The 55306-nt window shown below is 65.8% G+C and carries 54 protein-coding genes (2 of these 54 running past the window's edge); 24 read left to right on the top strand and 30 right to left on the bottom strand.

Annotation, left to right across the window (positions count from 1 at the left end):
- The 3 genes from AC1DSJ_RS25080 to AC1DSJ_RS25070 form a co-directional block, all read right to left on the bottom strand.
- Positions 1–71, bottom strand: the beginning of a protein-coding gene (locus AC1DSJ_RS25080) for a helix-turn-helix transcriptional regulator (RefSeq protein WP_054422633.1). The gene continues 619 nt to the left of window position 1, outside the view; the window shows 71 of its 690 coding nt (coding positions 1–71); its start codon is at positions 69–71; its stop codon lies beyond the left edge, outside the window.
- Between the two features lie 110 nt (positions 72–181).
- Entirely contained in the window at positions 182–1042 is an 861-nt protein-coding gene (locus tag AC1DSJ_RS25075; protein ID WP_175170072.1) for a hypothetical protein, read from the bottom strand.
- 146 nt (positions 1043–1188) lie between these two features.
- Positions 1189–1656 (bottom strand): CopD family protein, encoded by a 468-nt coding sequence (locus tag AC1DSJ_RS25070; protein ID WP_054423300.1) that lies wholly within the window; start codon positions 1654–1656, stop codon positions 1189–1191.
- A 155-nt stretch (positions 1657–1811) separates the two neighbouring features.
- Between AC1DSJ_RS25070 and AC1DSJ_RS25065 the strand changes: the two genes are divergently transcribed.
- From AC1DSJ_RS25065 to AC1DSJ_RS25025, 9 genes are all read left to right on the top strand, one after another.
- A complete protein-coding gene (locus tag AC1DSJ_RS25065) occupies positions 1812–2321 on the top strand; it encodes a sigma-70 family RNA polymerase sigma factor (protein WP_054422631.1) in 510 nt (169 codons plus the stop codon).
- Positions 2318–3301 carry a FecR domain-containing protein gene (locus AC1DSJ_RS25060; protein ID WP_441372356.1) on the top strand — a complete coding sequence of 328 codons (984 nt, stop codon included), beginning with the start codon at positions 2318–2320 and terminating at the stop codon, positions 3299–3301. Before AC1DSJ_RS25065 ends, AC1DSJ_RS25060 begins: the two co-directional genes overlap by 4 nt.
- 113 nt (positions 3302–3414) lie before the next feature.
- Positions 3415–6051, top strand: a complete 2637-nt coding sequence (locus tag AC1DSJ_RS25055; RefSeq protein WP_441372355.1) for a TonB-dependent receptor — start codon at positions 3415–3417, stop codon at positions 6049–6051.
- A gap of 78 nt (positions 6052–6129) precedes the next feature.
- Positions 6130–7176: a hemin-degrading factor gene (locus AC1DSJ_RS25050; protein ID WP_441372354.1), complete on the top strand. Its 1047-nt coding sequence runs from the start codon at positions 6130–6132 to the stop codon at positions 7174–7176.
- Positions 7177–7196: 20 nt separating this feature from the next.
- Entirely contained in the window at positions 7197–8030 is an 834-nt protein-coding gene (locus tag AC1DSJ_RS25045) for a heme/hemin ABC transporter substrate-binding protein (protein WP_054422627.1), read from the top strand.
- A complete protein-coding gene (locus AC1DSJ_RS25040; protein WP_346551124.1) occupies positions 8014–9012 on the top strand; it encodes a FecCD family ABC transporter permease in 999 nt (332 codons plus the stop codon). Before AC1DSJ_RS25045 ends, AC1DSJ_RS25040 begins: the two co-directional genes overlap by 17 nt.
- The gene (locus AC1DSJ_RS25035; protein ID WP_346551762.1) at positions 9009–9797 is read left to right on the top strand and encodes a heme ABC transporter ATP-binding protein; all 789 of its coding nucleotides are present in this window, start codon (positions 9009–9011) and stop codon (positions 9795–9797) included. The genes AC1DSJ_RS25040 and AC1DSJ_RS25035 overlap by 4 nt, the downstream gene beginning before the upstream one ends.
- Positions 9798–9890: 93 nt before the next feature.
- Positions 9891–10373, top strand: coding sequence for a YajQ family cyclic di-GMP-binding protein (locus tag AC1DSJ_RS25030; RefSeq protein ID WP_054422625.1), 483 nt, complete (start codon positions 9891–9893; stop codon positions 10371–10373).
- 16 nt (positions 10374–10389) lie between these two features.
- Complete coding sequence (locus AC1DSJ_RS25025; protein WP_054422624.1) at positions 10390–11295, top strand: LysR family transcriptional regulator; 906 nt, start codon at positions 10390–10392, stop codon at positions 11293–11295.
- 88 nt (positions 11296–11383) lie between these two features.
- Here the strand turns inward: AC1DSJ_RS25025 and AC1DSJ_RS25020 are convergent, their stop codons facing one another.
- Positions 11384–12832 carry an AlkA N-terminal domain-containing protein gene (locus tag AC1DSJ_RS25020; RefSeq protein ID WP_054422623.1) on the bottom strand — a complete coding sequence of 483 codons (1449 nt, stop codon included), beginning with the start codon at positions 12830–12832 and terminating at the stop codon, positions 11384–11386.
- Between the two features lie 148 nt (positions 12833–12980).
- Here AC1DSJ_RS25020 and AC1DSJ_RS25015 point away from each other — a divergent pair, with 148 nt between their 5' ends.
- From AC1DSJ_RS25015 to AC1DSJ_RS25000, 4 genes are all read left to right on the top strand, one after another.
- Positions 12981–13535 carry a methylated-DNA--[protein]-cysteine S-methyltransferase gene (locus AC1DSJ_RS25015; protein ID WP_441372353.1) on the top strand — a complete coding sequence of 185 codons (555 nt, stop codon included), beginning with the start codon at positions 12981–12983 and terminating at the stop codon, positions 13533–13535.
- Between the two features lie 83 nt (positions 13536–13618).
- Entirely contained in the window at positions 13619–14560 is a 942-nt protein-coding gene (locus AC1DSJ_RS25010; RefSeq protein ID WP_245636303.1) for a DUF3829 domain-containing protein, read from the top strand.
- A gap of 118 nt (positions 14561–14678) precedes the next feature.
- Positions 14679–15764, top strand: a complete 1086-nt coding sequence (locus AC1DSJ_RS25005) for a tartrate dehydrogenase (protein ID WP_346551117.1) — start codon at positions 14679–14681, stop codon at positions 15762–15764.
- Between the two features lie 111 nt (positions 15765–15875).
- Complete coding sequence (locus AC1DSJ_RS25000) at positions 15876–16856, top strand: Bug family tripartite tricarboxylate transporter substrate binding protein (protein ID WP_175170064.1); 981 nt, start codon at positions 15876–15878, stop codon at positions 16854–16856.
- A gap of 21 nt (positions 16857–16877) precedes the next feature.
- Here the strand turns inward: AC1DSJ_RS25000 and AC1DSJ_RS24995 are convergent, their stop codons facing one another.
- From AC1DSJ_RS24995 to urtA, 10 genes are all read right to left on the bottom strand, one after another.
- Entirely contained in the window at positions 16878–17483 is a 606-nt protein-coding gene (locus tag AC1DSJ_RS24995; RefSeq protein ID WP_441372352.1) for a phosphatase PAP2 family protein, read from the bottom strand.
- Positions 17484–17573: 90 nt separating this feature from the next.
- The gene (gene arsC, locus AC1DSJ_RS24990) at positions 17574–18002 is read right to left on the bottom strand and encodes an arsenate reductase (glutaredoxin) (RefSeq protein WP_054422618.1); all 429 of its coding nucleotides are present in this window, start codon (positions 18000–18002) and stop codon (positions 17574–17576) included.
- A 124-nt stretch (positions 18003–18126) separates the two neighbouring features.
- Positions 18127–19725: a PepSY domain-containing protein gene (locus AC1DSJ_RS24985; RefSeq protein ID WP_441372351.1), complete on the bottom strand. Its 1599-nt coding sequence runs from the start codon at positions 19723–19725 to the stop codon at positions 18127–18129.
- Positions 19726–19756: 31 nt separating this feature from the next.
- The gene (locus AC1DSJ_RS24980) at positions 19757–21958 is read right to left on the bottom strand and encodes a TonB-dependent receptor (protein ID WP_441372350.1); all 2202 of its coding nucleotides are present in this window, start codon (positions 21956–21958) and stop codon (positions 19757–19759) included.
- Between the two features lie 200 nt (positions 21959–22158).
- A complete protein-coding gene (locus tag AC1DSJ_RS24975; protein WP_054422616.1) occupies positions 22159–22587 on the bottom strand; it encodes a DUF2946 domain-containing protein in 429 nt (142 codons plus the stop codon).
- Between the two features lie 168 nt (positions 22588–22755).
- Positions 22756–23454, bottom strand: coding sequence for an urea ABC transporter ATP-binding subunit UrtE (urtE, locus tag AC1DSJ_RS24970; protein WP_441372349.1), 699 nt, complete (start codon positions 23452–23454; stop codon positions 22756–22758).
- Position 23455: 1 nt separating this feature from the next.
- A complete protein-coding gene (gene urtD, locus AC1DSJ_RS24965) occupies positions 23456–24295 on the bottom strand; it encodes an urea ABC transporter ATP-binding protein UrtD (RefSeq protein WP_054422614.1) in 840 nt (279 codons plus the stop codon).
- Positions 24292–25419 carry an urea ABC transporter permease subunit UrtC gene (gene urtC, locus AC1DSJ_RS24960; RefSeq protein WP_175170058.1) on the bottom strand — a complete coding sequence of 376 codons (1128 nt, stop codon included), beginning with the start codon at positions 25417–25419 and terminating at the stop codon, positions 24292–24294. The genes urtD and urtC overlap by 4 nt, the downstream gene beginning before the upstream one ends.
- Complete coding sequence (gene urtB / locus AC1DSJ_RS24955; protein WP_441372347.1) at positions 25416–27047, bottom strand: urea ABC transporter permease subunit UrtB; 1632 nt, start codon at positions 27045–27047, stop codon at positions 25416–25418. Before urtB ends, urtC begins: the two co-directional genes overlap by 4 nt.
- 14 nt (positions 27048–27061) lie before the next feature.
- A complete protein-coding gene (urtA, locus tag AC1DSJ_RS24950) occupies positions 27062–28315 on the bottom strand; it encodes an urea ABC transporter substrate-binding protein (RefSeq protein WP_054422611.1) in 1254 nt (417 codons plus the stop codon).
- 372 nt (positions 28316–28687) lie between these two features.
- On the opposite strand from urtA, the gene atzF reads away from it, so the two are divergent.
- From atzF to AC1DSJ_RS24935, 3 genes are read left to right on the top strand one after another with little or no spacing between them, the layout of a single operon-like run.
- Entirely contained in the window at positions 28688–30520 is a 1833-nt protein-coding gene (gene atzF / locus AC1DSJ_RS24945) for an allophanate hydrolase (protein ID WP_441372346.1), read from the top strand.
- 41 nt (positions 30521–30561) lie between these two features.
- Positions 30562–34206: an urea carboxylase gene (uca, locus tag AC1DSJ_RS24940; protein WP_441372345.1), complete on the top strand. Its 3645-nt coding sequence runs from the start codon at positions 30562–30564 to the stop codon at positions 34204–34206.
- Entirely contained in the window at positions 34203–34934 is a 732-nt protein-coding gene (locus AC1DSJ_RS24935; RefSeq protein ID WP_054422608.1) for a GntR family transcriptional regulator, read from the top strand. Before uca ends, AC1DSJ_RS24935 begins: the two co-directional genes overlap by 4 nt.
- 84 nt (positions 34935–35018) lie before the next feature.
- Here the strand turns inward: AC1DSJ_RS24935 and AC1DSJ_RS24930 are convergent, their stop codons facing one another.
- From AC1DSJ_RS24930 to AC1DSJ_RS24910, 5 genes are all read right to left on the bottom strand, one after another.
- Positions 35019–35834, bottom strand: a complete 816-nt coding sequence (locus AC1DSJ_RS24930; protein ID WP_175170054.1) for an anti-sigma factor family protein — start codon at positions 35832–35834, stop codon at positions 35019–35021.
- 1 nt (position 35835) lies between these two features.
- Positions 35836–36348 carry an RNA polymerase sigma factor gene (locus AC1DSJ_RS24925; RefSeq protein WP_054422606.1) on the bottom strand — a complete coding sequence of 171 codons (513 nt, stop codon included), beginning with the start codon at positions 36346–36348 and terminating at the stop codon, positions 35836–35838.
- A 30-nt stretch (positions 36349–36378) separates the two neighbouring features.
- Complete coding sequence (locus tag AC1DSJ_RS24920; RefSeq protein WP_054422605.1) at positions 36379–36747, bottom strand: COG4315 family predicted lipoprotein; 369 nt, start codon at positions 36745–36747, stop codon at positions 36379–36381.
- Positions 36748–36843: 96 nt separating this feature from the next.
- Entirely contained in the window at positions 36844–37308 is a 465-nt protein-coding gene (locus AC1DSJ_RS24915; RefSeq protein WP_054422604.1) for a GNAT family N-acetyltransferase, read from the bottom strand.
- A 4-nt stretch (positions 37309–37312) separates the two neighbouring features.
- The gene (locus AC1DSJ_RS24910; RefSeq protein WP_054422603.1) at positions 37313–38239 is read right to left on the bottom strand and encodes a LysR family transcriptional regulator; all 927 of its coding nucleotides are present in this window, start codon (positions 38237–38239) and stop codon (positions 37313–37315) included.
- A gap of 61 nt (positions 38240–38300) precedes the next feature.
- Between AC1DSJ_RS24910 and AC1DSJ_RS24905 the strand changes: the two genes are divergently transcribed.
- A complete protein-coding gene (locus AC1DSJ_RS24905) occupies positions 38301–39425 on the top strand; it encodes a 4-oxalomesaconate tautomerase (protein WP_346551095.1) in 1125 nt (374 codons plus the stop codon).
- Positions 39426–39522: 97 nt separating this feature from the next.
- A complete protein-coding gene (locus AC1DSJ_RS24900) occupies positions 39523–40491 on the top strand; it encodes a Bug family tripartite tricarboxylate transporter substrate binding protein (RefSeq protein ID WP_054422602.1) in 969 nt (322 codons plus the stop codon).
- 46 nt (positions 40492–40537) lie between these two features.
- Here the strand turns inward: AC1DSJ_RS24900 and AC1DSJ_RS24895 are convergent, their stop codons facing one another.
- The 6 genes from AC1DSJ_RS24895 to AC1DSJ_RS24870 all read right to left on the bottom strand — a co-directional run bounded on the left by AC1DSJ_RS24895 (position 40538) and on the right by AC1DSJ_RS24870 (position 46798).
- Complete coding sequence (locus tag AC1DSJ_RS24895; RefSeq protein WP_441372344.1) at positions 40538–41917, bottom strand: DUF1501 domain-containing protein; 1380 nt, start codon at positions 41915–41917, stop codon at positions 40538–40540.
- Positions 41914–43428, bottom strand: coding sequence for a DUF1800 domain-containing protein (locus AC1DSJ_RS24890; protein WP_441372343.1), 1515 nt, complete (start codon positions 43426–43428; stop codon positions 41914–41916). Before AC1DSJ_RS24890 ends, AC1DSJ_RS24895 begins: the two co-directional genes overlap by 4 nt.
- Positions 43429–43528: 100 nt before the next feature.
- Positions 43529–44233 carry an SDR family oxidoreductase gene (locus AC1DSJ_RS24885; RefSeq protein ID WP_054422599.1) on the bottom strand — a complete coding sequence of 235 codons (705 nt, stop codon included), beginning with the start codon at positions 44231–44233 and terminating at the stop codon, positions 43529–43531.
- A 113-nt stretch (positions 44234–44346) separates the two neighbouring features.
- Positions 44347–44799 carry an azurin gene (gene azu / locus AC1DSJ_RS24880; protein WP_175170049.1) on the bottom strand — a complete coding sequence of 151 codons (453 nt, stop codon included), beginning with the start codon at positions 44797–44799 and terminating at the stop codon, positions 44347–44349.
- Positions 44800–44969: 170 nt separating this feature from the next.
- Positions 44970–46283, bottom strand: a complete 1314-nt coding sequence (locus AC1DSJ_RS24875; RefSeq protein WP_175170048.1) for a PQQ-dependent sugar dehydrogenase — start codon at positions 46281–46283, stop codon at positions 44970–44972.
- Between the two features lie 152 nt (positions 46284–46435).
- Positions 46436–46798, bottom strand: coding sequence for a PepSY domain-containing protein (locus tag AC1DSJ_RS24870; RefSeq protein ID WP_441372342.1), 363 nt, complete (start codon positions 46796–46798; stop codon positions 46436–46438).
- Positions 46799–46976: 178 nt separating this feature from the next.
- Between AC1DSJ_RS24870 and AC1DSJ_RS24865 the strand changes: the two genes are divergently transcribed.
- Genes AC1DSJ_RS24865 through AC1DSJ_RS24855 form a run of 3 tightly spaced genes read left to right on the top strand, consistent with a single transcriptional unit; the run spans position 46977 to position 49401 of the window.
- Positions 46977–47339, top strand: coding sequence for a PepSY domain-containing protein (locus AC1DSJ_RS24865; protein WP_420865312.1), 363 nt, complete (start codon positions 46977–46979; stop codon positions 47337–47339).
- Positions 47339–48001, top strand: coding sequence for a response regulator transcription factor (locus AC1DSJ_RS24860; RefSeq protein ID WP_054422595.1), 663 nt, complete (start codon positions 47339–47341; stop codon positions 47999–48001). The genes AC1DSJ_RS24865 and AC1DSJ_RS24860 overlap by 1 nt, the downstream gene beginning before the upstream one ends.
- Positions 47998–49401, top strand: a complete 1404-nt coding sequence (locus AC1DSJ_RS24855) for a sensor histidine kinase (RefSeq protein ID WP_441372341.1) — start codon at positions 47998–48000, stop codon at positions 49399–49401. The genes AC1DSJ_RS24860 and AC1DSJ_RS24855 overlap by 4 nt, the downstream gene beginning before the upstream one ends.
- A gap of 27 nt (positions 49402–49428) precedes the next feature.
- Here the strand turns inward: AC1DSJ_RS24855 and AC1DSJ_RS24850 are convergent, their stop codons facing one another.
- The 4 genes from AC1DSJ_RS24850 to AC1DSJ_RS24835 form a co-directional block, all read right to left on the bottom strand.
- Positions 49429–49857 (bottom strand): universal stress protein, encoded by a 429-nt coding sequence (locus AC1DSJ_RS24850; RefSeq protein WP_054422594.1) that lies wholly within the window; start codon positions 49855–49857, stop codon positions 49429–49431.
- A 17-nt stretch (positions 49858–49874) separates the two neighbouring features.
- Positions 49875–50300 carry a universal stress protein gene (locus AC1DSJ_RS24845; protein ID WP_054422593.1) on the bottom strand — a complete coding sequence of 142 codons (426 nt, stop codon included), beginning with the start codon at positions 50298–50300 and terminating at the stop codon, positions 49875–49877.
- 121 nt (positions 50301–50421) lie between these two features.
- Positions 50422–51225, bottom strand: a complete 804-nt coding sequence (gene murI, locus AC1DSJ_RS24840; RefSeq protein ID WP_175170044.1) for a glutamate racemase — start codon at positions 51223–51225, stop codon at positions 50422–50424.
- Positions 51226–51234: 9 nt separating this feature from the next.
- On the bottom strand, positions 51235–52167 hold the full coding sequence (locus tag AC1DSJ_RS24835; RefSeq protein WP_054422591.1) for a LysR family transcriptional regulator: 933 nt from the start codon (positions 52165–52167) through the stop codon (positions 51235–51237).
- Between the two features lie 140 nt (positions 52168–52307).
- Here AC1DSJ_RS24835 and AC1DSJ_RS24830 point away from each other — a divergent pair, with 140 nt between their 5' ends.
- Genes AC1DSJ_RS24830 through AC1DSJ_RS24820 form a run of 3 tightly spaced genes read left to right on the top strand, consistent with a single transcriptional unit; the run spans position 52308 to position 54140 of the window.
- A complete protein-coding gene (locus AC1DSJ_RS24830; protein WP_054422590.1) occupies positions 52308–52883 on the top strand; it encodes a chromate transporter in 576 nt (191 codons plus the stop codon).
- Positions 52880–53404: a chromate transporter gene (locus AC1DSJ_RS24825; RefSeq protein WP_054422589.1), complete on the top strand. Its 525-nt coding sequence runs from the start codon at positions 52880–52882 to the stop codon at positions 53402–53404. The genes AC1DSJ_RS24830 and AC1DSJ_RS24825 overlap by 4 nt, the downstream gene beginning before the upstream one ends.
- Before the next feature lie 31 nt (positions 53405–53435).
- The gene (locus tag AC1DSJ_RS24820) at positions 53436–54140 is read left to right on the top strand and encodes a DUF1345 domain-containing protein (RefSeq protein WP_441372340.1); all 705 of its coding nucleotides are present in this window, start codon (positions 53436–53438) and stop codon (positions 54138–54140) included.
- A gap of 132 nt (positions 54141–54272) precedes the next feature.
- Here the strand turns inward: AC1DSJ_RS24820 and AC1DSJ_RS24815 are convergent, their stop codons facing one another.
- Positions 54273–55306, bottom strand: the 3' portion of a protein-coding gene (locus tag AC1DSJ_RS24815; protein WP_054422588.1) for a methyltransferase. The gene runs 100 nt beyond the window's last position; only the last 1034 of its 1134 coding nucleotides appear in the window; its start codon lies off the right edge, out of view — the gene reads right to left on this strand; it ends in the stop codon at positions 54273–54275.

The following is a 55306-nucleotide window of genomic DNA, read 5'->3' as shown; positions in this document are numbered from 1 at the left end:
TGCCCGCTGACGGGCAGGCGGTGGCGGCGCAAGGTCTGGAGCAAGTCCAGGAGACGTTCAGTGCGGGACATGGGGCGGGGCGGGCGGACAGCGCCCGTGCAGTCAGAGAGAGGATTCGCGCAATGCTGCCATAAAGTGGCAGCTGACGGGAAGCCGTACGCCTCGCCCGCGCCCGGGGACGTTAGCCGCCGACCTTCTTGCCGGTGGCCACATCAATGGCCGAGCCGTCTTCCAGGCTGACGCGGTAGATCTCACGCACCACGTTGCCGGCAAAGCCGATCTCGACGATGGACACGTCCTTGAAGGTGGTGTTGATGCCTTCAGGCAGCACGGCGTTGAACTTGTCGGACTCCTGCTTCATGGCGTCTTGCAGGCGGGTGTCGTACATCGCCATGCTGTAGACGAGCGTGGTGTGCGGGTTGTGGGCGCGCACCTCTTTGCCGTCCTGCATGATGTTCACGCCGCTGACACCCATCGTCTTGACCAGGTCCTTGCCCGCGTCGCTCATCTTGGCGTAGACGGGGCCGGTCACGCGCGGCAGAGGGCCGTCGCGCAAGGGGGCCAGCGCCGCGGTGGTCACGGTGTTGTAGCGCATCATGTCTTCAAAACCCTGGCCGCTTTTGACGACGCCCAGGTCCAGCCACCACGGATGGCCCGCGCCCTTGGCGGCTTCGGTCGGGTAGAAGGTTTTCAGCGTCACCTGCAACGGGGCGGGCGGCTTGGGCAGCGCCTTCAGCATGCGGGCGGGCGTTTCCGGGTCGGCGCTGTGCAGGTGCATCACGGTCACGTGCGGCATGTTGGGCGTTTCGGCCTCGGTCTTCAGGCCCAGCGCCAACAGGTCTTGCTTGAGCGTGCCGTTGATCTTGGCGTCCAGCACGGCGTTGACGTCTTGCGGCAGGCGGTAGACCACGCCATAGGTCGCCTTGTGGGCGCGGAACTCGGGTTTTTCCAGGGCGCTGTTGTCGATAGGCGCGGCGGCGTGGGCGGCGAACGAGGTGGCGAACAGGCCGAGGGCGGCCAGGTGCAATGCACGTTTGATCATGGGGAATCCCTTATCGTTGTTGACGTGACCCGCGAGAGTCATCCGCAGTGTGGGTGCCGCGGATGTACGGGGTATTGCACCAGTCAAAAGAATTCCGATACCAGCCGCCACTTGGCCGATAGCTGGCCGGCGCGGCTGGTATCCGGCTAGGCCAGGAAGGCGATCGCCACGATGGCGATGCCCAGGATCAGGTTCACGCCCACCCAGCGGCGGATGCCGGCCATGGCCTGGCCGCCTTTGGGCCAATCAGACGCGGCCACCGCGGCGGCCAGGCGCTTGTACAGCGCAAAGCGGATGTGGCCGAAGATCACCATCATCACGATGCCGCCACCGGCCATCAGCGTCCAGCTGCGCGGCATGAAGAACGTGCCGCCAGATTGTGTGGCCATGCTGCCTGCTTGGCCGATCATCGACATGCCGGTCAGCAGGATCAGCACGATGGCCACCAGCACGGCGTTAAGAAAGGGGCCAAGCACGGACGCCATCAGCTTCAAGCGCACGGGCGGTTCCAACTTCGCGGCCGCCGGCCGCAGGAAACAGTGCGCGAACAGCATGCCGCCAACCCACAGGATCACGGCGATCACATGGATGAATTTCAAGACGCTATAGAACATGGCGAGGTCCGGGTAGTGAATGGCCGCGGATTGCGGCCGGTCTGTCCCCATGATATCGCCGCAACACGATCCCGCGCGGACTTGACCAGAATCATGGTTTTGCATTTAGAATGAGATTGATTGCTATTTGTATTTTTGCGTTCCGGGAGCCTGTCGTGTCTAACCCTGTGCTCGCTTCAGGCGACACCGTGCAACTTTTGTACCGAAGCCACCATGGGTGGCTTCATAACTGGTTGCGCGCCAAACTCGGCAACACCTTCGACGCGGCGGACCTGGCCCAGGACACGTTCGTGCGGGTGCTGCGCCATCGCCACGAGCTGGACGCGCTGCGTGAACCGCGCGCCTACCTGACAACGATCGCCAAGCGGCTGCTGATGAATCACCATCGCCGCCGGTCGGTCGAAAACGCGTATCTGGAAGCGCTGGCGCTGATGCCCGAAGCGGTGGCGCCGTCGGCCGAGCAACGGCTGATCATTCTGGAAACCTTGCAGGAAATCGACGAAATGCTGGCGGGCTTGACCTTGCCCGCGCGTCAGGCGTTTCTGATGGCGCAGCTGGAAGGCCTGAGCCATGGCGAAATCGCGCAGCGGCTGAACGTGTCGTTGCGGTCGGTGCACCGCTACATCGCCCGGGGGTTCGAGCAATGCATCATGGCGGTGACGTGAGCACGCAGACGGGCGAGCTGCCCGCCGTTGAACGCAATGTGGCGCGCGTTGCCGCGCGTTGGCTGTTGCGGCTGAGTTCCGGCCGCGCAACCGATGCCGACGTGCATGCCTGCGACCAATGGCGCGCCAGCAAGGCCGAACACGAAACCGCCTGGCAGCGCGCGCAACGCGTGAATGAACGCTTCGGCCTGATCCCCACGGCGCTTGGCATGGCGACGCTGAACCGGCCCGAACTGACGCAGCGCCGCGCGGCCTTGAAGGCGTTGGTGGCGCTGGTGGTGGCAGGCCCGGTGGGCTGGGCCGCCTGGCGCGCAGACCCGTTGAACTGGACGGCCGACTATCGCAGCGCGGCCGGCGAACGGCGCGACGTGATGCTGGCCGATGGATCGTCTTTGCACCTGAATACCGGCAGCGCGGTGGATGTGGCGTTTGACGCGACGACGCGGCTGGTGCGCCTGCGCTCGGGTGAGATCGCCGTCCACGCCGTGGCCGAGGCATCGCTGCATCCGCGGCCCTTCGTCGTGCGCACGAGCCTGGGCGACATTGAAGCCCCGCCGTCGCGTTTCTGCGTCCGGCAAATGGGTGGGCAATGCCACGTCAGCGTCCAAGAAGGGCAGGTTCGCCTTGCAAGCGGCGCGCACCCCGGGCGCATGCTGAGCCTGTCGGCGGGCGAGCAGGGCAGTTTGACCAAGGCCGGTGTCTCGGACGCGGCGCCCGCTGACCCGCACGCCAGCGACTGGATGCGCGGGGTGCTCTACGCCAATCAACTCCGCCTGGATGCGTTCGCGTCTGAGCTTGGGCGTTATCGCCCGGGCGTCCTGCGCTGCGACCCCGAGATTGCGCACCTGCGCATCTCGGGCGCATTCCAGCTAAGCGATACCGACGCGGTGCTGGCGGCCTTGCCCGCCACCTTGCCGGTGCAAGTGCGCACCCGCACGCCGTACTGGGTCACCATCGGGCCGCGCACGTCAGCGGCATGATTTTTTCGCCGTTACAAAAAACCTGCATCGAAGCTGTCCGATTCGAGAATCACGAGGGTCATGGTCTGTATAGGCAAACGAATGCCGATACCCGTTGGATCGAAAGGACGACCATGGCTTATCTCCCCGCCGGCCGCGCAAGCGGCTCCCGAACCTCCCCGGACGCGCAGCCGCGCTTGACCCGCCTGAGCGGCGCGGTGCATGCCGCGCTGGCGCTTGCCGCCGTCTCCGCCGCGATGCTGCCGCTTGCGGTGGCGCAGGCGCAGGCTTCGCCCAGCGCACTATCGGTCAGCCAGGGCGCGGCGCGCAGCTATCGCATTCCGGCCGGCACGCTGGCGGAAGCCCTGCCGCGCTTTGCCGACAGCGCGGGCGTGACGATTCTGTTCGACGCCCGGCTGGTGGGCCAGCGCCGCACGGCGGGGCTGGATGGCACGTACTCGGTGGGCGAGGGCTTTACGCGCTTGCTCGATGGCAGCGGCCTGGCGGTGCAACAGCGCAGCGCCGGCGTGTTCGTTCTGCAAGCCGCGCCGCAGCCGGGCGTGACGCAGCTGGCGCCGGTGAAAGTGGAAGGCGAAGGCGCTGTCGTGACGCCCGCTTGGGAAACCAGCACCGACCGCAAGCGCTTGGACGATCTGCAAATCCGCAACTGGAGCGATCTGGGCAAGCGCGCCGAACCCGGCGTGAGCTTCAACCGGTCAAACAACAGCATCAACATCCGCGGCCTGGATCAAGACCGCGTGCTGACCCGCGTGGATGGCATCCGCCTGCCGTGGCTGGATGACGGCGCGCGCGGCGTGAAGGGCGGCCTGGAATCCGTGGACTTCAACAGCCTGTCGCGGCTGGACATCGTGCGCGGCGCGGATGCGACGGGCGGCGGCTCCGGCGCCATCTCGGGCATTGCCGACCTGTATACGCTGGACCCGTCCGACCTGCTGACCGACGGCAAGACGTTCGGCGCACTCGCCAAGACCGACTACGATTCCGCCGACGCCAGCTGGGGCGCGAACGCAGCGCTGGCGGGCCAGATTCACAGCAATACGTTCTGGCTGGTGCAAGCGGGCGTGCGCAACGGGCACGACCTGGACAACCGTGGCGACGTGGGCGGCTATGGCCCCAAGCGCAGCCAGCCCAGCCCCGAAGACTACGACCAGCAAAGCTTCCTGTTGAAGTTGCAGCAGCGCGCCGACGGCGGCCACCGCTTTGGCCTGACGGGCGAATACTTCAAGCGCCGCGCCGACATCGACAACATGTACGAACAGGGTGCTGGCACGTCCTACCTGTACGGCGAAAACAGCACGAAGAAAGAAACCGAGCGCGAGCGCGTGTCGTTCGACTATTCGTACAAGGCGCCCAGCGAAGGCGGCCTGATCGACACTGCCACCGCCGTCGTCTATTGGACGCGGCTGCGGCTGGACAACGCGCTGGATGGCGTGCGCAGCGTGGATTCGCGCGCGGGCATCATCCCGGGCGATCCGTTCCGATACGGCTTCCCAAGCGGCCCGTATGGCCGCAGCAACTCCATCCAACAGACCTTGTTCGGCGTAAACGGCGAACTGACCAAGCGGCTGGGTGGCGAGTCCGTGTCGCAGTTGTGGACGGTGGGCGGCGAGTGGTACGGCAACAAGACCGAGCAGAACTCCACCGGCTATGACAACTGCCCTGCCATACGCCCGGGTTTGCCCGCGCCGTTTGGCCCGCGCTCGTGCGACATGCTGCACACCAACCAGGCTGACGTACCAGAGTCCAAGGGCAACCAATGGGCGTTGTGGGTGCAAGACGAATTCAGTTTTGCCGACGGCCGCTACACGCTGACGCCGGCGCTGCGCTACGACCACTACGAGCAAAAGCCGCAGTCCACCGCCAGCTACGAAAGCAATCCCAACGCAGGCGCCTTGCCGCCGTCCAACAGCGGCAGCCGCTTCTCGCCCAAGCTGCTTGGCACGTGGAAGGCCATGGAATCACTGAGCGTCTACGCCCAGTACGCCTATGGCTTCAAGGCCCCCAGCGCCAGCCAGCTCTACACCAACTACGGCGGCCCAGGCACCTATCTGCGCGTGGGCAATCCCTACCTGAAGCCGGAAACCAGCAAGGGCTGGGAATTGGGTGCCAAGATCGGTTCCGACGACCTGGGTGCTGCGGTATCGTTGTTTGATAATCGTTATCAGAACTTTATCGATAGCAATCAACCGCTGGACGCCAATTCGCCGCAGTGGCAGCCCGGTTGGGCGGGGCAATATCCGTTGGGCATTACCGGCAACGTGAACCGCGCCAAGGTCCGCATCTATGGCGCCGAAGCCAGCGCACACTGGAAGTTCTCGCCGGGTTGGCGCACGTGGGGCTCGCTGGCATGGGCCGTGGGCAAAGATGAAAACACCGGGCAATACCTGAATTCGGTGGCGCCGCTGAAAGCCGTGCTGGGCGTGGGTTACAGCCGCGATGTGTGGGGCGTGGACGCCATGCTCACTACCGCCTTGAAGCGTGACAAGGTTGAATACCCCGATGGCCCGCCGGCCGCCGGCTATGCCGACTTCCAGGCGCCGGGCTATGGTGTCGTGGACGTGATGGGCTATTGGCGCCCCGCCGCGGTGAAGGGGCTGCAAGTGCAGGCTGGCGTGTTCAACCTGTTCGACAAGAAGTACTGGGAGGCCATCAACGTGCCGACCGCAGGCTCGATCGCGCTGCCGCGCACGGTGGATTGGTACACCGAGCCGGGGCGCAGCGTGCGCGTGTCGCTGACCTACCAGTATTGATCTCGCGCCGCCGCCGCCCGGAGAGGTTCCGGGGCCGGCGGCGGCTTCACTGAAGAACCCATTGGCCGGAGGCCTACGATGACAAATCTTGATTTCAACAGCCGCGCTGAAGCCCTGCGCACCCGCAACGACGCGCTGGCCGCGACGCAACCGAATCTGCGTGCGCGCAATCTGGCGCAGGCGCTGGGCGTGTCCGAAGCGGAGTGGATTGCCGCGGGCTGTGCCGGTGTGAAGTCCACGGCGCTGCATGGCACGCCGCAAGAAATTTTCCGCGAGCTGGGCACGTTGGGCGAAGTGATGGCGTTGACGCGCAACGACTGGTGCGTGCACGAGCGCCATGGCGCTTACCTGGACATCCAGGCCGACGGCCCGGTGGGCATTGTGTTGGGGCCCGACATTGATCTGCGCGTGTTCTTCACCGCGTGGAAATCAGCGTGGGCGGTTGAGCAAGACGGCCGCCACAGCCTGCAATTCTTTGATGCCGCGGGCGTGGCCGTGCACAAGGTCTACCGCACCGACGCCACCGATGCGGCCGCCTACGATGCGCTGGTCGCAAAGTTTGCGGGCGACGCGCAATGGCCCGAGACCACCGCGTATGCCCCCGCCACCGACGCCGACCACGTCGGCGACGCCGCAGCATGGCGCGAGGCGTGGCTCGGTATGAAGGACACGCACGAATTCTTCCCGCTGCTGCGCAAGTTCAAGGTGTCGCGCCTGGCGGCGCTGGCTGCGGCCGGTGAAGACCTGGCGCAGCCGGTGCCGGCGGAGGCCGTCGAACGCATGCTGCAATCGGCGGCGGAGTCGGGCCTGTCCATCATGTGCTTCGTGGGCAACCGCGGCATGATCCAGATTCACACCGGCCCCGTTGAGCAGTTGCGCCGCACCGGCCCTTGGTTCAACGTGCTCGACCCGAAGTTCAACCTGCACCTGGACACCACCGCCATCGCCTCGGCCTGGGTGGTGAACAAGCCCACGTCTGATGGCTGGGTGACGTCGCTTGAGGTCTACGCGGCCAACGGCGACCTGATCGTGCAGTTCTTCGGCGAGCGCAAACCGGGCAAGCCGGAGCTTGCCGGTTGGCGCGAGCTGATGGTCAGCTTGTGCGACGCGCCGCTGGCGGCCTGAGAAATCTTCGGGAATCTGCGATGAAAAAATGGTTGGCAATTGCGTTGGGCTGGGCGATGGCGGCAAGTGTGCACGCCGCCGAACCCAGCCGGGTGGTGACGCTGGGCGGCAGCGTGACGGAAATCGTCTATGGCTTGGGGCAGGGCGACAGGCTGGTGGGGGATGATCAGTCCAGCCTGTACCCCGAAGCCGCCACCAAGCTGCCACGCGTGGGTTACTACCGCGCCGTGCCGGTCGAAGGCGTGTTGTCGCTTAAGCCAGATCTGGTGCTGGCGTCAGAGCAGGCCGGCCCGCCCGAGGCGCTCAAGCGGCTGGCGGGCGTGGGCGTGCGCGTTGTCACGGTGTCGGACGCGCCATCGGTGGATTCCCTGAAGTCGCGCATCCGCGCCATTGCCGGCGCATTGGGCGTGGCGGCGGCCGGCGAGCGCATGGTCGAAGACGTGACGCAAGAACTCGCGCGCGCCGAGGCCATTCCGGCGACGCGCGCGCGGGCGCTGTTGCTGATCAACCGCACGGGCTCGCCGCAAGGCGCGGGCCGCGACACAGCCGCCAACGAAGTCATGCAGTTGGCGGGCTTGGATAACGTGTTGCACGACCAGCAGGGCTACAAGCCCTTGTCAGCCGAGGCCATGGGCGCGCTGGCGCCCGACCTGATCGTGGTGACGCAGGCGTCCTTGGAGGCGGGCGGCGGCATGGAGAAATTCCTCAGCCTGCCCGGCATCGCCTCGACGCAGGCGGCGGCCAAGCGCCGCGTGGTGGTCATGGATGACCTGCTGATTCTGGGCATGGGGCCGCGCCTGCCGTTGGCGCTGACCCAGCTTAAGCAGGAGGTCGCGAATGTCATGGCGCGTTAGCGCGCCCTTGGCATTGGGGCTGTTGACGGCGGCGTTGGCGCTGGCGATGTTGGCCGCCACCGCCAGCGGCGCGGTCAGCATTCCGTTGCGCGAACTGCCGTCGCTGTTGTGGGGCGCGCCCACGCCCGACAACGCGCTATGGCGCAACGTGCTAATCGACATCCGTCTGCCACGCGTGCTGTTCGCCGTGGTGACGGGGGCGGGGCTGGCGATATCGGGCGCGGCCATGCAGGCGCTGTTTCGCAACCCGCTGGCCGAACCCGGCTTGATCGGTATTTCGGCGGGCGGCGCGCTGGGGGCGGTGGCCGCCATTGTGCTGACTTCGGGCGGCTTCTGGATCACGGCGCCATCTGCCTTTGCCGGCAGTCTGATTGCGACGATGTGCGCCTACGCCGTGGGCCGGCGCGTGCCAGGCGTGGCCGGGTTGCTGCTGGCCGGCGTGGCCATCACGGCGATGTCGTTCAGCCTGATCGGCCTGTTCACCTTTGTGGCCACCGATGCACAGCTGCGCGACCTGACCTTCTGGAACATGGGCAGCCTGGGCGGCGCAAACTGGAAAATGCTGGCGTTTCTTGGCCCTTGGGTATTGCTGATGAGCGCCTGGCTGATCAGCCAGTGGCGCGTCATGAACGCCTTGCTGCTGGGTGACCGCGAGGCCCAGCATCTGGGCTATTCGCTTGCGCGCGTGCGGGCGCGGCTCGTGCTGGCCAGCGCGCTGATTGTCGGGCCGCTGGTCGCAGCAACGGGCACCATCGTCTTCGTCGGGCTGGTGGTGCCGCATCTGGTGCGCATGACGCTGGGCGCGAACCACCGCTGGCTGTTGCCGGCCACCGTCATTGCGGGCGGTTTGGCGCTGGTGCTGGCGGATTGGGCGGCGCGTACCGTCGTCGTGCCAGCTGAATTGCCGATTGGTTTGGTGACGGGCTTGGTGGGTGGCCCATTTTTTCTGTGGCTGCTGGCCCGGGGCCGGAGGATAGGCTGATGCTTGCCGCACAGAACCTGACGTTGTCGCGGGGCGGCAAACGCATTCTTACCCAGATATCGCTTGAGGTCCGCCCGGGCGAAGTCGTCGGTTTGCTGGGCGCTAATGGCGCAGGCAAGTCCACGTTGCTCAGCGCGCTGGCGGCCGAGTTGTCACCCGATTCGGGGCAGGTGCATCTGGGCGGCGAGCTGCTAGCCGGCATGCCGTTTCGGGAGCAGGCGCGCCAGCGCGCCGTGCTGCCGCAAAAGCCCGGGCTGACCTTTGACCTGGATGTGAATGAAGTGGTCGCCATGGGCGCCTATCCGTTTCCGGAACTGCCGCCCGCCGCCGTCGATGCGTTGGTCGCCCAAGCATTGTCGCTGGCCGATGCCGCCCATCTGGCGGGACGCCGCTATCCCGAATTGTCGGGCGGCGAACAGCAGCGCGTGCAGTTTGCGCGCGTGCTGGTGCAGTGCCATGCCGCGCGGCAAGCGGGCGAGGCGCGCTACCTGCTGCTGGACGAGCCCACCGCCAGCCTGGACCCGAAGCACCAGACCGACCTGCTGCGCCGCGCCTGGGAATTGGCGCATGCCGGCAATACGGGCGTACTGGTGATTCTGCACGACATGAATCTGGCCGCGCGCTGGTGCGACCGCCTGCTGCTGCTTAGCGGCGGCGCCACCACGGCGCTGGGCACGCCCGAGCAGGTGCTGACGCCCGCCAATCTGTACCTGGCTTATGGCATTGACGCGCAAGTGATCCCGCATCCGCTGCAATCGGGCCGGCTGCTGGTGCTGACGTCATAACGCGGCAGGCAACCGCACGCGCCCGCCGGGTCGGTAAAATAGGCGAACTTATGGTTTCGCCTATTTCATTCATCCCCCTACAGGACCCGTGTCATGCCTACTTTTGACGTCGTCTCCGAAGTCGACAAACACGAACTCAGCAACGCCATCGACCAAGCCAACCGCGAACTGGCCACCCGCTTCGACTTCAAAGGCACCGACGCCAAGTTCGAACTGGAAGGTTTTGTCGTGACCCAGGTTGCCTCCAGCGCGTTCCAATTGAAGCAGATGCTCGACATCTTGCGCGGCCGCCTGTCGGCGCGCGGCATCGACGTGCGCTGCCTGGACGTGGCCGACCCCTTGGAAAACCTGGGCGGCGCGCGCCAGAAGGTCACCATCAAGCAGGGCATCGAGCAGCCAGTGGCCAAGAAGCTCATCGCCGCCATCAAGAACGCCAAGCTCAAGGTGGAATCGCAGATCAACGGCGACAAGCTGCGCATCACCGGCAAGAAGCGCGATGATCTCCAAACCGCCATTGCGCTGTTGAAGAAGACCGACGTCGACCTGCCCTTGCAGTTCGAAAACTTCCGCGACTAATCCCCGGCCCGCCGCCATGGGGCATTCCAGCGAACTGCAACTGGTGGTGGAACTGGCGCGCGCCGGCGGCATGTCCGCCGCCGCCCGCCAGCTGGACGTGACCCCGGCAGCCGTCAGCAAGCGGCTGGCGCAGATCGAAGCGCGCCTGGGCGTGCGGCTGTTCAACCGCAGCACGCGACGGCTGAGCCTCACTGCCGAAGGCGAGGTCTACCTGGAAAGCGCCCGCCGCATTCTGGGTGAAATCGAAGACCTTGATCAACTTATCGCCAGCCGCCAGGACAGCCCGCGCGGCCGGCTGAAGGTCAACGCGCCGCTGGGTTTTGGCCGCAGCTACATCGCGCCCGCGATTGCTGACTTCGCGAAGCTTTACCCCGACGTCTCGCTGCAACTGCAACTGACTGACAGCCCTGCGGACTTCGTGCAAGACGCGTTCGACGTGGCGGTGCGCTTTGGTGATCAGCCCGACACCCGCTTGATTGCCCGCAAGATTGCGCCGAACCGCCGTCTGGTGTGCGCATCCCCCAGCTATCTGAAGACCCATGGTGTGCCGGTCACCCCGCATGATCTAACGCGACACCAATGCATCGTGTTGCGGCAGAACGAAGACGCCTACAGCTTGTGGCGCTTCACCAAGGGACGCCGCAGCGAAACCGTGAAAGTGCGCGGGGCCTTGAGCAGCAACGATGGTGAAGTGACGCTGACGTGGGGCCTGGCGGGGCTGGGCATCTTGCAGCGCGCCGAGTGGGACCTGGCGCGCTATCTGCGCAGCGGCCGGCTGGTGCGCGTGCTGGAAGACTATGCGCTGCCGCAAGCGGATATCTATGCCGTGTTTCCGGAACGGCATCACCTGTCGGCCAAGGTCCGCGTCTTCGTGGATTTTCTCGTCAACTACTTCCAGCAGGACGCGGACGCGCGCTGGTAGCGATCCCTAGCGCGATCCCTAGCGCGGCCCATAGCGCGGCCCATGGCGCGGCCCATGGCGCCGCCGATCTCTCCGCCCCTGTTAGCGTTCAGCCCGCCGACCACAGATGCTGCGCAGCATACGCACGCCACGGCCGCCACGACTCCGCACGCGCCAGCAATTGCGCGGGCGTATACGCGCGCGATTCCAATTTCTCCAGCGCGCGGATCAGGCCGATGTCGGCGCTGGGAAACGCATCCGGCTCGCGCAGGCAGCGCAAGGCGATGTATTGCGCCGTCCATTCGCCAATGCCGCGTATCGCGCGCAGGCGTTTGACCGCGTCGTCCAGGCTGCTGCCTGCGTCAAACAAATGCGGGTCGGCTACCGCGGCGGCGGCCACCGCTGACAACGTGGCGGCACGGCTGCGCGGCATGCCCAGCACAGCCAGCTCCGCCGGGGCCACGGCCTCGGGAGTGGGGAACACATGGGTCAAACCGTCTTCCGGCTGGGCCATGGCGTCGCCATGTGCAGCCACCAATTTTCCCGCCAGCCGAATCGCGGCGGTCACCGTGATCTGTTGGCCCAACACGGCGCGCATGGCGAGTTCGAAGCCATCCCACGCGCCCGGCACGCGCAGGCCAGGGCGCGCGGCGATCAGCGCCGCCATGACCGGGTCGTGCGAAAACTGCGCGGCCAGTGCGACCGGGTCGCTGCCCAGATCAAACACGCGGCGCAAGCGCGCGATGATGGCCGGCAGCGCATGCAGGCGCGGAAAGCGCACGGTCGCTTGCAGCGCGTTGCCGGTGCCGGGTTGCACGCTGACTGTGCCTTGCATGCCGTCCAGACTGATCGTGCGCGTATAGCGGCTGCCATCGATGCGTTCAATGCCGGGAATGGCGCGCAGCCGCAAAAACGCCAGCATGGCCTCCCAGTCATAAGGCGGCCGGTAGCGCAGCAGCAACTGGATTTCGCCACGCGGCCCGGCGGGCACATCGGGCTTGCCGGATCGGCGCAGGTCGCCCGGCGTGCGGTCGAACAAAGTCAGAAAGATCTCGTTGAAGCGGCGGATGCTGCCAAACCCCGACGCGAAGGCGATTTCGGCCATGGGCAGGTGCGTTTCGTGGATCAACTGCTTGGCCAACAACACGCGCCGGGTTTGCGCCACAGCCACGGGGGACGCGCCCAAATGCTGGCGAAATTGGCGGCGCAATTGGCGTTCGCCCACGCCCAGTCGGGCGGCCAGCGCATCCACGCCGGCCTCATCCAGCGCGCCCAGCTCAATCAGCCCCAAGGCGCGCGCCACGCCGTCGGGCAAGTCGGGCGCGGGGCCGAGCTCGGGTGCGGTCTCGGGCCGGCAGCGCAGGCAGGGGTGAAAGCCCGCCTCTTGCGCCGCGGCGGCGGTGCCGAAGAAAGAGACGTTCTTGGACAGCGGCGTGCGCGCCGGGCAGACGGGGCGGCAATAGATGCCCGTCGTCTTCACGGCGGTGAAGAAGCGGCCGTCGTAACGGGCGTCGCGCACGCTGATGGCGCGGTAGCAGGCGTCGTGGTCAAGGTTCATGCCGCCATGCTAGCGCTGCGCATTGAAGGAAATCTAGCGGTTTTCGGACACTGTTGTTGGCCTGACATTGCTGTCCGAAAACCGCCAGCACGCCGCCGGAACCCGCCCTTATAGTGGCCGCATGCCTTTGCAGCCAATGGAGCTTTCCATGAACGCCACGACTCATCACTTCACGCTTGAACGCGTGCCGACGCCCATCGGCCTGATGCTGGTGCTGACCGACGCACAACAGCGCCTGCGCGCGGTGGACTGGCAGGATTTTGAATCGCGCATGCACACGCTGCTGCGCCGGCAGTACGGCAACGCGGCCATCACATTGCATGACGCCGCACACGCATCTCCCGCGACCCGGGCGCTTCAGGCGTACTTCGACGGGGACGTACACGCCATCGACACGCTGGATGTCGCCACCGGCGGCACGGACTTCCAACGGCAGGTGTGGCAGGCGTTGCGCGGCATCGCGGGTGGCGCGCCCATCAGCTACAGCGGCCTGGCGCAACGCATTGCGCGTCCGACCGCTGTGCGCGCCGTGGGGCTGGCCAACTGCGCGAATCCGATTGGCATTGCGGTGCCGTGCCATCGTGTCGTGGGCGCGAACGCGTCGCTGACCGGCTATGGCGGGGGACTGCATCGCAAGCGCTGGTTGCTCGACCATGAACAGAAGTGGTCGCGTATTGAAAACAATTGTGACAGGCCAGAATGACTTTGTAGCGTGTTAGCGGATGCCCGGGCATATGATGCGTTCCCTTTTATGGAGAACAGATGTTTATGTCGCGCCCCTTGTGCATGTCCGCCCTTCTAGCCGCTACGTTGATGCTCGCCGCGTGCGGCGATGACACCGCCAAGCAGGACGCGAAGGCTCCCGAAGCCAGCACCGCCCAGGCCGAGATCGTCAAGTACAACCAGTACGTTGATGCGGCCAACGGCATCACGCAGTCGTTTGACGAAACGCTGTCCCAGTACGAGCAGTACATGGTGCCCAAGCTGGCCGACAAGAAGCCCGTGAAGGACTACGTCATCGGCAATGACATCATGGTGTTGCGCACCAAGGAAAAGCTGGACAAGGCGCTGGCGATGAAACCCGCCATTCCCGAGATCGACGCCGCCGCCAAGGATTTCTCGCAAGCGCTGGGCACGCTGGCCCCGCTGAGCACCGAGCTGCAAAACTACGCTGCCGCCAAGACCTATGTGTCGGATAACGGCGCGCTGGCGCGTGAAAAAAGCCCTGCCTATGTGTCGGCGCTGACCGCTGTCGCGAAGGCCGAGAGCGCGTTCTATCACGGCATCTCGGTGAAGGACACGGCCAACACCAAGGAAGCGTTCGAGAAGGCCAAGAAAGACACCGTGGCGTATTACCGCGCCGGCATGGTGTATTACGCCAAATCCACGCTGGATCAGGCGACCGGAATTTTTGACGGCACCGGCCTGGGCGACAAGAAAGAGGCGTTCACGCAGCAGCTGGACAAGCTGAATGAAATGGCGCTGGGCTTTGACAAGAAGACCCGCGAAGCCGATCCCAAGGGTTGCGCAAGCACGATGATGAAGGCCAATTCCCTGCTGGCGGCGGGGCGCAAAGTGCTGGAGAACACCGACAGCGGACGCTACAAGCAAGACGCCGAACGCACGGGCGCGTTCAAGAGCTTGCGCCCCACGATCGTGGACGACGCCTACAGCCTGCGCCAGAACTTCAACAACTTGATCAACAACCTGAACGTGAGCCGCTGCTGATCGCAGCGAGCCGATCTTCAACCTGAAGTTGAAGATGTTGTGAATGGCGCTGCGCGCACGGCGCGCAGCGCTCGGTACATTGCCGACAGACCCTTATCAGCAAGGAACCTGTCGGCCCATGAAAACCTATCGCATCGCAACCATTCCCGGCGACGGCATCGGCAAGGAAGTCATTCCGGCCGGCCAGCGCATCATGCAGGCCCTGGCGCAAGCGGGCGGCCTGCACTTCGAATTCCAGAACTTCGACTGGGGCGGCGACTACTACCGCCAGCACGGCGTGATGATGCCGGCCGATGGGCTGGACGCGCTGCGCGGCAAAGACGCCATTCTGTTCGGCTCGGCGGGCGACCCCGACATTGCCGACCACATCACGCTGTGGGGCCTGCGCCTGAAAATCTGCCAGGGCTTTGACCAGTACGCCAACGTGCGCCCCACGCGCATCCTGCCCGGCATTGACGCGCCGCTGAAACGCTGCACGCCTGAGCAACTGAACTGGGTGATCGTGCGCGAAAACTCGGAAGGTGAGTATTCGGGCGTGGGCGGGCGTGTGCACCAGGGCCACCCTATCGAAGCCGCCACCGACGTGTCGATCATGACGCGTGCGGGCGTCGAACGCATTCTGCGCTTTGCCTTCAAGCTGGCGCAATCGCGTCCGCGCAAGTTGCTGACCGTCGTCACGAAATCCAACGCGCAACGCCACGCCATGGTGATGTGGGACGAGATCGCGCTGCAAGTCAGCCGCGAATTCCCGGACGTGACATGGGACAAGGAACTGGTTGACGCCGCCACCGCGCGCATGGTCAACAAGCCGGCGTCACTGGACACCATCGTCGCCACCAACCTGCACGCCGACATCCTGAGCGACCTGGCCGCTGCGCTGGCCGGCAGCCTGGGCATTGCGCCCACGGGCAACATCGACCCCGAGCGCCGCTATCCGTCCATGTTTGAACCCATCCACGGCTCTGCCTTCGACATCATGGGCAAGGGCCTGGCGAATCCCGTCGGCACCTTCTGGTCGGTGGTGATGCTGCTGGAACATCTGGGTGAACACGACGCCGCAGCGCGCTTGATGCAGGCCATCGAACAAGTGACCGCTACGCCCGCGCTGCATACGCGCGACCTGGGCGGCAACGCCACGACCGATGCGGTGACCGAGGCGGTGTGCGCGCTGTTGACGGCGGGCAAGCAGGTGAAGGCGGCGTAGCAGGCGGGTTGGCAAGACCACCGGAATGCTTGACTGCGGGCATCAGACCCGCAGCGCAATTCCGGCCATAGAACAAGAAGCGAAGTTCATTCGTATCCCAAGGAGACAAGCATGTTCAAGCGAATTTTCCGCGTGCGCACGTGGGCGGTTGCCTGCGTGTTAAGCCTGCCGCTGGCGGGCGGGGCCATGGCCCAGTCGTACCCGTCCCGGCCAATCAGCCTGGTCGTGCCGTTCCCGGCGGGCGGCACCACCGACGTGCTGGCGCGCGCGCTGGGGCAGGAACTGGCCAAGAGCCTGGGCCAGCCGGTGGTGGTGGAAAACAAACCCGGCGCGGGCTCGACCTTGGGCGCGGACTACGTCGCCAAGGCGGCGCCCGACGGCTATACCCTGCTGATGGGCGCGGTGCATCACACCATCGCCACCAGCGTGTACAAAAGCCTGCACTACGACTTCCAGAAAGACTTTGCGCCAGTGACGACGGTGGCGCTCGTGCCCAACGTGCTGGTCGTCAACCCGAAGCTGGACGCCAAGACCGTGCAAGGGCTGCTGGCCTTGGCGAAAGCCGCGCCGGGCAAGCTCACCTATGGATCAAACGGCATGGGCACCGGCCAGCATCTGATCGGCGCGCAGTTTGAACAGGAAGGGCAGGTGAAGCTGCTGCATGTGCCGTACAAGGGCAGCGGGCCGTTGACGACGGATCTGCTGGGCGGCCAGATCGACATGTCGTTCGACACCATCACGCCCGTGCTGGCGCATATCCAGAGCGGCAAGTTGCGCGCGCTGGCGGTCACGACCAATCAGCGCTCGGCGGCCTTGCCGGACGTGCCGACGATGGAAGAGGCGGGCATCAAGCCGTTCAACATGGGGACGTGGTTTGGCGTGCTGGCCCCGGCCGCCGCGCCCAAAGAGGTGGTGGCGCGGCTGAATGCCGAGATGGTGAAGATCATCAAGTCGCCGGATTTCTCGCGCCGCATGGCGGAGATTGGCGCGGTGCCGATTGGCGATACGCCGGACCAGATGCGTGCGCGCATCGGCGCCGACACCGAGAACTACGCCAAGCTGGTCAAGGACGCCAAGGTAGCCATCAATTGATGGCGCGCTACGGATGCTGATCTACGCGCGTATCCAGCCGCGCGCAATCGGCAGCGCCAGCACTTTGCGATAGATGCCTTGCGCCGCCAACGTCAACGGCGCGCCAATGCGGGTCCACACCGGAGCCGCGATGGCCGCCGCGACGGGCGCCAGGATCAGCCCGCCCACGATATCCAGCGGGAAATGCACGCCCAGGTATACGCGCGATGTGCCGACCACCGCCGCGCCCAGCAAGGCCACCACGCCCCATGCCGCCCAGCGCCGATCAAAGATCAGCGCAAAGGCAAACGTGGCGATGATGATGGTGTGGTTGCTGGGAAATGACGACGTCGGCTTGTGCGGGAAGAACGTATGCCCCAGCCCGATCACGAAGGGACGCGGATGCGGCAACAGCGCGCCGCACGCATAGCTGGCGACCAGCGCAACGCCGATGCTGGCCAGCACTTTCAGGGCCAGATTGCGCTGCGCTTGCCCACCCCACAGCCACATCGCCGCCAGCGCGCCGGGCACCAGCAGGATCAGCTGATTGGCCACCAGCATGGCGGCATGAATCCGCCATACAGGGGTGGCCGGGTCGGCATTGATCAGAAGAAAAAAGGACTGGTTGAAGCTTTCCAGGAAATCCATGACACGTCATCGCGGCGTAATAATCAATAGCCGCGATGGTAAAGGGGTTTCCCGTCAGTCCGCTTACAAAATGCGGCGGAGTACGCCCTTTTACTTCTGGATGCGTTTGCCGTTGGCGTCGATGACCGCTTCGCCGTCTTCCTTGGTGAACGCGCCTTGCTGGGGCGAGGGCAGAATGTCCAGCACCAGCTCCGACGGGCGGCACAGGCGCGCGCCCAGCGGCGTGGTGACAAAGGGACGGTTCAGCAGAATCGGGTGCTGTTCAATGGCGTCCAGCAGCGCGTCATCGGACAAGCTGGTGTCGTCCAGGCCCAGCTCCTGGTACGGCGTGCCCTTTTCACGCAGCGCGTCACGCACGCTGATGCCGGCCTTCTTGAACAAGGCCTTCAAGGTGGCGCGCGACGGCGGCGTTTCCACGTACAGCACCACCGTGGGCTCAATGCCGGCGTTGCGGATCAGCGCCAGCGTATTGCGGGACGTGCCGCACTTGGGGTTGTGATAGATGGTGACGTCTGACATGGAAGGCTCCTGAATAGCGGTGATTCGTCATGCAAGACGGTGAGCATAGAGCATTGGGTGGGGGGCGCCCAGCCGGGGGCGCCTAGCCGGGGGCGCCCAGCCGGGGGCGCCTAGCCAGATGCCCTCAGCCGCGCAGTTTCTTGCCAAGCCGCCGCCACCCGATCACTACACCGGTCAGGCTCAGCGCCGCCCCGCCCAGGCTCAGGAAAATCAGCAAGGCATCCCAGAGCGGCCGGCGCGACAGCAGGCCCGTCCAATCCCAGCTGTGGAGAAAGGCGAACAGCCAGCGGCTGACGCGTCCGCTGCGGTCTTGCCGGCCCTGAATCTGGCCGGTGTGCGGGTCCAGATAAATCCAGGTGGCCTGCGGGTTGTCGTACACCAGCCGCCAGACGGGCAGCGGCTTTTCAACATGGCCCAGCATCGCGTGTTCGTCGCGCGCGTAGTAATACACGTCGTACTGGCGCAGCACCTGCACCTCGCGCAGCGTGGCGCCGGGCAGCAATAGCGTGGCCGCCTGGCGCAGCTTGGCTTCGTCAATGGCGTAAGGCGTGGCTTGGGTGGCCGACAGCACTTGCGGCGCGCCCGCCGCGCCGCGCGCCAGCACCACGTCCTGGCCCGCGTTGCGCGCCCAGCTCAACTCACGCGGGGCGGCGGGCAGGGCGGCGATCAGATCGCGTGGCGACGCCAGCGGCGCGTTGGCCGCCGCATTGGCCGACCCAGCGGCAGACCCAGCGGCCGACCCATCGGCATAGGCGCTGCGCGCCAGCGGGGCGGCGGTGCTGGTGAACACCTTCCACGGGTTCATCGACATCAGCCCGCTGAAAATCCACGTGATGGTGATGGCGGCAAACAGCAAACCACTGATGTGATGCCAGCGCATCATGTTGTCGCGGTAGGGCGACCGGCTGCCGCTGGCGTAAGGCCGCGAAAACCGCCAGCGCAGCATGCCCACGATGGTGCCCGTCAGCGCCAGCACCACGCCCGCCACCGACAGCCACACCACGATGTCATGCCACCACGGGTCCAGCGCGTTGCCGCGAAACATGTACAGCCAATGGACCCACGCGCCCACATAGTTCCAGGCGCGCTCGTTGCGGGTGGCGTCCAGCACCACCGCGCCCGTCGCCGACGACACGTACAAGCGCGTGCGCGCGGGGTCGCTCATGTCGATGCGGTGCAAAGGGCGATGCACATCCAGTGCGCCCGAGTGGGTATAGACGTCCTCGTCCACCAGCCCGTCGTAGTGCGCGGCGTACGCGTCACCGAACCAGGCAAGCGCCGTGGCCTGCGCGGTCGTGGCGTCCGCCTTGGGCAGCAGCAGGCCGGTGGCGGCGTCGACGACTTTGGGCGCGGCGGGGCTTGAAGCCGGGGCGGAACCCGGCATCGACCCCGGCACCACATACACCGGCGCACCGCCCCGGTTGGCAGACAGCTGCAAGCCGGGCGCGTCTGCGCGCGTTTTCCCGGCAGCCGCCAGCGCCTGCTCGGGCGTGATGGCGATCCGCGTGGCGTCCAACGGCGCCAGATGCGTCAGGCGTTCATGAGGCGTGAGCTTGGGATAGCCCACATACATCATCACCACGCCGCTCACGAACCACATGGCGAAGAACAGGCACAGCACGACGCCGGCCCAGCGATGGATCAGATAGAGCCAGCGCTTGGCGCGCGTGGACAGCGGCGGCCCGGCGGGGCGAGCGGAAGAACGGGGCGATGTGGCGCTCATGGCATCTCTACACGGCGGAGCTAGGGGCGGACTAGAAGCGGGCTTGCAGCGACAGTTCAAACGTGCGCGGCGCGCCCAGGTAGAACATCGTCGGGCTGGCGTTGGCCGCGTAGACCTTGTCGGTCAGGTTGCGCACGCGCGCCGTCACGTTCAGGTTGCGGTTCACCCGATGCGACAAGGCGGCGTCAAACACCGTGTACGACGGCGCCCACACCGTGTTGGCGGCATCCGCGTAGGCGCGGCCCACGTAGCGCGCGGCGACGCTGGCGTTCCAGTCGGGCACGAACGCGTAGTCCAGCCACACGTTGGCCAGACGGCGCGGCGTGTTGACCGGCACGTTGCCATTGCGCGAGACGGACACGCCGCCCACCGATTGCGAGAAGTCGTCGTACTGCGGGTCAACAAAGGCCACGTTGCCTTGCAAGGACAGCTTGGACGTCAGCTGCAAACCGCCCGCCAGTTCAACGCCGCGCGCCGACTGTGCGCCCACCGGAACGCTGACGCCCGGGTTGTTGGGGTCGGTCGTCGAGATGTGTTTGCGCTTGATCTCGTAGAGCGCCACGGTGGCGGAACCGCGCCCGTCCCAGAAGTCGAACTTGCCGCCCACTTCGGCCTGCGTGCCGGTTGTGAGCTGGTCGTTGTTCAGCACGTCGGCAAACGATGCGGTGGCCAGCAGGCCCGACGGAGGGTCCGCGGCCGTGGCGTACTGCGCGTACAGCGACGCTTCGGGGCTGACCTGCCAGTTCACGCCCAGCCGCCCGGTCAGCGGCGAATAGCTGCGCGACGCGCTGGCGGGCGAGGCGGCGGTGACGGCGCGGCGGTTGGTCAGGTCCAGGTCGATGAAGTCCTTGCGCAAGGCCGACACGATGGCCACGCCGGGCAGCACTTCGGTGCGGTTCTCCAGCGTCATCGCAAAGGTGCGGATGCGGTTGTCGCGGTCGGCTTTGTGGCCGCGCGTCATGCCGGGGATGTCGTAGAAGTTGCCGGGCGAAAAGTCATAAGGGTCGACGGCGTCGACTTGCGCGGGCAGGCTGGTGGGAAAGCGCGTGACCTTGTTCACGCTGATGTCGGCGCCAAACGACCAGTCGCTGGGCAGGCCGGCCACGGAAGAACGCACCAGCCCTTCCACACGGTTGCCCACCAGGCGTTGTTCGTGACGCTGCAACAGGGCGCCGGAGCGCTGCACCAGCGTGTTGCCCGTATTGAAGCGGTAAGTTTCCAGATTGCGGAAATCGCGTTCGGCCTGGTAGTAGTACAGCGTGTTCTTCATCGTCACGGCCGAACTCGCGCGCCATTCGGTCATGGACCGCGCCCACCACACCGTCTGCTCGTACAGCCCATCGTTGACGTTGTAGTTCTTGAAGCGCGTGCCATCCATGATGTGGCCCGCGCCTTGCACAACGCCCTGCGCGTTCGTCATCAGCGGCGTGCCCCAATACGGGCGGTCGACCTGTTCGCGTTGATATTCGAAGGCGAAGGTTTGCGTCACGTCGCTGCCCAGGTCGGACAACACCGATGCCGCAATCTGGCTGGCGTGCGAACGGTTGCCGTCCACCCAGCCGTGGCTGGACCCGGTGTTGGCGTCGATGCGCAGATAGTGGCCACGCCCGCCGGCATCGCCCGCCAGCTGCTGGTTCAAGCCCACCGACACCTGGCGGCTGTCGAAGGAACCCAGGCGCAACTGGCCGTCGTAAAACGTATCGCGCTCGGGCAGCTTGGTGACGTAGTTGATGGCGCCGCCCACCGCGCCCGCACCGAACAGGAAGGTCGACGGGCCGCCGATGGCTTCCACGCGGTCGTAGATCCAGCTGTCCACCGGACGCCCGGCAATGGCGTCGTATTGCACCGAGATGCCGTTGAACAACTGCGACACCTGGCCGCCCGAGAAACCCCGGTAGCTGACCGCGCCGGCGTTGCCGGGGGGCGATGCGTTGTCCACGCCGGGAATGCCGCGCGCAATCTCTTGCGTGCTGAGCGAGCCGCGCGCTTCGATCTGCTCGCGCGAGATCACGGTGACGCTGGCGGGCGTTTCGCGCAAGGTCAGGCCCAGGCGGCTGCCGGTGCTGTCACGGGCATCCAGGTTGACGGGGCCGTTGGGCGCGGGGTCAACGTGGCCCGCGCCGTAGACGGTGGTGGCCGACAGCGTTTCCACGGCGGGTTCGGAGGTCAGCGCGTGGGCAGAGCCGCTGGCAAGCACGCCAAGCAGCAAGGTGTAGATCGTGGTGTGTTTCATGTCTGAAGCCGGCGGACCGGCGCACGGACCCCGCGCCCGGCCTGAACACAGGCGAGGCACAGCGGGCCACAAGGGTCTGGATGACGGCACGGCCGCCCGCGCATCAAGATGCGAGCAAGAGGCGAGCAGGGGGCGTGCAGCGGGGAGACGCGAGGGGCGGGCGCAAGCGTGCCGTCGTCAGACGGCAGACGTGCTCCGGGTCAGTTCGCGGGGGGCGCGCGCGGCTGGGCCGCGCTCCAGGCATGAAGGGGGGCGGCCGCCAGGAAGAACAGCGGCGGATACGTGATGGCGCGGCCCACGGGGGCGGGCACGACCGGCATGTTGGTGGGCAGGATGCCGACGTCTGCGTGCGGGTTGCGGCACAGCGGGCAGTGATGGCCGTCGGCGTGGGCGTCGGCTTGTGTAGAGTCTTGGGCGTCGTGGCTGTCGTGCGGGACGTCCAGCGTGACGGCGCCTTGCGCGTTGCCGTCGCCTTCGCTTGCGCAATAGTCAACGGTGATGCGGTGGATGTGGTGGCCGTCCGGAGACAGGCTCAGCGCTTGCGCAATCGACGGCGCCAACGACGCCCACAGGATCGCGGCAAGCGCGATCCACAGCGAGGGGCGGGTCAGGAAAGTAGCGAAGCACATGGAGCCGGATTATATCGGAGCAGATTTGAAATCTGCGCACAATCTCAAGGAAGGCTTAAGCGCCTGCCCGCGGCCCCGGTGCGAAGCGGCCCGGCCCCGGTGCGCAGTGACCCGGGCCCTGTGCGAAGCGAGCCGTCCCCGGTGCGGAGCGACTTGGCCCCCTGACGCCTACACCGACAGATGCCGGCGCACGTCATCGCCATCAATCGCGCTGCGGTCGCCGCTGGCCACCACTTCGCCGCGCGACAGCACCACGAACTGATCCGCCAGCTCGCGCGCAAAATCAAAATACTGTTCGCACAACAGAATGGCGATGTCGCCGCGCGCGCGCAGCATGTGAATCACGCGCGCAATGTCCTTGATGATCGACGGCTGGATGCCTTCGGTGGGCTCGTCCAGGATGATGAGCTTGGGCTCGGCCACCAGCGCCCGCGCAATCGCCAGCTGTTGCTGCTGTCCGCCCGACAAGTCGCCGCCCCGGCGCGACAGCATGCTCTTCAACACGGGGAACAGTTCGAACACTTCTTCCTTGATGCGGCGGGCGCGCGCAGCGGGTTTGGTCGCCATGCCCATCAGGATGTTCTCTTCCACCGTCAGCCGCGCGAAGATGTCGCGGCCTTGCGGCACATAGGCCATGCCGCGCCCGGCGCGCTGATGCGGCGCAAGGCGGGTGATGTCGGCGCCATCGAAGCCGATGTTGCCGCTGGCCACCGGCAGCACGCCCATCACGCATTTCAGCAGCGTGGTCTTGCCCACGCCGTTGCGGCCCAGCAGCGCCAGGCATTCGCCCTGGCGCACGGATAGCGACACGCCGCGCAGCGTGTGGCTGCCGCCGTAGTATTGGTTGATTGTGCTTACGTCCAGCATCTCAGCGCCCCAGATAGACTTCGATCACGCGCGGATCAGCCTGCACCTTGCTCATCGGTCCTTCGGCCAACACCGAGCCTTCGTGCAACACCGTGACTTTGCCGTCGCCCGCAATCTGGTTGACGAAGTCCATGTCGTGTTCCACCACCATCAGCGAATGGCGTCCGCGCAGTTCGTTCAACAATTCGCCGGTGCGTTCCGTTTCGGCGTCGGTCATGCCGGCGACCGGTTCGTCCAGCAGCAGCAACTGCGGCTCTTGCATCAGCAGCATGCCGATTTCCAGCCATTGCTTCTGGCCGTGCGACAGCAGGCCAGCGGGCCGCCACACCTCGGGGCGCAGCCGGATCAGGTCCAGCGTTTCGCCGATCTTGTCGGCCTGCTCGCCTGTCAGCCGTGAAAAAAGCGTGGGGCGCACGCGCTTGTCGGTCTTCATCGCCAGCTCCAGGTTTTCGAACACCGTGTGTTGTTCGAACACCGTGGGCCGCTGGAATTTCCGGCCGATGCCGGCGTGCGCAATCTGCGCTTCGTTCAGCGAAGTCAGGTCGATGCTTTGGCCGAAGTAGGCGGTGCCGGAAGTGGGCCGCGTCTTGCCGGTGATAACGTCCATCATCGTCGTCTTGCCCGCGCCATTGGGGCCGATGATGCAGCGCAATTCACCCACGCCAATGTCCAGCGTCAGGTCGTTTAAGGCCTTGAAGCCGTCGAAGCTGACGGTGATGCCTTCCAGGTACAGGATGGCGCCGTGGCTCGTGTCCAGCCCTTTGGGGCTGACGCGGCCATAGCCGGCGTTGCCGCTGGGGCCGCCATCCAGCATGGCCGATTCGGTGTGCGTGCTGGTCATGCCTTCTTCTCCTGAAAGCGTGCCGCAATGCGGCGGGCCAGGCCGACGATGCCGGTGGGCAGGAACAGCGTGACCAGCACAAAGATCAGGCCCAGCGCATACAGCCAGAATTCCGGCAGTACGCTGGTGAACCAGGTCTTCAAGCCGTTGACCGCACCCGCGCCGATGATGGGGCCGATCAAGGTGCCGCGCCCGCCGGTGGCCACCCAGATCACCATTTCAATGGAAGTCTCGGTCGACATCTCGCTGGGGTTGATGATGCCGACTTGCGGCACGTACAAGGCGCCTGCAATGCCGCACAGCACGGCCGACAAGGTCCAGACGAACAGCTTGAAGCCCAGCGGGTCGTAGCCGATGAAACGCAAGCGGCTTTCGGCATCGCGCACCGCCGTCAGCACGCGGCCCAGCTTCGATTGCGTGACCATGCGCGCCAGGATCAACGCGCCCGCCAACGCCGCCAGCGTGATCCAGTACAAGGTGGCGCGCGTGCCGGGCGCGGTGATGTCAAAGCCCAGGATGCGCTTGAAATCGGTAAAGCCGTTGTTGCCGCCAAACCCCGTGTCATTGCGAAAGAACAGCAGCATGGCGGCAAACGTCAACGCCTGCGTGATGATCGAGAAGTACACGCCCTTGATGCGCGAGCGGAAGGCAAAGTAGCCGAACACAAAGGCCAGCACGCCTGGCACCAGCACGACGAGCAGCATCGCGTACCAGAAGTGTTCGGTGAAGGACCAGTACCAGGGGTAGCTTTTCCAGTCCAGGAACACCATGAAGTCGGGCAGGTTGCTTTGGTAGACGCCGTCGCGGCCGATGGCGCGCATCAGGTACATGCCGTGCGCATAGCCGCCCAGCGCAAAGAACAGGCCGTGGCCCAGCGACAGGATGCCGGCGTAACCCCACACCAGGTCAAGCGCCAGCGCGGCCATCGCGTAGCACATGAACTTGCCCAGCAGCGCCACCGCATAGGCCGACACGTGCAGCGCGTGGCCGGGCGGGAAGACAAGATTCAACAGCGGCAGCAAGGCCAGCAGCGCCACGGCCACGGCCAGCGCCGTCCAGACACGGCCCGAAAAAAGAGGGCGGCGGGCCAGCAGGTTCAGATCGGTCAGCGCGGTCTGTTTCATTCAACGCTCCGGCCGCGGGGGGCGAACAGGCCTTGCGGCCGTTTTTGGACGAACAACACAATGAGCACCAGGATGGTGATCTTGGCCATGACGGCGCCCGCGTAGGGCTCCAGGAATTTGTTGACGCCGCCCAGGCCCAGCGCGGCGATCACGGTGCCGGCCAGTTGGCCCACGCCGCCCAGCACCACCACCATGAAGGAATCGACGATGTAGCTGCGGCCCAGGTCCGGCCCCACGTTGCCCAGCTGCGACAACGCCACGCCGGCCAGCCCCGCAATGCCGGAGCCCAGCCCGAAAGCCAGCATGTCCACCCGCCCGGTCGGCACACCCACGCAATCAGCCATGCGGCGGTTCTGCGTGATGGCGCGCACGAACAGCCCCAGCCGCGTGTGGTTCAGCAGCACCCACACCAGGAACACCACGAAGAAGGCGAAGCCGATGATGACGATCCGGTTGTAGGTCAGCACCAAGCCGCCCAGCACCGTGAAGCCGCCCGACATCCAGCTGGGGTTGCCCACTTCCACGTTCTGCGCGCCGAACAGCGTGCGCACGCCTTGCATCAGCATCAGGCTGATGCCCCAGGTCGCCAACAGCGTTTCCAGCGGCCGGCCATACAGCCAGCGGATGACGGTGCGTTCCAGCGCCATGCCCACCAGCGCCGTCACCACGAAGGCCAGCGGCAGCGCGGCCACCACATACCAGTCGAGCCAGCCCGGCAGCCACGCGCGAAACAGCGTCTGCACCACGTAGGTCACGTAGGCGCCGATCATCAGCAATTCACCGTGCGCCATGTTGATGACGCCCATCAGCCCGAAGGTGATGGCAAGACCCAGCGCAGCCAACAGCAGTACGCTGCCCAGGCTGATGCCGTAGAAAAGGTTGCCGGCCCATTCGATCGTGGCCAGATGCCGGTCGATCTGCTTGAGCGCGTTGGTGGCGGCTTCGCGCACGCTGGCGTCGGGTTCGGCGTACGCGCCATCGCGTTCCTGCGTCAGCCCGGCCAGCGTCGGGCGGAAGGCCGCGTTGCGTGTGTTGCCCAGCAACTCGACCGCATGGCGGCGCTTGGCGGGGTCGGCGCTTTTCAATTCCAGATTGGCCTGCGCGATCAACAACGCATCGCGCACGGCCTCATTCTTTTCAGACGCCAGCGCTTTTTCCAGCATGGGCAAGCGGGCGGGGTCGCCCGTCTGTTGCAGCCGGCGGGCGGCGTCCAGTCGTTCGTTGGGCTTGTCCGAGAACAAGCGGGAACCGGCCAGCGCGGCCTCGATGGCGCGGCGCAGGCGGTTGTTGATGCTGACGGTGCCGGAACCTGAAGGCAAGTCCACGGCCGCGCCGGTGACGGGGTCGGTGGCGCGTGCGCTACCGTCGCCAATCAGCACGCGCCCGTCGGCGGTGGCATAGAGCTGGTCATTGCCCAGCGCTTGCAGCACCGCCGCCGCGGCGGGCTCTGGCAGTTGGCCCAACGCGGCAATCGCTTGCAGCTTGGCGTCGGTGTCGTCGCCGGCCAGCGGCGCAAGCAAGGCCGGGTCCACGCCGGCCGCTGCCGCGGGCGCGGTCAGCAGTGGCATGGCAAGCAGCCACGCAAGTAGGGAACGACGCAAGAAGTGTGCGATTGCCGCGATGTGCATGGCTGCTTTTCCGCTTAGAGGCCTTGCTTGCCTTCGTTACCGGGGATGTACGGGCTCCAGGGTTGAGCGCGGATCGGGCCCTTGCTCTTCCACACCACGTTGAACTGGCCGTCCGCCTTGATTTCACCGATGTAGACCGGCTTGTGCAGGTGGTGGTTGGTCTTGTCCATTTCGATGGTGTAGCCGTCAGGCGCGTTGAACTTCTGGCCGCCCATCGCCGCAATCACCTTGTCCACATCGGTGGTCTTGGCTTGCTCCACCGCCTGCTTCCACATGTAGATGCCGACGTAAGTGGCTTCCATCGGGTCATTCGTCACGACCGTGCTGGCATTCGGCAGGTTCTTGGCCTTGGCATAGGCCTTCCACTTCTTGATGAATTCCTCGTTGACCGGGTTCTTCACCGACTGGAAGTAGTTCCACGCGGCCAGGTGGCCCACGAGCGGCTTGGTGTCCACGCCGCGCAGTTCTTCTTCGCCCACCGAGAACGCCACGACCGGCACGTCGGTGGCCTTCAGGCCTGCGTTGCCCAGTTCCTTGTAGAACGGCACGTTGGAGTCGCCGTTGATGGTGGAGATGACSGCCGTCTTGCCGCCGGTGGCGAACTTCTTGATRTTGGCGACGATGGTCTGGTAGTCGGAATGGCCGAAGGGGGTGTAGACCTCGTCGATGTCGCTGTCTTTGACGCCCTTGGAATGCAGGAAGGCGCGCAGGATCTTGTTGGTGGTGCGCGGGTAGACGTAGTCAGTGCCCAGCAGCACGAAGCGCTTGGCGCCGCCACCGTCTTCGCTCATCAGGTATTCAACGGCGGGAATCGCTTGCTGGTTGGGCGCGGCGCCCGTGTAGAACACGTTCTTCTCAAGCTCTTCGCCTTCGTACTGCACTGGGTAGAAGAGCAGGCCGTTCAGCTCTTTGAACACCGGCAGCACCGACTTGCGCGACACCGAGGTCCAGCAGCCAAACACTGCCGCCACCTTGTCCTGCGACAACAGCTGGCGCGACTTCTCGGCAAACAGCGGCCAGTTCGAGGCCGGGTCCACCACCACGGCTTCCAGCTTCTTGCCCATCACGCCGCCGTTGGCGTTGATTTCGTCGATGGTCATCAGCGCGACGTCTTTCAACGACGTCTCCGAGATGGCCATGGTGCCCGACAGGGAATGCAGGATGCCGACCTTAATGGTGTCTTCGGCGGCAAATACCTGAGGCATCCATCCGGACATGGCCAACAGGCTCACGGCGGTCAGTTGCTTAAGGGCTAGTCTGCGTTTCATGGTGACTCCTGGATGGAATGTGCCGGCTTGGCCGGCAGGAACGATCTGAACAACACCCGACAACCTGGACATCAAAGCAAAAGGCATGCCAAGTGCGCGGCAGGGGTCGCGCTGCTGTATGAAGAGGGGGTGTTTACGTGAATGCGTGCGGCGTGGTTGCGCAGCGGCTGGGCGGTTCAAAACCGTGCTGCATGCACAAAACAGGTGCGCAGCTTGCCCGCTTGCGGTGCGCGCGATGCGATGAGGCGATGGTGCGGGAACGGGGTTCGGTGACGTCTACCCGGGGGTTCCAGAGGGAAAGCGAAAAAGCCCGCCAACATGGCACGGCGATTGCTTGGGTATCCGTACTTGTATACAAGAAAGGATTCCAGCATGAATGCCGCAGCAACGCAGAAAAGCCCCGTCGGTTGGACGATTGCGCAATGGCAGGCCGCCTATCGGGAAGACGGCGCGCAGCCCGATGTGCTGTTGGCCGCTTATGCGGACACCCCCGATGGCCCCGCCGACAACGCCTGGATTCAGCGGGTTGACCGCGCCACGCTGGACGAACAGCTGGACGGCCTGCGTCTGATGCTGGAGGCCGTGGGTGGCGACATGGCGCGCTTGCCGCTGTATGGCGTGCCGTTCGCCATCAAGGACAACATCGATGCGGCCGGCTGGCCCACGACTGCCGCCTGCCCCGAATTCTCGTACACGCCGGGTGAAGACGCCACCGTCGTGCAGCGGCTGCGCGCGGCCGGCGCCATCCTGATCGGCAAGACCAATCTGGATCAATTCGCGACCGGGCTCGTCGGCACGCGTTCGCCGCACGGTGCGGTGGCCAACACGTTCAACCCCGAGTACGTCAGCGGCGGCTCCAGCTCGGGCTCGGCCTCGGTGGTGGCGCGCGGCATCGCGGCGTTTTCGCTGGGCACCGACACGGCGGGCTCGGGCCGCGTGCCGGCAGGTTTCAACAACATCGTCGGGCTGAAGCCGACCAAGGGCTGGCTCAGCACGGCGGGCGTGGTGCCTGCGTGCCGCACGCTGGATTGCGTGTCGATCTTTGCGCTGACGGTGGCTGACGCCGAACTCGTGGCCGACGTCGCAGGCGGCTTTGACGAGCGCGACCCGTATTCGCGCGCCATGCCAGCCGGCGCATCGCTGCCGTGGCCCCGTGCGCCCAAGCTGGCGGTGCCTGCCACGCTGGAATTCTTCGGCGACGCCCAAGCCGCCGCCGTGTTCGAAGACGCCGTGCGCGCGCTGAAAGACACGGGCGCAGAAGTGGAGGCGATTGACTTCACGCCCTTCAATGAACTGGCCGCGCTGCTGTATCAAGGCCCGTGGGTGGCCGAGCGTTTCGCGGCCGTTGAAGCCTTGTGGAAAGCCACGCCAGAGGTCATCAACCCTGTTGTGCGCGGCATTGTCGAGCAGGCGGCGAACTACAACGCGGTGGACGCATTCAAGGCCGAGTACCGCCGCGCGGAACTGACGCGCCAGATTCATCAAGCACTGGCGGGGTTCGACGCGCTGGTGGTGCCGACGTCGCCGTCCATCTACACCATTGCCCAATTGCAGGCCGACCCGGTCACGCTGAATTCGCGGCTGGGCGTGTACACCAACTTTGCCAACCTGGCGGACTTGTCGGCGTTGGCGGTGCCAGCGGGCATGCGCGCCGATGGCTTGCCGTCGGGCATCACGCTGGTCGGCCTGGCCTGGCAAGACCACGCGCTGGCGCAGTTTGGCCGCCTGTGGCAAGCGCAACGCGGCCTGCCGCTGGGCGCAACCGGTGCGCCGCTGCCCGCGGGCGTGGATGCCGCCAAGCCGCCTGCCGACACCGTGCGCGTGGCGGTGGTGGGTGCGCACCTGACGGGCATGCCGCTGAACCATCAACTGACTTCGCGCCATGCCGTGCTGGTGGAAAAGACCCGCACGGCGGACGACTACCGCCTGTATGCGCTGGCCAACACCACGCCGCCCAAGCCGGGGCTGGTCAAGTCCGAGTCCGGCGCGCCGATTGACGTGGAGCTTTGGGATGTGCCGGTGACGGCATTCGGCGCGTTCGTGGCCGAGATTCCCGCGCCGCTGGGCATTGGCACGCTGGAGCTGGAAGACGGCCGGCTGGTCAAGGGCTTCATCTGCGAGCCGCGCGGCCTGGATGGTGCGCGCGACATCACCGCTTTCGGCGGCTGGCGCGCCTACCTGGCCAGCCTGAATGTTGCCCGCTGATCTCCGATAACCCTGTACGCAAGACACTTGGGAGCCGCATCGTGTTCGATACCGTTCTGATTGCCAACCGCGGCGAGATCGCCGTCCGCGCCATCCGCACCCTGAAGCGGCTGGGCATCCGTAGCGTGGCCGTGTATTCCGACCCGGACCGCAATGCCGCGCACGTGCGCGAGGCCGACGTGGCCGTGGCGCTGGGCGGCGAGAAGGCCGCTGACAGCTATCTGCGCATGGACTTGTTGCTGGCCGCCGCGCGCGAGCATGGTGCGCAAGCCATCTACCCCGGCTACGGTTTTCTGTCTGAAAGCGCGGAGTTCGCCGACGCCTGCGAAGCGGCGGGCATCGCATTCGTCGGCCCCACGCCCTTGCAGATCCGCGAGTTCGGTTTGAAGCATCGCTCGCGCGAACTGGCGGCGGAAGCGGGCGTGCCGATGACGCCGGGCACCGGTCTGTTGGCCAGCCTGGGCGAAGCGCTGTCGCAGGCCGAACGCATCGGCTACCCGGTGATGTTGAAGAGCACGGCGGGCGGGGGCGGCATTGGCTTGTCGCGCTGCGAGAACGAGGCCGAACTGACGGTGGCGTTCGACAGCGTGCAGCGCATGGGCGAACATTTTTTTCGCGATGGCGGCGCGTTCATTGAGCGCTATGTGGATAACGCGCGGCACGTGGAAGTGCAGATTTTTGGCGACGGCGCGGGCCGCGTGCTGGCGCTGGGCGAACGCGATTGCTCGGTGCAGCGGCGCAATCAGAAAGTCATCGAGGAAACGCCCGCGCCCTTGTTGCCGGCTGCGACCCGCGCGGCGCTGCTGGCGGCCGCCGTGCAATTGGGCGAGTCGGTCAACTACCGCTCGGCCGGCACTGTGGAATTCATCTACGACCCGGCGCGCGACAGCTTCTATTTCCTTGAAGTCAACACGCGCTTGCAGGTGGAGCACCCGGTGACCGAAGCCGTCACCGGGCTGGACCTGGTGGAATGCATGCTGCGCGTGGCGGCGGGCGAAGCGCTGGATATCGACGCGATGTCGCGCGCGCCGCAGGGCGCCTCCATTGAAGTGCGCCTGTACGCTGAAGACCCGCTGCGCCAGTTCCAGCCGTCGCCAGGTGTGTTGACGGAAGTGTTCTTCCCGGAGGGCGTGCGGGTCGATGGCTGGGTGGCCACCGGCACCGACGTGCCCGCGTTCTACGACCCCATGCTGGCCAAGCTGATCGTGCACGCGGACACGCGCGACGCCGCGCTGGACAAGCTGGCGGACGCCTTGGCGCGCACCCGCTTGCACGGCATTGCGACCAACCTGGATTACCTGCGCCAGATCGTTGACGACGAACGTTTCCGCGCGGGCAAGCTGTCCACGCGCTTTCTGGAAAGCTTCGCGTACCGGCCTGCGGCCATCGAAGTGCTGGAAGCCGGCACCTACACCAGCGTGCAGGATTACCCGGGGCGCGCGGGCTATTGGGATATCGGCGTGCCGCCATCAGGCCCGATGGACGACTATGCGTTTCGCGTGGCCAACCGCATCGTCGGCAATGCGCCAGATGCGGCAGGCATCGAAGCCACGCTCGTCGGACCCACGCTGCGCTTTCACGGCGACACCATCGTGGCGCTGACAGGCGCTGAATGCGCCGCCACGCTGGACGGCGAACCGGTGCCGATGTGGCAGCCCATCGCGGTGAAGTCGGGGCAGGTGCTGGCCACCGGCCGCGCGCTGTCGGGCTGCCGCAGCTATCTGGCCGTGCGCAACGGCCTGGACGTGCCGGTCTATTTGGGCAGCCGCTCGACCTTCGCCTTGGGCCAGTTCGGCGGACACGCCGGCCGCACGCTGCGCGTGGGCGACATGCTGCCGCGGGTGCGCCCGGAGCTGGCTGGCCAGACGGCCACGCCGCCCGTGGCGGAGCCGCAAGGCGCGCCCGCCGATTTGATTCCCGTCTATGGCAACACCTGGGAAATCGGCGTGCTCTACGGCCCGCATGGCGCGCCAGACTTCTTCCAACCCGAAGCCATCGAGACCTTCTTCGCGGCGGACTGGGAAGTGCACTACAACTCGAACCGTTTGGGCGTGCGATTGATCGGCCCCAAGCCCACCTGGGCGCGCGAGAACGGCGGTGAAGCCGGCTTGCACCCGTCCAACATCCACGATTGCGAATACGCGATTGGCAGCATCAACTTCACGGGCGACAGCCCTGTGATTCTGACGCGCGACGGCCCCAGCTTGGGCGGGTTTGTCTGCCCCGTCACGATTGCGCGCGCCGAGCTGTGGAAGGTGGGCCAGGTGAAACCGGGCGACCGCATCCGCTTTGTGCGCATCGACTATCCGCAGGCCGTGGCATTGGAAGCCGCGCAGGATCAAAGCGTGGCGGCCTTGTCGTCCGTGGCGCCCGCTGCGACGGCCCCGTCACCGGTGCCGGCGACGGTGTCAGAGACGATCGTTGCCGCGCTGCCGGCGGAAGGCTCGCGCCCGTCGGTGTCGTACCGTCAGGCAGGTGACGGTTATCTGCTGCTGGAATACGGCGACAACGTGCTCGACCTGGCGCTGCGCATGCGCATCCATTTGCTGATGGAAGCGCTGAACGCCGACCCCATCGCGGGCGTGCATGAGCTGTCGCCGGGCGTGCGTTCGCTGCAAATTCGTTATGACAGCCGCCAGATTCTGCAAGGCGCGCTGATTGCGCGGCTGCTGGAAATCGAAGCCGGGCTGGCCGATGTGGCTACGCTGAAGGTGCCGACGCGTGTTGTCTACCTGCCGATGGCATTTGAAGATTCGGCAACGCTGGGCGCCGTGCAGCGCTATCAGGAAACCGTGCGCGCCAACGCGCCCTGGTTGCCGAATAATGTGGACTTCATCCAGCGCATCAACGGGCTGGCCAGCCGTAACGACGTGCGCGATATCGTGTTCGACGCCAGCTACCTGATCATGGGGCTGGGCGATGTGTATCTGGGCGCGCCCTGCGCGGTGCCGATCGACCCGCGCCATCGTCTGTTGACGTCCAAGTACAACCCCGCGCGCACCTTCACCGCCGAAGGCACGGTGGGTATTGGCGGCGTGTACATGTGCATCTACGGCATGGATTCGCCGGGCGGCTATCAACTGGTGGGCCGCACCTTGCCCATCTGGAACAAATTCCTGAAGAACCCCGTGTTCCAGGACGGCAAGCCGTGGCTGCTGCGCTTCTTTGATCAGGTGCGCTTCTATCCGGTGACCGAGGCCGAGCTCGACGTGTTGCGCGAAGACTTCCGCGAAGGCCGCGCCACGGTGCGCATCGAAGAAGAGGTGTTCGACTTCGCCGCGCACCAGCAGTTTTTGGCCGAGCAGGCGGACAGCATCGCCATATTCCAGAAGCGCCAGAAGAGCGCGTTCGACGCGGAAGTGGCCTTGTGGAAAACCGAGGATGTCGCGGCGGAGCAGACCGCCCTTGAACCCGAAGCCGAAGCCGAGACGGCCTTGCGTGACGGCGAACGCCTGGTCAGCGCCGACATGTGCGGCAACATCTGGAAGATTCCCGTCCAGGTGGGGCAGAGCGTGTCGGCGGGCGACACGCTGGTGGTGGTGGAAGCCATGAAGATGGAGCTGTCCGTCATCGCGCCGTCTTCGGGCATCGTCACCGCGATTCGCTGCGTGCCGGGTAAACCGGTCAACGCCGGCGACCCGCTGGTGGTGCTGGCAGAAGACGCGACCTGCACCGTGGCGGGATGATGCGTCTGGAATCCGTGCAGGTGAGCCCGGCAATCCGGCAGGCGCCAGCGCTTGCCGGGTCGCTGGCGGATCAGGTCTATCAGCGCATCAAGGACGACCTGTTCGACTTCCGCATGCTGCCCGGAGAACGCTTCACCGAAGCGGATCTGGTGGCGCGTCTTGGGGTCAGCCGCACGCCGGTGCGGCTGGGCCTGGCGCGGCTTGAGCGCGAAGGCTTCGTGCTGGCGCGCCCGCGCAGCGGCTGGCAGGTGCGGCCGTTCGACTTCGAGCGCTTCGAAGCCCTGTACGACGTGCGCGTGGTGCTGGAGCAGGCGGCGGTGGATAAGTTGTGTGGGCGCGAAACCATGGATGAATCCGGCATTCTGGGCGCGTTGAAAGACGTGTGGCTGGTGCCGCCGCCGCAACGCATTCTGGATGGGCGGCTGGTGGCGCAGCTGGATGAGGCGTTTCATTGTTCATTGGTGGCGGCCGCCGGCAACCCGGAGATGACGCAGATTCACCGCGACGTCACGGAGAAAATCCGCATCGTGCGGCGGCTGGACTTCACCAAGGATTTTCGCGTGGATGCCACCTACGATGAACATGCCGCGATCCTGCGCGCGGTGCTGGCGCGCCGGGGCGATGAGGCGGCGCGGATGCTGCGTTCGCATATCGAGATGAGCAAGGCCGAGGTGCGGAAAATTACGCTGCACATGCTGCATGAGGCGCGGGAGAAGGGGGGCGGCTGACGTAGGGCGGGTGACGGCCGCGAGCGACGGCTTGCGTGCCTGGAACCGTCGAACCCTGCGCGGGTGCCGAACGCACGCCGTTCTTCACCCCTGCAATTGCTTGTAGACCTCTTCTGACACGCGCTGCAATTCATCCCGGCTGACCGCGCCAGACAGCGCGTAGCCGAACTGACCTTCCACCCAATAAAACACCCGCACCGGCCCTTCCTGCGTGAACTGAAACGCCGTCTGTCCGCCTGCGGCTTCTCGCGTCACATAAAGCGTCAGGCGCTGGCCATCTGCCGCGCCGTACATGAATTGCGCCACCGGCCCGGAACCGCCGGGCAGCAAGCGCCCGCCCACCAGTTCATAACCCGTCTTTGACAAGGAAGGCGCGCGCACCGGTGCGCCCATGCGCTTGGTCAACCACGTCACCAGGCCTTTTTCGTTATCGGCGCTGACTTCGACCGGGCGGCCCATGTCGGGCGCATACACCGCGTGCGCAATCGCCGCGCGTTGGGCATAGCCGCCCGCCGCGCGCTCGGGGCTGGCGGTGGCCAGCACGGTTTGCAGATGCCGCGCGTCCATGGCGCCACGCGTCATCCAGGCGGCGCTGGCGCTGATGGCGGCAATGGCCACGCCCGCCGCCAACGCGCGCCACGGGAATTCGCGGGCCGGCGGTTTCAACGGCAAACGCAGCGGCAGCGGCTCATCCAGCACGGGGTCCAGCAAGGCGTGGAGCGCGCGGCGTTGCGCCTGCCAGTCATTCACGCGGGTCTGGTCCTGCGGGTGAGCGGCCAGAAAGGCGTCAACCTCGGCGTGGCGGGCAGGGGGCAACTGGCCGTCTGCATAGGCATGCAGATCGGCTTCGGTAATGGGGGAACCCGTTGTCGGGATCGGATGCAGGTGTTTGTCGTTCATGTCATTTCACGCGATGCAGCCGGCTGACCGAGTCGCGTCCTTGCATCAGCGCGCCCAGCTTTTCACGGGCGCGCGACAGCCGGGACATGACCGTGCCAATCGGCACGTCCAGCACCTGCGCGGCTTCCTGGTAGGACAGGTCTTCCACGCAAATCAGCAACAGCACTTCCCGCTGCTCGGCCGGCAAGGCTTGCAGGCAGCGGTCAAGGTCGCGCACCTCCAGGTGATCGGTTTGCGTGGCGCGTACCGGCGCATCGGGCATGTCACCCAGCGCGGCCTGATCCGCTCGCCTGCCATTGGCGCGCACGCCGTCGATGAAATGGTTATGCATGATGCCGAACATCCAGGCGCGAAGTTCACCGCGCCGTTGCCAACGCGAATAGCGGCTCCATGCGCGCTCCAGCGTGTCCTGAACCAGGTCATCGGCCCGGTGCGGGTCGCCCGTCAGCCCGCGGGCATAACGCCGCAGGCTGGGGATGCAGGCGAGGATCAGGGCTTCGTCTTCGGCGCGCATGGTGGGATACGGCGGCGCGGGCGGGCAGGATCAGGGCTTGATGACGTGCCAGACGTCCTTGAAGTTGTCACCGGTCTTGTCGCCCGGCTTCGTGTCCTTGGCGTACAGGTACACGGGCTTGCCCTTGTAGGCCCATTGCTTGGAGCCGTCGTCGCGGGTGATGACGGTCAGGTCGCCCATGGCTTTGGCGTCGGCGGGGGCGGCGACGGGCGGCCAGATCTTGGCGCACTGGTCGTTGCAGGCGCTCTTGCCTCCGGCGTCCTTGTCGAAGGTGTAGAGCGTCATGCCCGCGCTGTTGACCAGGACGCCGTCCTGGGTTTTGACGGCCTGGGCGTGGGCGCCGGCCGAGAACAGAGCGGCGGAACCAAGAACCAGGGCGGCGGCGATGTGTTTGCGCATGTTGTGCCTCGTAGATAGGAAAGTGGGGGAGACTGCCCTCTACAGACGCCAGCCGTTGCGGGAATATTCCCGTCTGGCCAAAAGAATTTGCAGAGTTCAGCCAACCGGCCGGACGGCGCCCGGCTCGTATCGCATTTCAAACTCCAGCTCGGTCTCCTCGATGGGGGTGAAGCCCAGCGCCGCGTACAGGCGTTGGGCGGGGTTGCCCTTGAGCACGCTAAGGGTGACGGGCGCGCCTTCGGCGTCCGCCTGGTCCAGCACGCCTTCCAGCAGGCGGCGGCCCAGGCCCTGGCCTTGAAACGCCGGGTCGATCTGGATCTGCACAATGCGCCAGCCGGCCGGGTCGCGGTAATGCTTGAAGAGGCCGGCAGGCCGGCCATCCAGCCAGACGATCTGGGCATCGTCGAAGTGGTACCGGATGCGCGCCAGGTGGTGCTCGTCATCCAGCGGCGCACCCGCGCGCTGCAAGTGTTCCTGCATGGTGGCTTTGCGCAGCGCCAGCAGAAAGGGCAGATCGTCGTCGGACGCGGGTTGTAAAGCCAGGGAGTGGGTCAGGGTCATGAGGCTAGGGGTTGGGGGCGGGTTTGCGTTTGGCCGACTTGCCGGCTTGATGTATCAGGTTATAGAGCTGTTGGGCGGCGGGCGCCAGGGGGCGGCCGCGGCGGGCGATCAGCCCGAGCGTGCGCGTGACGCGCGGATGCTCCAGCTTGACGCTGGTCAGCGTGGCGTGGCCCGCCTGCGGCATGGCCAGTTGCGGGACGGCGGCCACGCCCAGGCCGGCTTCCACCAGCCCCAGCAGCGTCATGATGTGGCTGACCTCGAATGCGCTGACCGTGCGTTTGCCGCTTTTGGCCAGCGCGTCGTCGATCAGCAGGCGGTTTCCGCTTTCCTTGGCGACCGTCATGAAGCGTTCCTGCGCCAGCGCTTCCCACGACACGCTGCGGCGGCTGGCCAGCGGATGGTCGCGGCGCACCGCCAGCACAAAGTCTTCGCGCAGCACCGCCTTGAAATCGACGTCGGGTTCCTGGGTGCCGAAAAAGCTGATGCCAAAGTCGGCGCGGCCGGTCACCACGCTGTTCAGCACGGTATTGGCGGTTTCGTCGATGATGCGCACGCGAATGCGGGGAAAGCGTTCGGTGTAGTCGCGGATGACGGACGGCAAAAAGTAATAGGCCACCGACGGCACGCAGGCCACCGTCACCAGCCCGCCACGCTGCGCGGCCAGGTCGCCAATGCTGAGCACGGCGCTTTCCAATTCGTCGATGGCGGTGCGGGCGCGTTCGAGGAAGACGCGTCCGACTTGCGTCAACGCCACGCGCCGCGTCGTGCGTTCCAGAAGCCGCGCGCCCAGGATACTTTCCAGCTTGTCGATACGGCGGCTGAGCGCAGGTTGCGACAGGTGCAGGTCGTCGGCGGCGGCGCGAAAGCTGGCGCGTTCCGCCACGGCCACAAAAGCCTGCAATTCCTGCAAATCAAAATTGATGCGTGCCATGCATTAATCCATCCGTAAGTTGCAATTCAAATAATAGCCGCGCCGTCGCAGAATGGCGTCCATGGAAACCGTAATCCCTTGCGTACTGATGCGCGGCGGCACGTCGCGTGGCCCCTTTTTCTTGGGCGACTGGCTGCCGGCCGACCCCGTCCAGCGCGACCAGCTGCTGCTGAGCGCCATGGGCTCGCCCCATGCCTTGCAGGTCGACGGCATTGGCGGCGGCAACACACTGACCAGCAAAGTCGCGATTGTGTCGCGTTCGACGCGTCCCGATTGCGATATCGACTATCTGTTTGCGCAGGTGTCGGTAGACCGCGCCACGGTCGATACCCGCCCCAACTGCGGCAACATGCTGTCCGGCGCCGCGCCCTTTGCGATTGACGAAGGCTTGATCCCGGCGCGCCAAGGCGTGACCCCGGTTCGGGTGCACAACGTCAACACGGGCGCAATCATCGAAGCGGTGGTGCAAACGCCGGGTGGCCACCTGACCTACGAAGGTGACGCGCGTATCGACGGCGTGCCCGGCGCCGCGGCGCCCGTGCGTTTGAATTTTCTGGATGCCTGGGGCGCGGTCACCGGCAAGCTGTTTCCCAGCGGATTGCGCCAGGAAACGGTGGACGGCGTTGCGGTGTCGCTGATCGACGCCGCCATGCCCATGGTGCTGATGCGCGCCAGTGATTTCGGCCTGCGCGGCGATGAAACGCCCGCACAGCTGGATGCCGACACCGCGTTGCTGGAACGCATGGAGCGTATTCGCCTGGAGGCAGGACGCCGGATGGGCCTGGGCGATGTGTCCCAAAGCGTCATTCCCAAACCCGTGCTGCTGGCTCCGTCGGATTCCACCGGCGGGCTGGCCTTGCGATCCCGCTATTTCACGCCGCGCGCGTGCCATCGATCGCATGCGGCGACGGGGGCCGTGGGGGTGGCAAGCGCCTTCCTCATGCCCGGCACCGTGGCGCATGATTGCGGCGGCCCGGCCGTGCAGACGGGCTATCGCAGCGTGCGAATCGAGCACCCGTCAGGCGCCATGGATATTGATGTGGAACTGGACCCAGCAAGCGGCGTAGTGCGCGCGGCCGGCCTGGTGCGAACGGCGCGCAAGATCATGAAGGGCCTGTTGTACGTGCCGGGCCACTATGTGTTGGCCGGCGCGCAGCGCAACCAGGAGGTGCGCGCCGCCGCCTAGTTGCGGCGGACCACGCACGCGATACGTCTTGACCTTTGAAGCGGCCCGCAAAGAGGCCTCTTACACAAAAACCAATGATCCCTCTGGAGACAAAATCATGAAGTGCCATTCCCTGAAAACCGCCTGCGCGGCAGCCCTGCTGCTGGCGCTGAGCGCAACGGCGCAAGCCGCCTATCCCGAACGCCCGATCACGCTGGTTGTGCCTACCGCAGCCGGTGGCGGCAACGATGTGCTGGCGCGCGTGGTCGGCCAAAAGGTGGGCGAACTGCTGGGCCAGACCGTCATCGTCGTGAACAAGCCTGGGGCGCAGGGGGCCATCGCCTCTGACTACGTGGCGCGCCAGCCCGCTGATGGCTACACCTTGATACTTGGCTATATCGGCACGCACGGCATCAACCCCGCCATGCAGAAGCTGAACTACGACCCGGTCAAGGACTTCACGCCGATCGGCATGGTGGCGGATTCCCCCACCATCATGGTCGTGACCAGCCGCTTGCCGGTGCACGATGTGGCGGGTCTGGTGAAGTACGGCCACGACCATCCCGAGGGGCTCAGCTTCGCGTCCGCCGGGCCTGGCACCGCGCCGGCGATCGCGGGGGAACTCTTCAACATGGCGACGGGTACACAGATGCTGGACGTGCCGTACAAAGGCTCGGCGCCTGCTCTGACGGATACGTTGTCCGGCACCACGCAGGTGATGTTCCCCAGTTTGTTCAGCGTGTATCCGCACCTGAAGTCCGGCATGATCCAGGCGCTGGCGGTGGCGGGTGCCACCCGCACGGCGGCGCTGCCCGACTTGCCCACGCTGGCTGAAGCCGGTGTGCCGGGCGTGGATGTGCCGCAGTGGTACGCCATCTTCGCGCCGGCCAAGGCGGACGCCGCCGTGGTCACGACGTTGAACAAGGCGTTGAATCAGGCCTTGGCGGACCCGGCAGTCGTGAAGAAGATTGGCGAACAAGGCGCCGAGGTCCGTCACAGTACGCCCGCCGAATTGGGCGCGTTTGTTGAAAGCGAAGCCGTACGCTGGAAGCAGCTGGCGGCCACGCGGAAGTTGGCGGCCAGGTAGCCAGGCGTCGTCGTCTGTGATGCGGGGGCGGGAATGTGCTGTCGCATCATGCACTGGGCAGCAGCGCCAACCCCTCCGCATCAAAGTGCTTCAAGTTCGGAAACACCAGCCGCAATTCGTCGCGGCCGGCGCCGAACCAGCGGCCCAGCGACGCGCCCAATTGGTCCACCGCCAGCGTGGGCAGCAGGCGGCCGTTGTCGACGAAACCGGGGCCATCCAGGGCGATCTCGGGATGCGTGCCGTAGCTGCGGCCGCCATTGACCGCGCCGCCCAGCACCAGATGGTGCGAGCCCCAGCCGTGGTCTGACCCGTTGCCGTTGGACCCCAGCGTGCGGCCGAACTCGGACGCCGTGAAGGTGGTGACCTGATCCGCCACGCCCAACGTCGTCAAGGCCTGCTGAAACACCGCCAAAGACTGCCCCAGTTCCCGCAGCAGCGCCGGGTGCGTGTCATTCAAACCGGTGTGGTTGTCATAGCCGTTTTGCGACACAAAGAACACCTGCCGACGTGCGCCCAAGGCTTGGCGCGCGCCGATGATGCGCGCCACGATCTTTAACTGCTGGGCCAGTGGCGAGCCGAAGTCGCCCGGCACCGCCACATCGGCCAGCGCGGCGCGCAAACGCGTGTCGGCATCAATGGATTGCGCGGCGATGCGGGATAGCTCGCGTTCCATCAGGTGCTCGCGCGGCTGCGTGATCAGTTGGCGTAGCAGCGCCGTGCAGGCGCTGGAGCCGTACATGTCGCGGTGCAGCAGTTCAATCGGCGTAGACCCGTTGATGCCGACGCGGTATCCGGCGACCTTGTGGCCGGCCAGCAGCACGGTGCTGCCGCCTGCCGTGATGCCGGTGAACGTGCGCTGCGCGTTGGCGCTGGCGAACAAGTCGGTGAGCCGGCCGCCCCAGCCGGATGACGCGCCTTCGGGCGCCAGCGCCTGCCAATACGATTGCTGGTCGTTATGCGAAAACAGCTTGGGCGGCAACGGCACGCGGGCGCTGATGTATTCCGCTTTGGTGGTGGGAACCACCAGTGGCCCCACATTCAACAGCACCGCCATCTGGCCGTTTTCGTACAGCGGTGCCAGCGGGGCCAGCGCGGGCGCCAGCGCAAACTGCGCGCCGCCCGGCGCGGCCGCCTTGCCACGAAGCGCGGTGGCGCGCAGCGTGTCGCGCCGCAATGCGATGTCGGTGCGCGCCGCGGCGTAGGCGCGGTACGCGGCATCGTCAAACGGCACCAGCGTATTGAAGGGATCGTTGCCGCCATACAGGAACACGCACACCAGCGCCTTGTACGAAGGCGGTGCAGACTGCGCGGCGGCGGCGCCCAGTGCCGCAAGGTTCAATGCCAGGGGGGCGGCTGCACCCGTCGCGCCCAAGGCGCAGGCGCGCAGCAGAAACGCGCGGCGGTCGGCATCGTGGGGCTGCGTCATTTCTGCACCAGGTATTCTGGGGTGGCGGCCACCAGCAATATCGCGGCGCGCACGCGGTCGCGCGGCCGGCTGGCGGGCAGGGTGGCGACGGCGTCGGCGATGCTGCGCGCCGTCTGCGCGCTGAACGCATCGCCCGCCAACAGCAGCACGATGCGTGCCACCAGCGCTTGCGGGTCGTTGGCCAAGGCGATCTCTGGCGCGTATGACGTCTGCAAGTCTTCCCACCCCCGGTCGGCGTAGATCGCCAAAAAGTTCAGGTAGCCCGCAATGCTGGTCTCGTCCGTGATCTGCATTTCTGGCGCCACCAGATGCCGCTTGGCCAGCTCGGTGACGGGCGGGGAATATCGGGGCCGGAAGAAGTTGAACACCGTGGCCGACCGCATCGGGCTTTGCGCCAGCCGGATCGTGTTGTCGGTGGTGTCGGGCATGGCCCACGCGCCATTGGTGGACGTGGCGCCGAAGGCGCGCGCCCAGCCCGAGAAACGCAGGATGGGTTCGCGCACCTTGCCCCAGGCGGGGTCGTTCAAATCGGGGTTGCGCGCTTCCGGGTCCAGCAAAATCGCGCGCACCACCGCTTTGAGGTTGCCGCGCACGCCCTTGCCGTCGTCATTGAACGCAGCCGACACGCGCGCCACATAAGCGGGGCTGGGGTTGCTGGTGACAAGCCGCTGGATCAGCTGCATGCCGATGAACGGCCCCACGTTCGGATGCGCGCAAATGACGTCCATGGCGCGCTTGAGCGACAGATTCCCATCCGTGCCGGGCGGAATCACCGCGCCCAGAAAGCGCTTTTCCGCCATCGAGTGCTGGGCGTTGTTCAGCGCCATGGGCCGGCGGTGAAATTCCACATCGGTCTCTGGCCCGTTGATGTCCCATCCCGTGAACACTTTCGCCAGCCCTTGCACGTCGGCGTTGTCGTACGTTTCGACGGGCGCGCCATTTTCTTTGCGCACGGTGCCATCGGGCGCAAGCTCCAGCAGGCCGATGCTGAATAATTGCATGACCTCGCGCGCATAGTTCTCGTCGGGGTGGCGGCCGGTCTTGGGGTCTTCCTTGCGGTTGCCGCGATAGGTCAGCATGCAGCCCATCGACAGGTTCTTGGTGACGGCGGTCAGCAGCGTTTGATAATTGCCCAGCGCGTGTTCCGCCAGCAAGTCCATGAAGCCCGCCGCGCCAAACAGCGGCCACGACGCGGTGATGGACTGCACCCCCACGACGAATATTTCCGACAGCGCAAACGCCACGCGCGTGCGCACCTGGTCGTCGGCGCTGATGAATTTGCGCCAGAGCGTGGATTCCAGCGGCGCATTGATGCCGTTGCCCTTGAAGGCCTCGGTGTTTTTCTTCTGTTGCAGCAGCCAGTCGAAATGCGTTTGCGACGGCGGCATCGCCAGCTGGGCATCCAGCCACGGGGCGTAGCCGTCGCGCACAACCGCATCAATCTGTGAGGGGGTGGGCCCGAAGGTGGCTTGCGCCAGAAAGCGCGACGCCTGGCCCGGGGTGACAGTCATCGCCAGCCTCTCGTCGAATGCGAAAAACTACGGTACTGAACCGCGCGGCGCGGTTCAATACGGTCATTCGGACGAGAGGCTTAGTCCATAAGCATGAGGCTCAGACCGAACGCGTGATGCCGCCGTCGATGCGGATGTTCTGGCCGGTGATGTAGGACGATGCGTCGGACGCCAGGAAGGCGATCAGGCCGGCCACTTCTTCGGCCGTGCCGTAGCGGCCCATCGGGATGCGCACGCGGCGGTCTTCTTTTTCCGGCAGGCTGTCGATAAAGCCCGGCAGCACGTTGTTCATGCGCACATTGTGTTCGGCGTATTCGTCCGAGAAGACCTTCGTGAAGGCGGCCAGACCCGCGCGGAACACGCCGGAGGTCGGGAACAGCGCTTCGGGTTCAAACGTGGCGTACGTGGAAATGTTGACGATGGCGCCAGACTTCTGCTGCTTCATCACCGGGGCGACCAAGCGGGTGATACGCACCACGTTCAGCAGGTAGAACTCCATGCCCAGGTGCCAGTCGTCATCGCTGATCTCAAGCAGCGGGCCCTTGGGGCCGTGGCCGGCGCTGTTCACGACGGCATCCACGCGGCCCCATTTTTGCAGCGTGGTCTCGACCAGACGGGCCAGGTCTTCGGGCGAACGGTTCGAGCCGGTCACGCCCAGGCCGCCCAGTTCTTGCGCCAGCGATTCGCCCTTGCCGGACGAAGACAAAATGGCCACGCGGTATCCGTCGGCCGCCAGCTTGCGCGCCGCGGCGGCGCCCATGCCGCTGCCGCCCGCCGTCACGATCGCTACTTTTTCCGTGCTCATGCCTGCTCCTTTTCCGTGTGTTCGAGGCTCAGGCATTGTAGGGGTGGCCGAATGGAAACGGGCTCCTTACCCCTGGCGGACCAGGGGCAAGGAGCCCTGCAGGCAAGCGCCGGTCAGTCGACCAGTTTCAGCGTGCCCTTCATCAGCGCGAAGTGGCCGGGGAAGGAGCAGAAGTACGTGTAGTCGGTGCCGGCAGCGAGTTTGCTGACGTCGAACGTGACGGAATCGCTTTGGCCGCCGCCAATCACCTTGGTGTGGGCGATGACGCGGGCGTCGTCTTTCTTCACGTAGTCGTTGTCCAGGCCCGCAGCCATGCCGTCGTTCACGGCGCCTTGCATGTCGGCGGTTTTGGTCAGCACCCAGTTGTGGCCCATGACGTTCTTGGCCAGCGTGCCGGGGTGCTTCAGGTTCACGGTGAACTGCTTGCAGCTTTTGCTGACCGTGATTTCCTTCTTGTCGAACTGCATCTGGTCATTGCCAGCGATATCGATCGAGCATTCGGCGGCCAGGACCGGGGCCGACGCAACAGCGAGGACCGCTGCAACGCACAATTTCTTGAACACCATATTCATGCCTCCAATGTTTCGAGGGGAGCGGACTGCCGGCGGCGCGATGCGCTGGAAACCGGCGATACGACATTCTCGCGCTACTGTAGGCCAGAAAGCGGAATCGCGCGTGCGGCCGTTTGACCCAGCGCAAGCCGGCGCCATTGAGTTGCGCCGGCCGCACAACCGGATCAGGGTTTGGGGCTGACGCGCCAGATCACATTGCCCACATCGTCGGCCACCAGCAGATCGCCCTGGCGGTCGATGGCGACGCCCACCGGCCGGCCTTGCGCCTGGCCGCTTTCATTCAGGAAGCCCGTCAGCACATCACGCGCTGTACCGTCGGGCGTGTTTTGCGCGAAGGGCACGAAGATGACCTTGTAGCCGCTGCGCGGGTCGCGGTTCCACGACCCGTGCTGGCCCACGAACATGCCGTGTGCAAAGGGCGCGGGCAGCCGGCTGTTGCCTGACCACGCCAGCCCCAGCGACGCCGTGTGCGGCCCCAGCGCGTAGTCGGGCACGATGGCGGTGGCCACCAAGTCAGGCCGAGGCGGCGTGACACGGGTGTCCACGTGCTGCCCGAAGTAGCTGTAGGGCCAGCCATAGAAGCCCCCGTCACGCACGGACGTCATGTAGTCAGGCACCAGGTCGCTGCCTAATTCGTCGCGCTCGTTCACGGCGGTCCATAAGGTTTTGTTATCTGGCGCCCAGGCCATGCCGACCGGGTTGCGCAGGCCCGTGGCATACAGCCGCTTGTTGCCGCTGGCCACATCGATTTCCCAGATGGCGGCGCGGCCGGCTTCGATCTCCATGCCGTTTTCCGCGACGTTGCTGTTCGAGCCAACGGACACATAAAGCTTGCTGCCGTCCGGGCTGGCGATCAGGTTCTTGGTCCAGTGGTGATTGATGCCGGCGGGCAGGTCGGTGACTTTCACGCCCGCCGCCGAGATTTGCGTTTGGCCCGGTTCATAGGGAAAGCGCAAGACGGCGTCGGCATTGGCTACGTACAGTTGGTTGCCCACCAGCGCCATGCCGAAGGGCGAATTCAAGCCTTGCAGCAACACGCTGCGCGTGTCGGCCACGCCATCGTGGTCGGTGTCGCGCAACAGCGTGATGCGATTGGCGCTGGGGGTCTTGGCCCCCGCGCGTTTCATGACGATGCCGCTGGCCCATTCCTTCAGCCCGCCCGAGGCCTCTTCGGGCTTGGGCGGCGCGTTGGTCTCGGCGACCAGCACATCGCCATTGGGCAGCACGTACAGCCAGCGCGGATGGTCCAGGCCGCTGGCGTACGCGTTGACGCCCAGGCCGGCCGCCGCCACGGGTTGCGTGCCGGCGATCCAGCCCACGGCTTTGGCCGTGTTGACGGTGGGAATCAGGGTGGTGTTGGGGGCGGGCAGTTTTGGGGTCGGCCCCATGCCCGATTCAACGGGCAAGGTGGCGACTTCGCCGCAGGCGCTAAGCGTAACCAGCGTGAGGCCGGCCGCTGCGAGACGCAGGGTGGGCATGATGCGACTCCGTAATCTTGAATGGATTCATCATACTCACCCCAAGGATCGTCTTTACTCCGCCGTGTTTACCCCGCCGTGTTTACCCCGCCGTGTTTACTCCGCCGTGTTTACTCCGCCGGGTTTACCCCGGCGCGGTTGACCCACTGCGTTCAGTCGTCGAAGCGGCTGCGCGTGACTGCGCCCGATTGCGGATCAACGCGCAGCTTCACGCGCTGGCCCTGCGGGTCGTACGCCTTGACCTCGTAGCCGTGCTTGCTGGAACGTTCGATCTCGGAGATATTGCGGTAGCCGGCGGCTTCCATCTTGTCGTAGACCTGGCGAATCGTCAGCATCGGGGCGGCGGGTGCAGTCTGAGCGGCCGGAGCGGCCTGAGCGGGAGCAGCCTGAGTGGCCTGAGCGGCCTGAGCCGGAGCCTGAGCCGGAGCCGCGGTTTGCGCCTGGGCGGCGGTGCCAGCGACCAAAGCGGATGCGCCAATTGCCAGGGCGGCCAGGGTTTTTTGAATGCGCGTCATGATGGGATATCTCCTAAGGGTAAGGGGGAAAATGCTGGCCGTTGCAGCGACCATGTGCCCATTATTCGGGTTGGCGCATGAACCTATTCTGAAGCCGCCGTTCATCCCAGGTTCATCCTCGGCGCGGTATAAAAGACGCTCCCTTTCCCCCTTATTCGCCCACCAAAGAGGTCCGGCATTGCGGTATTTTCCCCTGACATGGTCCAAGCGCGGCGGCCTGTTGCTGTCGGGCTGCGCCTTGGCGCTTGCGCTGATCGCAGGCCCCGTCAGCGGGCTGGCCGGCGAAAGCGACCACGAACGCGCACGCCAGGCGCTGGAAGCCGGCAAGGTGCTGCCGCTGGGCGCGGTGCTGGACATCGTTGAACGCGATTTTCCCGGGCAGGTCGTCAAGGTGGAATTCGAAGAAGACGATGACGAATTCATCTACGAGATCCGCGTGCTGCAAAGCGGCGGCGGCATCCTCAAACTGAAGCTCGATGCGCGCGACGGCACCTTGTTGTCCGTCAAGGGCCGCGACATCAAATTCAAGGGCAAGGACTGATGCGCATCCTGGTGGTTGAAGATGAACCCACGCTGGCCGGCCAGCTGGCCGACGCGCTGCGCGGTGCGGGCTATACGGTGGATGTATCCGGCGATGGCGAATCCGCCCGCTTTCTGGGCGATGTGGAAGCGTTCGATGCCGTGGTGCTGGACTTGGGCTTGCCGGTGATGGATGGGCTGACGGTGCTGAAGCAATGGCGCGCCGCCCAGCGCAACATGCCGGTGCTGATCCTGACCGCGCGCGACAACTGGCACGAAAAGGTGGCCGGCATCGACGCAGGCGCGGACGATTACCTGACCAAGCCTTTTCACATGGAAGAGTTGCTGGCGCGGGTGCGCGCGCTGCTACGCCGCAGCACCGCGCACGCCAGCGCGCAATGGCGTTGCGGCCCGCTGATGCTGGATACGCGCCAGGCCAAGGTCACGATCGACGGCCAGGCGCTGACCCTGACCAGCCACGAGTTCAAGGTGTTGTCGGTGCTGATGCAGCGCGCGGGCGAGGTGGTGTCGCGCACGGAATTGATCGACCACGTGTACGCGCAGGACTTCGACCGCGACTCCAACACCATCGAGGTCTTCATCGGCCGGCTGCGCAAGAAGCTGCCGCCTGACACCATCGAAACGGTGCGCGGGCTGGGCTACCGGTTGGCGGCGCGCGAATGATGACGCGGCGCGCGGGCGTGCTGGGCTCGCTGCGGCTGCGCCTGCTGGCCGGAACGCTGGCCTGGATTCTGGTGGCGGTGGTGATGGCGGGGTGGGGGCTTTCCAGCCTGTTTCGCCAGCACATCACGCAGCAGTTGCAGGCCGAGCTCACCTTGCATCTGAACCAGCTCACCGCCGCCATCAACATGGGCGCCGACGGGCGTCCGGTGGTGTCGCCGCCGCTGAGCGACCCGCGGTTGGAGCAGCCGCTGTCGGGTTTGTATTGGCAGGTGGACCGGCTGGCGGATGGCGGCAAGCCGCCGGCCATGGGCGTGGCGCGCTCGCGGTCCTTGTGGGACCAGACACTGGACGCGCCCCTGAAACCCGTGCCGCGCGATGCCGATAGCGGCGATCAGGTTTATGACCTTACCGGCCCCGCCGGACGCAGCCTGACGGCGCTTGCACGCGTGCTGAAGCCGGCTGAAGAAGACGCCGCGCCCTTGCGCCTGATTGTGGCCGCCGACCGCAACGTGCTGGCCGAACCCATCGAGCGCTTCAACCATATGCTGGCGATTGCCTTGGGCGCGTTGGCCGTTGGCTTGACGGCCGCCGCCGTGGTGCAGGTGGTGGTGGGTTTGCGGCCCTTGGCCCGGCTGCGGCGGCAATTGGCGAAACAGGATGCGGGCAGCAGCCGCATCGACGGCCAGTTCCCCAGCGAGATCCAACCCCTGGTCGACGATTTCAACCAGGTGCTGGCGATGAACGCCGACATCGTGCAGCGCGCCCGCACGCAAGCGGGCAATCTGGCGCACGCCGTCAAGACGCCGCTGACCATTCTTGCCAACGCCGCCTCGCGCGACGCGAGCGTGCCAGCGGCGTTGGTGGAAGAACAAGTGGCGATGGCCAACCGCCAGATCAACTATCACCTGGCCCGCGCACGCGCCGCCGCCGCATCAGGCGCGGCCGATGGGCGCGCGCCGTTGCAGGACGCGGCGGCGGGGCTGGTGCGCGTCATGCAGCGCCTGTATGCGCAGCGCGGTTTGCAGATCAGCATGCAAGGTTTTACCGGCCCGCAAGTGTTTCGTGGCGAGCCGCAGGATTTGCAGGAAATGTTGGGCAACCTGCTGGATAACGCCTGCAAATGGGCGCGCAGCCAGGTGGTGATATCGGTGGAACCGGCAAGCGGCGCGCGCTTGCTGATGCATATCGATGACGACGGCCCAGGCATCGAAGACGATGCCCGCGAGCGCATCTTTCTGCGCGGCGTGCGCATGGACGAACAACTGCCCGGCTCGGGCCTGGGGCTGGACATTGTGCGCGATCTGGTCGGCACGTATGGCGGCGAGGTTCACGCGAGCCCATCGCCGTTGGGCGGGCTGCGCGTGTCCTTGTCGTTGCCGGGGCTTGCCGGCGCGATATGAATACTAAAAACGCGCCAGCCCGACGCGTTACTTCACCAGCGTGACCGGCACGTCCGACAGTTGCAGCACCTGATTGGCGACCGAGCCGATCAGGATGTTGACCAGATTGCCATGGCCGCGCGTGCCCATCACGATGCGGGCGCAGCCTTGGTCACGCGCGTAGCCGGCGATCTCGGTGGCGGCGTGGCCGAATTCGATGTGGCTGGTGTAGTCGGTGCCAGTGGTGTCCAGCAGCTGGCGCGCCTCGTCGGTGGCCTCCTGGCCTTCGCGGGCGTAGAACTCGTCGATCATGTCTTGCGTGATCAGACGGGAAACGCCGGCGCGCCCTTGCGTGGGCGTTTGCACGTTAAGCAGATGGATGCGCGCGGCGGGCGCGCCTTGGGCCAGTTGGCGGGCGTACAGCACGGCGCGGTTGGCATTGTCGGAGCCGTCGACGGGGACCAGGATGTTCAGCATGGATGCTCCTTGATGCATTACTTGACCAGGGTGACGGGCAATTCCGTCAGGTGCAGGACGCGCGTGGCGACGGACCCCATGAACAGCGACGAGACCGACCCCAGGCCACGCGACCCCATGAAGATTTCGTCAGCGCCGGATTCGCCGGCGATGCGGACGATGGTTTCAGCCGCTTCACCGATTTCAACATGCACGGCGAAGGGCACGCCCGCTTGCGACAGCAGGCGGCTGGCTTCCTGCAAGGCGGCCTGGCCTTCGTCCTGGTAATAGGCGTCAATGTCTGCTTGAGACAGGCCGCGGCCGATCTTGCCGGACTTCAGAGGTATCTGGACGCTGAGCAGGTCCACGCGTTCGACGGGGTCGTAGGCGCGGGCCGCCAGCAGGGCTTGGACGGCGTGGACGGCGGGTTTGGAACCGTCGACGGGAATCAGGACGCGTTTCATGGTCGTCTCCTTGTTATGTGCGAGCCGCGAGAGGCTGTGCGATCACTGTATTCCAATTATTCGCCGATTTCGCGCAAGGGACGCTGCGCAGGATCAACCCGCGCGCGCGGCAGGCAAGCGATCAGCGCCAGCGTTCGGGCGTGGCCGCCGCCTCATGCGGCTTGCCCAGCAAGCGGCTGGCCAGCGCCGCCAGCGCGGGGACGCTGCCCGTGGTTTCCAGATGCAGGTCTGCGGCGCCGGTTGCGCGCAGCAAGCCCTTTTCCTGCAACTGATGCCGCAGCCAGCGCGCCACGGGGGCGCCGGTTTCCAGCAAGGGCACGCTGGGGCCGGCCGCCGCCTGGATGGCGTCGCGCAGGAAGGGGAAATGGGTGCAGCCCAGCACCAGCACGTCGGCGCCGGCCGCGCGCAATTCCGCCACGGGCGCTTGCACGGCGGCATCGACGGCGGGGCCGGTGAGTTCGCCTTGCTCCACCAGCCGCACCCATTCCGGGCAAGGCCGCAGCAGGATGCGGACTTCGGGCGCTTCGCGCTGGACCAGCGCGGCGAACTTGGGGCTGGCCAAGGTGCCGGTGGTGGCGAACACCCCCACGACGCCGCTGTGCGTCAGATGCGCGGCGGGCTTGATGGCGGGTTCGACGCCGATGATGATCAGGCCGGGGTGGCGCTTGCGCAGTTGGGCAATGGCGGCGGCGGTGGCGGTGTTGCACGCGACGACCATGGCTTTTGCCTGGCGCGACACGAAATAATCCGCCAGCGCAAAGGCGCGTTGCAGGACGAACTCTTGCGTCTTTTCGCCATAAGGCACGTGCGCGGAGTCGGCCACGTACAGCAGCGATTCATGGGGCAGGGCGTCGCGAATGGCGCGCAGCACGCTCAGGCCGCCAACGCCGGAGTCATAGATACCGATAGGAGATTCGGAAAGCATGGTGTTGGATTATCCGCGAGTCAGGCCGGGGTCTTCGGCGCGATGCCGGCGCACTTCGTCGATCAGCTTGCGGGTGGCGCCTGACATCGGCGTGTCGCGCCAGATCAGGTTCAGTTGCGCGCGCAGCGCCACGGGGCCGGTGACATTGACGTACACCACGCCTTCGATGTTCACGCGGCGCAGCGACGCCGGCACCAGCGACACGCCCAGGCCGGCCGCCACCAGGCTCAGCGTGGACAACATGCGCGGCGCTTCTTGCGCTACGCGCGGGCTGAAACCCGATGCGCTGCACGCGGTGATGATGGCGTCGTACAAACCGGGGCCGCTATGGCGGCGGTAAAGGATCAAGGATTCTTCGGCCAGTTCGGACAGCGCGATCTGGCTGCGCGCGCGTCCCTTGACGGCGGGATGGTCGGCGGGAAAAGCCGCCAGCATGGTTTCTTCCAACACGGTTTCTTCGGACACGCCCGAACCCGTGCCGTGCGCGCCGCGAATGAAAGCGACGTCCACGCGGCCTTCGCTGACCGCTTCGCGCAGTTCGCCGGTGCTGCTTTCTTCCAGCACCAGCCGCACATTGGGCGCGCTTTCGCGAAAACGGCGGATGACCGTGGGCACAAAGGGATGGAACGCGGCCGACCCGGTGAACCCCACCGTCAGCCGGCCGGCTTCGCCTTGGGACACGCGGCGCACGCCATCGACCGCCTGGTCCACCAGCGCGAGGATATTGCGCGCATCGTCCACCAGCGCGCGCCCGCTTTCAGTCAGTTCCATGCCGCGCGGCAGGCGGTGAAACAGGGTCACGCCCAGCTCTTGTTCCAGCACGCGAATCTGCTGGCTAAGCGGCGGCTGCCGGATGCCAAGCCGGGCGGCGGCCTTGGTCAGATGGGATTCCTCGGCCACTGCCAGGAAGTAACGCAGCAGGCGCAAGTCGACCGATGCCATATGGGTTGGATATGAGTGGTTAAGTGGTCATATATTAGACATTATCTTGAGCGAAGAGTAGGCTTCCCACTCGGTATTTCTCTGTCAGCGCGGCGACGCGCCAGCCCCTGCTTACCGGCCCCAAGACCGGCCCTTACACCATGAATGCAGCACCCTCCACCCTAGAGGCCGAGTGTCGGCCTGCGCCCACTTGCGGGCAGTTGTTTTACGGATTCCTCATGCTTGGCCTGACGGCCTTCGGCGGCGCGCTGCCGCTGGCGCGCCGCATGGTCGTTGAAAAACACGGCTGGTTAAGCGGGCCGGAATTCACTGACCTGCTGGGCCTGTGCCAGTTCCTGCCAGGCGGCAACATCATCAACCTGTCGGTGGCGCTGGGCATGAAATTCCGCGGGCCGCGCGGCGCCTTTTCGGCGTTGATGGGGCTGATCCTGGCGCCGTCGGCCATCGTCATTCTGCTGGGCATGGTGTATGACCGCTTTCAGAGCGATCCGCACATCCAGCACCTGTTCGCGGGCTTGGCGGCGGCGGCGGCGGGGCTGCTGATTTCGATGGCGGTCAAGATTGGCGTGCCGGTGATCAAGCGCCGCGACTGGCTGGCTGGGGTGGTGGCCACGATCTGTTTCGTGGCCATCGCCGTGTTGCGCATTCCCTTGCTGCCGACGATGGCGGTGCTGACGCCGCTGAGCATCCTGGCCGTGTGGAGGCAACGTCGATGATCCATACGCTGATTGCGCTGGCCCTGATCTTTTCCCAGCTGTCCGTGCTGGCGTTTGGCGGCGGCAACACGATCCTGCCCGAGATGCAGCGCCAGGTTGTCGAGGTGCACGGCTGGATGAGCGCGGCCGATTTTTCGGCCCTGTTCGCCTTGGGCCAGGCCGCGCCCGGCCCCAACCTGATGGTGGTGACGCTGGTGGGCTGGCACGTGGCGGGGTGGTGGGGGATGCTGGTCACGACCATCGCCAAGTTCGGCCCGTCGTCGTTGATCACCATCCTGGCGCTGGGCTTGTGGGAACGCTTCAAAGACCGCCCGTGGCGCGGCGTGATTCAGGCGGGTATTTTTCCGATGACCGTCGGGCTGGTCGCGGCCAGCGCGTCGCTCATCACCGAGGCGTCGGCGCATACCTGGCTGCTGGGCGCGATCACCGCCGTGGTGGCGGTGCTGGGCAGCACCACGCGCATCCACCCGCTATGGTTGCTGTTCGGCGGCGCGCTGGTGGGTTTGGTGGCGATCGGTTAGCGTAAGGATCTTGCCGCACGCAGGAGCCCGCATGACGAAGCCGATCCCGGACGAGCCGCAGCACGACAACTCCCACGATAATCCCGCCGCGGCCGTCGACAGGCTGCCGTTCTTCCATGCGCACCGCCGGCTGGTGATGTGCGGCCTGTTGTTCGTGGTGGCGGGTGGCGCGGCCTACGCGCTGGGCCGTTCGCCCAGCCTGGCGCTGCTGCTGGGTTTTGACGCCGCGGCGCTGGTCTTCCTGGTCTTGACCGCCAGGGTGTTCGGCCAGGCCAGCTCGGCCTCGATGCGGGTGCACGCCAAGCAGCAGGACGTCGGGCGCATGGGCGTGCTCTGGAGCAGCGTGGCGCTGTCCATCATGGTGCTGGTGGCGCTGTGGGTGGAATTGCGCGGCGAAAGCAGCGTGGGCGGCGTGGTCGACATGCTGGCGGCTGCGGCCACCATCGTGTTGTCGTGGCTCTACATGAACATGATCTTTGCGCTGCACTACGCGCATGGCTACTACGGCCATCGCAGCGGCACGCACAAGGGGCTGGATTTCCCCGGCACGCAGGAACCGGATTACTGGGACTTCGCCTATTTTGCGATGGTGCTGGGCATGACCTTCCAGGTGTCTGACGTGCAGATCGTCAACCGGCGGGTGCGGCGCATGGCGCTGATGCACAGCGTCATCGCGTTCTTCTTCAACGTGTTCATCATTGCGATCAGCGTGAACGTGGCTGCGGGCAAGGCCTGAAAAAAACGCGGCCCGAAGAACAGTCTTCGGGCCGCGTTATGGTTCATGCATTCATGCATTCATGCGTTCATGCGTTCATGCGCGCATGCGTGCGGGTCAGGCTACCAATCAGGCGACTTATCAGGCAGTCAATCAAGCAGCCGGTGCAGCCGCCGCGCCCAATCTCCACAACGACGTCACTTCCTTCGAACGCGCCGCATACAGCGGGTCGCTCGGGTCTTTGGCGCGTGCGTGCGTGGGGCGCGTGTCGATGCGTTCGATGACGCGCAGCCCGGCCGCATCAATCATTTCCATCAACTGTTCGCGCGTGCGCAGGCCCAGGTGTTCGGCCAGGTCCGACAGAATCAGCCAGCCTTCGCCGTTGGGCGTCAGGTGCTCGGTCAGCCCATTCAGAAAGCCGCGCAGCATGCGGCTGTCGGGGTCATACACGGCGTGTTCAACCGGGGAACTCGGACGGGCGGGCAGCCACGGCGGGTTGCAGACGATCAACGACACGCGGCCTTCGGGGAAGAGGTCGGCTTCCACGATGTCGACCTGCTTGGACAGGCCCAGCCGTTCCAGGTTTTCGCGGGCGCAAGCAAGCGCGCGCGGGTCCTGGTCGGTGCCGATGACGCGCTTGCCGCCACGGCGCGCAATCACGGCGGCCAGAACGCCGGTGCCGGTGCCGATATCAAAGGCCACGCTGCCACGCGGCATCGGGGTGTTGGCCACGAGTTCGACGTATTCGCCGCGCAGGGGCGAGAACACGCCGTAGTGCGGGTGGATGCGGTTGTTCAGGACGGGAATTTCCACGCCCTTCTTGCGCCATTCGAAGGCGCCGATCATGCCCAGCAGTTCGCGCAGCGATGCCACGTAGGGCTCGTCGGCGGGGCCGTGGACTTCTTCGCAGGCTTGGCGCGCGTCGGGCGCGCGGCGCAGCGAAATGCCGTGGCCGGCGTCAAACGGAATCAGCAGCATGCCCAGGATGCGGGCGCGCTGGGATTGAATCTGGCGGTGCTGGTTGAAGGCTTCCAGCAGCGTGTCGACCGGCTTGCGCGGGCGCTTGTCCACGCGGCGGGTCATGGCTTGCAGCAGCAGACGCGCGTTCTGGAAGTCGCCGCGCCACAGCAGGCCGACGCCTTCGCAGGCCTGGCGGTAGGCCATGTCCGCGGTCAGGGTGTCGTCCA

The sequence above is a fragment of the Achromobacter sp. 01N37 genome (genome assembly GCF_056399725.1).
Note: the sequence above shows the minus strand (reverse complement) of the source record. Positions and strands in the feature narration are given on the sequence as shown.

Excerpts from the sequence above, each read along its gene's own strand:
- AC1DSJ_RS24890 (WP_441372343.1), bottom strand. The coding sequence starts at position 43,428 with ATGACTGTCACCCCGGGCCAGGCGTCGCGCTTTCTGGCGCAAGCCACC.
- AC1DSJ_RS24875 (WP_175170048.1), bottom strand. The coding sequence starts at position 46,283 with ATGCCCACCCTGCGTCTCGCAGCGGCCGGCCTCACGCTGGTTACGCTT.
- AC1DSJ_RS25000 (WP_175170064.1), top strand. The coding sequence starts at position 15,876 with ATGTTCAAGCGAATTTTCCGCGTGCGCACGTGGGCGGTTGCCTGCGTG.
- AC1DSJ_RS24915 (WP_054422604.1), bottom strand. The coding sequence starts at position 37,308 with ATGACCCTGACCCACTCCCTGGCTTTACAACCCGCGTCCGACGACGAT.
- AC1DSJ_RS24825 (WP_054422589.1), top strand. The coding sequence starts at position 52,880 with ATGATCCATACGCTGATTGCGCTGGCCCTGATCTTTTCCCAGCTGTCC.
- AC1DSJ_RS24995 (WP_441372352.1), bottom strand. The coding sequence starts at position 17,483 with ATGGATTTCCTGGAAAGCTTCAACCAGTCCTTTTTTCTTCTGATCAAT.
- AC1DSJ_RS24820 (WP_441372340.1), top strand. The coding sequence starts at position 53,436 with ATGACGAAGCCGATCCCGGACGAGCCGCAGCACGACAACTCCCACGAT.
- AC1DSJ_RS24845 (WP_054422593.1), bottom strand. The coding sequence starts at position 50,300 with ATGAAACGCGTCCTGATTCCCGTCGACGGTTCCAAACCCGCCGTCCAC.
- atzF (WP_441372346.1), top strand. The coding sequence starts at position 28,688 with ATGAATGCCGCAGCAACGCAGAAAAGCCCCGTCGGTTGGACGATTGCG.
- urtC (WP_175170058.1), bottom strand. The coding sequence starts at position 25,419 with ATGAAACAGACCGCGCTGACCGATCTGAACCTGCTGGCCCGCCGCCCT.
- AC1DSJ_RS24935 (WP_054422608.1), top strand. The coding sequence starts at position 34,203 with ATGATGCGTCTGGAATCCGTGCAGGTGAGCCCGGCAATCCGGCAGGCG.
- AC1DSJ_RS24850 (WP_054422594.1), bottom strand. The coding sequence starts at position 49,857 with ATGCTGAACATCCTGGTCCCCGTCGACGGCTCCGACAATGCCAACCGC.
- AC1DSJ_RS24860 (WP_054422595.1), top strand. The coding sequence starts at position 47,339 with ATGCGCATCCTGGTGGTTGAAGATGAACCCACGCTGGCCGGCCAGCTG.
- urtE (WP_441372349.1), bottom strand. The coding sequence starts at position 23,454 with ATGCTGGACGTAAGCACAATCAACCAATACTACGGCGGCAGCCACACG.
- AC1DSJ_RS25055 (WP_441372355.1), top strand. The coding sequence starts at position 3,415 with ATGGCTTATCTCCCCGCCGGCCGCGCAAGCGGCTCCCGAACCTCCCCG.
- AC1DSJ_RS25045 (WP_054422627.1), top strand. The coding sequence starts at position 7,197 with ATGAAAAAATGGTTGGCAATTGCGTTGGGCTGGGCGATGGCGGCAAGT.
- AC1DSJ_RS24900 (WP_054422602.1), top strand. The coding sequence starts at position 39,523 with ATGAAGTGCCATTCCCTGAAAACCGCCTGCGCGGCAGCCCTGCTGCTG.
- AC1DSJ_RS24885 (WP_054422599.1), bottom strand. The coding sequence starts at position 44,233 with ATGAGCACGGAAAAAGTAGCGATCGTGACGGCGGGCGGCAGCGGCATG.
- azu (WP_175170049.1), bottom strand. The coding sequence starts at position 44,799 with ATGGTGTTCAAGAAATTGTGCGTTGCAGCGGTCCTCGCTGTTGCGTCG.
- AC1DSJ_RS25075 (WP_175170072.1), bottom strand. The coding sequence starts at position 1,042 with ATGATCAAACGTGCATTGCACCTGGCCGCCCTCGGCCTGTTCGCCACC.
- urtD (WP_054422614.1), bottom strand. The coding sequence starts at position 24,295 with ATGACCAGCACGCACACCGAATCGGCCATGCTGGATGGCGGCCCCAGC.
- murI (WP_175170044.1), bottom strand. The coding sequence starts at position 51,225 with ATGCTTTCCGAATCTCCTATCGGTATCTATGACTCCGGCGTTGGCGGC.
- arsC (WP_054422618.1), bottom strand. The coding sequence starts at position 18,002 with ATGTCAGACGTCACCATCTATCACAACCCCAAGTGCGGCACGTCCCGC.
- AC1DSJ_RS24980 (WP_441372350.1), bottom strand. The coding sequence starts at position 21,958 with ATGAAACACACCACGATCTACACCTTGCTGCTTGGCGTGCTTGCCAGC.
- AC1DSJ_RS24870 (WP_441372342.1), bottom strand. The coding sequence starts at position 46,798 with ATGACGCGCATTCAAAAAACCCTGGCCGCCCTGGCAATTGGCGCATCC.
- AC1DSJ_RS24975 (WP_054422616.1), bottom strand. The coding sequence starts at position 22,587 with ATGTGCTTCGCTACTTTCCTGACCCGCCCCTCGCTGTGGATCGCGCTT.
- AC1DSJ_RS25070 (WP_054423300.1), bottom strand. The coding sequence starts at position 1,656 with ATGTTCTATAGCGTCTTGAAATTCATCCATGTGATCGCCGTGATCCTG.
- AC1DSJ_RS24925 (WP_054422606.1), bottom strand. The coding sequence starts at position 36,348 with ATGCGCGCCGAAGACGAAGCCCTGATCCTCGCCTGCATCCCCAGCCTG.
- AC1DSJ_RS24905 (WP_346551095.1), top strand. The coding sequence starts at position 38,301 with ATGGAAACCGTAATCCCTTGCGTACTGATGCGCGGCGGCACGTCGCGT.
- AC1DSJ_RS24835 (WP_054422591.1), bottom strand. The coding sequence starts at position 52,167 with ATGGCATCGGTCGACTTGCGCCTGCTGCGTTACTTCCTGGCAGTGGCC.
- urtB (WP_441372347.1), bottom strand. The coding sequence starts at position 27,047 with ATGCACATCGCGGCAATCGCACACTTCTTGCGTCGTTCCCTACTTGCG.
- AC1DSJ_RS25005 (WP_346551117.1), top strand. The coding sequence starts at position 14,679 with ATGAAAACCTATCGCATCGCAACCATTCCCGGCGACGGCATCGGCAAG.
- AC1DSJ_RS25030 (WP_054422625.1), top strand. The coding sequence starts at position 9,891 with ATGCCTACTTTTGACGTCGTCTCCGAAGTCGACAAACACGAACTCAGC.
- AC1DSJ_RS24895 (WP_441372344.1), bottom strand. The coding sequence starts at position 41,917 with ATGACGCAGCCCCACGATGCCGACCGCCGCGCGTTTCTGCTGCGCGCC.
- AC1DSJ_RS25050 (WP_441372354.1), top strand. The coding sequence starts at position 6,130 with ATGACAAATCTTGATTTCAACAGCCGCGCTGAAGCCCTGCGCACCCGC.
- AC1DSJ_RS24930 (WP_175170054.1), bottom strand. The coding sequence starts at position 35,834 with ATGAACGACAAACACCTGCATCCGATCCCGACAACGGGTTCCCCCATT.
- AC1DSJ_RS24920 (WP_054422605.1), bottom strand. The coding sequence starts at position 36,747 with ATGCGCAAACACATCGCCGCCGCCCTGGTTCTTGGTTCCGCCGCTCTG.
- AC1DSJ_RS25025 (WP_054422624.1), top strand. The coding sequence starts at position 10,390 with ATGGGGCATTCCAGCGAACTGCAACTGGTGGTGGAACTGGCGCGCGCC.
- AC1DSJ_RS25020 (WP_054422623.1), bottom strand. The coding sequence starts at position 12,832 with ATGAACCTTGACCACGACGCCTGCTACCGCGCCATCAGCGTGCGCGAC.
- AC1DSJ_RS25040 (WP_346551124.1), top strand. The coding sequence starts at position 8,014 with ATGTCATGGCGCGTTAGCGCGCCCTTGGCATTGGGGCTGTTGACGGCG.
- AC1DSJ_RS24910 (WP_054422603.1), bottom strand. The coding sequence starts at position 38,239 with ATGGCACGCATCAATTTTGATTTGCAGGAATTGCAGGCTTTTGTGGCC.
- AC1DSJ_RS24985 (WP_441372351.1), bottom strand. The coding sequence starts at position 19,725 with ATGAGCGCCACATCGCCCCGTTCTTCCGCTCGCCCCGCCGGGCCGCCG.
- AC1DSJ_RS24830 (WP_054422590.1), top strand. The coding sequence starts at position 52,308 with ATGAATGCAGCACCCTCCACCCTAGAGGCCGAGTGTCGGCCTGCGCCC.
- AC1DSJ_RS25015 (WP_441372353.1), top strand. The coding sequence starts at position 12,981 with ATGAACGCCACGACTCATCACTTCACGCTTGAACGCGTGCCGACGCCC.
- AC1DSJ_RS24855 (WP_441372341.1), top strand. The coding sequence starts at position 47,998 with ATGATGACGCGGCGCGCGGGCGTGCTGGGCTCGCTGCGGCTGCGCCTG.
- AC1DSJ_RS25010 (WP_245636303.1), top strand. The coding sequence starts at position 13,619 with ATGTCCGCCCTTCTAGCCGCTACGTTGATGCTCGCCGCGTGCGGCGAT.